General features: G+C 57.0%; 54 protein-coding genes and 3 pseudogenes (1 of these 57 cut by a window edge). 38 read left to right on the forward strand and 19 right to left on the reverse strand.

The features are described from left to right. The 25 genes from I6N93_RS16890 to I6N93_RS17010 form a co-directional block, all read left to right on the forward strand. Nucleotides 1–317 carry the final stretch of a methyltransferase gene (locus I6N93_RS16890; RefSeq protein WP_085687751.1) on the forward strand. Its footprint begins 766 nt before the window's first position, so only the last 317 of its 1,083 coding nucleotides appear in the window; its start codon lies beyond the left edge, outside the window; it ends in the stop codon at nucleotides 315–317. 57 nt (nucleotides 318–374) lie between these two features. After that, on the forward strand, nucleotides 375–1,103 hold the full coding sequence (locus I6N93_RS16895) for a beta-ketoacyl synthase chain length factor (RefSeq protein WP_085687749.1): 729 nt from the start codon (nucleotides 375–377) through the stop codon (nucleotides 1,101–1,103). Further along, entirely contained in the window at nucleotides 1,096–1,884 is a 789-nt protein-coding gene (locus I6N93_RS16900; RefSeq protein WP_085687747.1) for a lysophospholipid acyltransferase family protein, read from the forward strand. The genes I6N93_RS16895 and I6N93_RS16900 overlap by 8 nt, the downstream gene beginning before the upstream one ends. Before the next feature lie 33 nt (nucleotides 1,885–1,917). Beyond that, nucleotides 1,918–2,202: a phosphopantetheine-binding protein gene (locus tag I6N93_RS16905; protein ID WP_085687745.1), complete on the forward strand. Its 285-nt coding sequence runs from the start codon at nucleotides 1,918–1,920 to the stop codon at nucleotides 2,200–2,202. A 2-nt stretch (nucleotides 2,203–2,204) separates the two neighbouring features. Continuing rightward, entirely contained in the window at nucleotides 2,205–2,456 is a 252-nt protein-coding gene (locus I6N93_RS16910; protein ID WP_026738595.1) for an acyl carrier protein, read from the forward strand. Then, complete coding sequence (locus I6N93_RS16915) at nucleotides 2,443–3,036, forward strand: COG4648 family protein (RefSeq protein WP_085687743.1); 594 nt, start codon at nucleotides 2,443–2,445, stop codon at nucleotides 3,034–3,036. The genes I6N93_RS16910 and I6N93_RS16915 overlap by 14 nt, the downstream gene beginning before the upstream one ends. Next, entirely contained in the window at nucleotides 3,036–4,394 is a 1,359-nt protein-coding gene (locus I6N93_RS16920) for an AMP-binding protein (protein WP_085687808.1), read from the forward strand. Before I6N93_RS16915 ends, I6N93_RS16920 begins: the two co-directional genes overlap by 1 nt. Continuing rightward, entirely contained in the window at nucleotides 4,381–4,734 is a 354-nt protein-coding gene (locus I6N93_RS16925) for a 3-hydroxyacyl-ACP dehydratase FabZ family protein (protein ID WP_085687741.1), read from the forward strand. Before I6N93_RS16920 ends, I6N93_RS16925 begins: the two co-directional genes overlap by 14 nt. After that, complete coding sequence (locus I6N93_RS16930; RefSeq protein ID WP_085687739.1) at nucleotides 4,725–6,434, forward strand: glycosyltransferase family 2 protein; 1,710 nt, start codon at nucleotides 4,725–4,727, stop codon at nucleotides 6,432–6,434. Before I6N93_RS16925 ends, I6N93_RS16930 begins: the two co-directional genes overlap by 10 nt. Beyond that, the gene (locus I6N93_RS16935; RefSeq protein WP_085687737.1) at nucleotides 6,431–6,859 is read left to right on the forward strand and encodes an acyl-CoA thioesterase; all 429 of its coding nucleotides are present in this window, start codon (nucleotides 6,431–6,433) and stop codon (nucleotides 6,857–6,859) included. The genes I6N93_RS16930 and I6N93_RS16935 overlap by 4 nt, the downstream gene beginning before the upstream one ends. Nucleotides 6,860–6,879: 20 nt before the next feature. Next, complete coding sequence (locus I6N93_RS16940) at nucleotides 6,880–7,461, forward strand: LolA family protein (RefSeq protein WP_036150133.1); 582 nt, start codon at nucleotides 6,880–6,882, stop codon at nucleotides 7,459–7,461. Beyond that, a complete protein-coding gene (locus I6N93_RS16945; protein ID WP_085687735.1) occupies nucleotides 7,433–9,754 on the forward strand; it encodes an MMPL family transporter in 2,322 nt (773 codons plus the stop codon). Before I6N93_RS16940 ends, I6N93_RS16945 begins: the two co-directional genes overlap by 29 nt. Beyond that, nucleotides 9,754–10,329: a DUF3261 domain-containing protein gene (locus tag I6N93_RS16950; protein ID WP_176222548.1), complete on the forward strand. Its 576-nt coding sequence runs from the start codon at nucleotides 9,754–9,756 to the stop codon at nucleotides 10,327–10,329. Before I6N93_RS16945 ends, I6N93_RS16950 begins: the two co-directional genes overlap by 1 nt. Continuing rightward, a complete protein-coding gene (locus tag I6N93_RS16955; RefSeq protein ID WP_085687733.1) occupies nucleotides 10,326–11,483 on the forward strand; it encodes a beta-ketoacyl-[acyl-carrier-protein] synthase family protein in 1,158 nt (385 codons plus the stop codon). Before I6N93_RS16950 ends, I6N93_RS16955 begins: the two co-directional genes overlap by 4 nt. Continuing rightward, a complete protein-coding gene (locus I6N93_RS16960) occupies nucleotides 11,476–11,952 on the forward strand; it encodes an ApeP family dehydratase (protein WP_085687731.1) in 477 nt (158 codons plus the stop codon). The genes I6N93_RS16955 and I6N93_RS16960 overlap by 8 nt, the downstream gene beginning before the upstream one ends. Continuing rightward, nucleotides 11,949–12,680: a 3-ketoacyl-ACP reductase FabG2 gene (locus I6N93_RS16965; RefSeq protein ID WP_085687729.1), complete on the forward strand. Its 732-nt coding sequence runs from the start codon at nucleotides 11,949–11,951 to the stop codon at nucleotides 12,678–12,680. Before I6N93_RS16960 ends, I6N93_RS16965 begins: the two co-directional genes overlap by 4 nt. Further along, nucleotides 12,680–13,906: a beta-ketoacyl-ACP synthase gene (locus I6N93_RS16970; RefSeq protein WP_085687727.1), complete on the forward strand. Its 1,227-nt coding sequence runs from the start codon at nucleotides 12,680–12,682 to the stop codon at nucleotides 13,904–13,906. The genes I6N93_RS16965 and I6N93_RS16970 overlap by 1 nt, the downstream gene beginning before the upstream one ends. 618 nt (nucleotides 13,907–14,524) lie before the next feature. Continuing rightward, on the forward strand, nucleotides 14,525–15,565 hold the full coding sequence (gene pstS / locus I6N93_RS16975; RefSeq protein ID WP_085687725.1) for a phosphate ABC transporter substrate-binding protein PstS: 1,041 nt from the start codon (nucleotides 14,525–14,527) through the stop codon (nucleotides 15,563–15,565). Between the two features lie 123 nt (nucleotides 15,566–15,688). Next, nucleotides 15,689–16,648, forward strand: coding sequence for a phosphate ABC transporter permease PstC (pstC, locus tag I6N93_RS16980; RefSeq protein ID WP_085687723.1), 960 nt, complete (start codon nucleotides 15,689–15,691; stop codon nucleotides 16,646–16,648). Next, nucleotides 16,648–17,535 (forward strand): phosphate ABC transporter permease PstA, encoded by an 888-nt coding sequence (pstA, locus tag I6N93_RS16985; RefSeq protein ID WP_085687721.1) that lies wholly within the window; start codon nucleotides 16,648–16,650, stop codon nucleotides 17,533–17,535. Before pstC ends, pstA begins: the two co-directional genes overlap by 1 nt. Nucleotides 17,536–17,587: 52 nt before the next feature. Continuing rightward, nucleotides 17,588–18,364, forward strand: a complete 777-nt coding sequence (pstB, locus tag I6N93_RS16990) for a phosphate ABC transporter ATP-binding protein PstB (protein WP_026738579.1) — start codon at nucleotides 17,588–17,590, stop codon at nucleotides 18,362–18,364. Nucleotides 18,365–18,377: 13 nt separating this feature from the next. Further along, nucleotides 18,378–19,109 carry a phosphate signaling complex protein PhoU gene (phoU, locus tag I6N93_RS16995; RefSeq protein WP_085687719.1) on the forward strand — a complete coding sequence of 244 codons (732 nt, stop codon included), beginning with the start codon at nucleotides 18,378–18,380 and terminating at the stop codon, nucleotides 19,107–19,109. 179 nt (nucleotides 19,110–19,288) lie between these two features. After that, nucleotides 19,289–20,125 carry an ABC transporter substrate-binding protein gene (locus I6N93_RS17000; RefSeq protein WP_085687717.1) on the forward strand — a complete coding sequence of 279 codons (837 nt, stop codon included), beginning with the start codon at nucleotides 19,289–19,291 and terminating at the stop codon, nucleotides 20,123–20,125. 64 nt (nucleotides 20,126–20,189) lie between these two features. Next, the gene (locus tag I6N93_RS17005) at nucleotides 20,190–20,939 is read left to right on the forward strand and encodes an amino acid ABC transporter permease (RefSeq protein ID WP_373853581.1); all 750 of its coding nucleotides are present in this window, start codon (nucleotides 20,190–20,192) and stop codon (nucleotides 20,937–20,939) included. A gap of 1 nt (nucleotide 20,940) precedes the next feature. Then, nucleotides 20,941–21,660 carry an amino acid ABC transporter permease gene (locus I6N93_RS17010; protein WP_085687713.1) on the forward strand — a complete coding sequence of 240 codons (720 nt, stop codon included), beginning with the start codon at nucleotides 20,941–20,943 and terminating at the stop codon, nucleotides 21,658–21,660. Between the two features lie 4 nt (nucleotides 21,661–21,664). Here the strand turns inward: I6N93_RS17010 and yieH are convergent, their stop codons facing one another. After that, the gene (gene yieH / locus I6N93_RS17015; protein ID WP_085687712.1) at nucleotides 21,665–22,339 is read right to left on the reverse strand and encodes a 6-phosphogluconate phosphatase; all 675 of its coding nucleotides are present in this window, start codon (nucleotides 22,337–22,339) and stop codon (nucleotides 21,665–21,667) included. A 262-nt stretch (nucleotides 22,340–22,601) separates the two neighbouring features. On the opposite strand from yieH, the gene I6N93_RS17020 reads away from it, so the two are divergent. Further along, nucleotides 22,602–23,939 (forward strand): NCS2 family permease, encoded by a 1,338-nt coding sequence (locus I6N93_RS17020; protein ID WP_085687710.1) that lies wholly within the window; start codon nucleotides 22,602–22,604, stop codon nucleotides 23,937–23,939. Nucleotides 23,940–24,059: 120 nt separating this feature from the next. Here I6N93_RS17020 and I6N93_RS17025 read toward each other — a convergent pair whose 3' ends face one another. The 5 genes from I6N93_RS17025 to I6N93_RS17045 all read right to left on the reverse strand — a co-directional run bounded on the left by I6N93_RS17025 (nucleotide 24,060) and on the right by I6N93_RS17045 (nucleotide 30,541). Further along, nucleotides 24,060–24,779, reverse strand: coding sequence for a 4'-phosphopantetheinyl transferase family protein (locus I6N93_RS17025; protein ID WP_085687708.1), 720 nt, complete (start codon nucleotides 24,777–24,779; stop codon nucleotides 24,060–24,062). A 283-nt stretch (nucleotides 24,780–25,062) separates the two neighbouring features. Further along, nucleotides 25,063–25,575 carry a 4Fe-4S dicluster domain-containing protein gene (locus tag I6N93_RS17030; protein WP_085687706.1) on the reverse strand — a complete coding sequence of 171 codons (513 nt, stop codon included), beginning with the start codon at nucleotides 25,573–25,575 and terminating at the stop codon, nucleotides 25,063–25,065. Next, nucleotides 25,572–27,578 (reverse strand): formate-dependent uric acid utilization protein AegA, encoded by a 2,007-nt coding sequence (gene aegA / locus I6N93_RS17035; RefSeq protein ID WP_085687704.1) that lies wholly within the window; start codon nucleotides 27,576–27,578, stop codon nucleotides 25,572–25,574. Before aegA ends, I6N93_RS17030 begins: the two co-directional genes overlap by 4 nt. A 465-nt stretch (nucleotides 27,579–28,043) precedes the next feature. After that, entirely contained in the window at nucleotides 28,044–29,180 is a 1,137-nt protein-coding gene (locus I6N93_RS17040; RefSeq protein ID WP_085687703.1) for an FUSC family protein, read from the reverse strand. A 437-nt stretch (nucleotides 29,181–29,617) separates the two neighbouring features. Then, entirely contained in the window at nucleotides 29,618–30,541 is a 924-nt protein-coding gene (locus I6N93_RS17045) for a DMT family transporter (RefSeq protein ID WP_085687701.1), read from the reverse strand. Between the two features lie 340 nt (nucleotides 30,542–30,881). On the opposite strand from I6N93_RS17045, the gene I6N93_RS17050 reads away from it, so the two are divergent. Genes I6N93_RS17050 through I6N93_RS17060 form a run of 3 tightly spaced genes read left to right on the forward strand, consistent with a single transcriptional unit; the run spans nucleotide 30,882 to nucleotide 33,424 of the window. Further along, nucleotides 30,882–31,724: a transporter substrate-binding domain-containing protein gene (locus I6N93_RS17050; protein ID WP_085687699.1), complete on the forward strand. Its 843-nt coding sequence runs from the start codon at nucleotides 30,882–30,884 to the stop codon at nucleotides 31,722–31,724. Between the two features lie 9 nt (nucleotides 31,725–31,733). Next, on the forward strand, nucleotides 31,734–32,438 hold the full coding sequence (gene pxpB / locus I6N93_RS17055; protein ID WP_232100174.1) for a 5-oxoprolinase subunit PxpB: 705 nt from the start codon (nucleotides 31,734–31,736) through the stop codon (nucleotides 32,436–32,438). Then, nucleotides 32,435–33,424 (forward strand): 5-oxoprolinase subunit C family protein, encoded by a 990-nt coding sequence (locus tag I6N93_RS17060; RefSeq protein WP_176222547.1) that lies wholly within the window; start codon nucleotides 32,435–32,437, stop codon nucleotides 33,422–33,424. Before pxpB ends, I6N93_RS17060 begins: the two co-directional genes overlap by 4 nt. 279 nt (nucleotides 33,425–33,703) lie before the next feature. On the opposite strand, the gene I6N93_RS17065 is transcribed toward I6N93_RS17060, so the two are convergent. Then, nucleotides 33,704–34,906, reverse strand: a complete 1,203-nt coding sequence (locus tag I6N93_RS17065) for a pyridoxal phosphate-dependent aminotransferase (RefSeq protein ID WP_085687695.1) — start codon at nucleotides 34,904–34,906, stop codon at nucleotides 33,704–33,706. Between the two features lie 381 nt (nucleotides 34,907–35,287). On the opposite strand from I6N93_RS17065, the gene nac reads away from it, so the two are divergent. The 7 genes from nac to I6N93_RS17100 all read left to right on the forward strand — a co-directional run bounded on the left by nac (nucleotide 35,288) and on the right by I6N93_RS17100 (nucleotide 40,808). Further along, a complete protein-coding gene (gene nac / locus I6N93_RS17070; protein WP_085687693.1) occupies nucleotides 35,288–36,211 on the forward strand; it encodes a nitrogen assimilation transcriptional regulator NAC in 924 nt (307 codons plus the stop codon). A 262-nt stretch (nucleotides 36,212–36,473) separates the two neighbouring features. Next, nucleotides 36,474–36,902 carry an acetyl-CoA carboxylase biotin carboxyl carrier protein gene (locus I6N93_RS17075; RefSeq protein WP_112111394.1) on the forward strand — a complete coding sequence of 143 codons (429 nt, stop codon included), beginning with the start codon at nucleotides 36,474–36,476 and terminating at the stop codon, nucleotides 36,900–36,902. Continuing rightward, complete coding sequence (locus I6N93_RS17080; RefSeq protein ID WP_232100090.1) at nucleotides 36,902–37,702, forward strand: LamB/YcsF family protein; 801 nt, start codon at nucleotides 36,902–36,904, stop codon at nucleotides 37,700–37,702. Before I6N93_RS17075 ends, I6N93_RS17080 begins: the two co-directional genes overlap by 1 nt. Nucleotides 37,703–37,821: 119 nt before the next feature. Then, nucleotides 37,822–38,574 carry an SDR family oxidoreductase gene (locus tag I6N93_RS17085; RefSeq protein ID WP_085687689.1) on the forward strand — a complete coding sequence of 251 codons (753 nt, stop codon included), beginning with the start codon at nucleotides 37,822–37,824 and terminating at the stop codon, nucleotides 38,572–38,574. Nucleotides 38,575–38,604: 30 nt separating this feature from the next. Beyond that, nucleotides 38,605–39,300 (forward strand): amino acid ABC transporter permease, encoded by a 696-nt coding sequence (locus I6N93_RS17090; protein ID WP_085687687.1) that lies wholly within the window; start codon nucleotides 38,605–38,607, stop codon nucleotides 39,298–39,300. 4 nt (nucleotides 39,301–39,304) lie between these two features. Continuing rightward, nucleotides 39,305–40,060 (forward strand): amino acid ABC transporter permease, encoded by a 756-nt coding sequence (locus I6N93_RS17095; protein WP_085687800.1) that lies wholly within the window; start codon nucleotides 39,305–39,307, stop codon nucleotides 40,058–40,060. A 10-nt stretch (nucleotides 40,061–40,070) separates the two neighbouring features. Beyond that, entirely contained in the window at nucleotides 40,071–40,808 is a 738-nt protein-coding gene (locus I6N93_RS17100) for an amino acid ABC transporter ATP-binding protein (RefSeq protein ID WP_085687685.1), read from the forward strand. A gap of 80 nt (nucleotides 40,809–40,888) precedes the next feature. On the opposite strand, the gene kdpC is transcribed toward I6N93_RS17100, so the two are convergent. The 6 genes from kdpC to I6N93_RS17130 all read right to left on the reverse strand — a co-directional run bounded on the left by kdpC (nucleotide 40,889) and on the right by I6N93_RS17130 (nucleotide 47,631). Beyond that, nucleotides 40,889–41,470, reverse strand: a complete 582-nt coding sequence (kdpC, locus tag I6N93_RS17105; protein ID WP_085687683.1) for a potassium-transporting ATPase subunit KdpC — start codon at nucleotides 41,468–41,470, stop codon at nucleotides 40,889–40,891. An 11-nt stretch (nucleotides 41,471–41,481) separates the two neighbouring features. Further along, a complete protein-coding gene (gene kdpB / locus I6N93_RS17110) occupies nucleotides 41,482–43,530 on the reverse strand; it encodes a potassium-transporting ATPase subunit KdpB (protein ID WP_085687681.1) in 2,049 nt (682 codons plus the stop codon). 30 nt (nucleotides 43,531–43,560) lie between these two features. Next, entirely contained in the window at nucleotides 43,561–45,234 is a 1,674-nt protein-coding gene (kdpA, locus tag I6N93_RS17115; RefSeq protein WP_085687679.1) for a potassium-transporting ATPase subunit KdpA, read from the reverse strand. Further along, nucleotides 45,234–45,323: a K(+)-transporting ATPase subunit F gene (gene kdpF / locus I6N93_RS17120; protein ID WP_071999802.1), complete on the reverse strand. Its 90-nt coding sequence runs from the start codon at nucleotides 45,321–45,323 to the stop codon at nucleotides 45,234–45,236. Before kdpF ends, kdpA begins: the two co-directional genes overlap by 1 nt. A 500-nt stretch (nucleotides 45,324–45,823) precedes the next feature. Then, nucleotides 45,824–46,516, reverse strand: a complete 693-nt coding sequence (locus tag I6N93_RS17125) for a hypothetical protein (protein WP_085687677.1) — start codon at nucleotides 46,514–46,516, stop codon at nucleotides 45,824–45,826. Then, nucleotides 46,513–47,631, reverse strand: a complete 1,119-nt coding sequence (locus I6N93_RS17130) for a DUF3289 family protein (RefSeq protein ID WP_085687675.1) — start codon at nucleotides 47,629–47,631, stop codon at nucleotides 46,513–46,515. The genes I6N93_RS17125 and I6N93_RS17130 overlap by 4 nt, the downstream gene beginning before the upstream one ends. A gap of 152 nt (nucleotides 47,632–47,783) precedes the next feature. Here I6N93_RS17130 and I6N93_RS17135 point away from each other — a divergent pair. Beyond that, a pseudogene (locus tag I6N93_RS17135) lies at nucleotides 47,784–47,900 on the forward strand (transposase); the annotation flags it as partial. A 222-nt stretch (nucleotides 47,901–48,122) separates the two neighbouring features. Here the strand turns inward: I6N93_RS17135 and I6N93_RS17140 are convergent. Then, a pseudogene (locus I6N93_RS17140) lies at nucleotides 48,123–48,344 on the reverse strand (IS110 family transposase); the annotation flags it as partial. Between the two features lie 15 nt (nucleotides 48,345–48,359). On the opposite strand from I6N93_RS17140, the pseudogene I6N93_RS17145 reads away from it, so the two are divergent. Further along, a pseudogene (locus I6N93_RS17145) lies at nucleotides 48,360–49,067 on the forward strand (IS3 family transposase); the annotation flags it as partial. Between the two features lie 279 nt (nucleotides 49,068–49,346). On the opposite strand, the gene mnmE reads toward I6N93_RS17145, so the two are convergent. From mnmE to rpmH, 5 genes are all read right to left on the reverse strand, one after another. Continuing rightward, on the reverse strand, nucleotides 49,347–50,711 hold the full coding sequence (mnmE, locus tag I6N93_RS17150; RefSeq protein ID WP_085687673.1) for a tRNA uridine-5-carboxymethylaminomethyl(34) synthesis GTPase MnmE: 1,365 nt from the start codon (nucleotides 50,709–50,711) through the stop codon (nucleotides 49,347–49,349). Nucleotides 50,712–50,792: 81 nt separating this feature from the next. Further along, complete coding sequence (gene yidC / locus I6N93_RS17155) at nucleotides 50,793–52,427, reverse strand: membrane protein insertase YidC (protein WP_085687664.1); 1,635 nt, start codon at nucleotides 52,425–52,427, stop codon at nucleotides 50,793–50,795. A gap of 2 nt (nucleotides 52,428–52,429) precedes the next feature. After that, nucleotides 52,430–52,687: a membrane protein insertion efficiency factor YidD gene (yidD, locus tag I6N93_RS17160; protein ID WP_085687662.1), complete on the reverse strand. Its 258-nt coding sequence runs from the start codon at nucleotides 52,685–52,687 to the stop codon at nucleotides 52,430–52,432. Next, the gene (gene rnpA, locus I6N93_RS17165; protein WP_071999804.1) at nucleotides 52,651–53,010 is read right to left on the reverse strand and encodes a ribonuclease P protein component; all 360 of its coding nucleotides are present in this window, start codon (nucleotides 53,008–53,010) and stop codon (nucleotides 52,651–52,653) included. Before rnpA ends, yidD begins: the two co-directional genes overlap by 37 nt. An 18-nt stretch (nucleotides 53,011–53,028) precedes the next feature. Next, nucleotides 53,029–53,169, reverse strand: a complete 141-nt coding sequence (gene rpmH / locus I6N93_RS17170) for a 50S ribosomal protein L34 (RefSeq protein WP_085650663.1) — start codon at nucleotides 53,167–53,169, stop codon at nucleotides 53,029–53,031. Between the last annotated feature and the right edge of the window lie 653 nt (nucleotides 53,170–53,822).

Genomic DNA, 53,822 nt, shown 5'->3' on the forward strand with positions numbered 1-53,822 from the left:
AATTTCTCGATTGCTTCAGCGAAGAGCAGATTGTGTGGATTTTATGCAAGATCACGCGGAGTATGCAGCCGGAAGCCAGGATTTGCATTCTGGAAATATTCTGGGATCGACAGAAATGGGAAGCGGCCGCATTCAGCCTCAATATGTCGTCGCTTTACTTTACCTGTCTTGCCAACGGTAACAGCCGTTTCTATGCCGCGAAGCGCTTTATACCGTTGTTGGCTCAGGCGGGGCTGGACGTGGAACAACAGGTCGACAATATCGGCGTGGGACATACGTTATTGGTCTGTAAAAAAGCCGCTGCATCAATTAATTAACGTCAGGGAAAGCCGGTAGTTTCGACACGATAAATACCGAAAAGAAGAAAACCAAGTATGAATTTTGCTTTTACACTCCTTGACTGGCAGGCGAGAGCGCCGGGCTTAAATGATTTTACCGACTGGCAGCGCTGGGCGAAAACGCCCTGTGCCATCGATCCTGAGCAACCCGTGGGCAAATGCCGTCATCTGCCGATGATGACGGCGAGACGTCTCAATAGCGGTAGCCGGCTTTCGGTCGACTGCGGATTGTCTCTGTTACAACAGCATGGCGGCGACGCCGTCGTATTTACCAGCCGTCACGGCGAACTGGAGCGTAACCTGCGCATCCTGCTGGCGCTGTCGCAGCAGGAAAGCCTGTCTCCTACCGACTTCACGATGTCTGTGCATAACTCCTCGGTGGGAAGTCTGACTATCGCCGCCCGATCATCGTTAGTGTCGACGTCGATTGCGGCAGGGCTGGACTCCTTTCAGCAGGGGCTACTGGAAGTCGCCGCACTGCATAAGGCGGGATATCGCCATGTCGTGCTGGTGGATTTTGATGGCGCGGTGCCTGCCTTTTTCGACGATAAACTGCCGGAACAGGTGCCGCGTTACCCTTATGCCGTTGCGCTGCTCCTGGCTCCCGGCGATGACCTGACGTGTGCATCCTCTCCTTTAAGTGTGGCGGAAGAGCCTGGAACGCCCCAAAGTCTGCAATTTTTGCAGGCGGTATTAGCGCAAAAAAAGACATTTAACATTGAGGGCGCCAACGTCAGCTGGCAGTGGAAGGCGCGCTATGAGTGATGATGCTATTGCGCCAATGGCTCCCTCTTCCTGGCTAAACCGAGGCTGGCGGCTGGCGATGACCGGCTTCTGTTTCGGCATGTTCAGCCTGGGCGGACTGCTGCTTTCGCTGGTGTGGTTCAACTTACTGCTGCTTATGCCCTGCGGCGCACTATGCCGCCGGCAGCTGGCGCGTCGCAGCATCTCCGCGAGCTTTCGGTTTTTCCTCTGGTGCGTTCGTACATTGGGCGTGCTGGACTACAAAATAGAAGGGGGGGAAACGCTCAGGAGAGACCGCGGTTGTCTCGTTATCGCCAATCATCCCACGCTGATCGACTATGTCATGCTGGCGTCGGTCATGCCGGAAGTGGATTGTCTGGTGAAGGCCGAGCTGTTGAAAAATGTGTTCTTTCGCGGGGTCATCCGTTCGGCGGACTACCTGATCAACAGCCAGTCCTATACCTTGCTGCCGGAGTGCGAACGGCGCTTGAAGCGCGGAGAGGCCATCATGATTTTCCCCGAGGGAACCCGAACCGACCCCGGGCGGCCGCTGGTGTTGCAACGCGGTGCGGCAAATATCGCCGTTCGCTGCGGCTGCGATCTCCGCATCGTCCATATTCGTAGTACCCAGCAGACGCTGGGTAAACACGACCGCTGGTACCACGTTCCCCGCATAAAACCGTTGTTGACCGTCACGGTTCAGGATCGCATTAGCAGCCAGGATTTTGTCGGACAGGGCGACGAACCCTCTTTGGCCGCGCGACGCCTGACTCGTTTTTTACAAGATTCGTTAACGCTTTAATTTCATTATTATTCAAAAAAACAGGTATGAGTTATGGATAGTCTTTTCATTGAAATCAAACAAATGATGATTGATGCACTGAACCTCGAAGAGGTAAGCGTTGATGAGATTGAGACCGATGCGCCGTTGTTTGGCGACGGGCTCGGTTTGGATTCTATTGATGCACTTGAACTAGGGCTGGCGGTTAAAAATCGTTATGGCGTCGTGCTCTCTGCAGAAAGTGAAGCGATGCGTCAGCATTTCTTCTCTGTCGCCACTCTGGCTGCGTTCATCACCGCGCAGCGTTCAGTGAATTCTGATGATAAAACAATGGGTTAATTATGGATAAGAACGATATTTATCAGGAAGTCACCGGGTTGCTGGTTAAGCTTTTCGAGCTTGATGCGGACGATATCACTCCTGAGTCCCGCTTGTATGAGGATCTGGAACTCGACAGCATCGATGCTGTGGATATGGTGGTTCACCTGCAAAAACGCATCGGACGGAAAATCTCTCCGGAAACCTTCAAATCTGTACGCACCGTGCAGGACGTCGTTACTGCCGTCGAACATCTGCTCAATGAAGGGCAATAACGGTTTATCGTCAGGGAAAATTTTCTCCAGATTGACGGCCGGTCTGAGCGTGCTGCTGACGCTGAGCTGGCCTTTTCTGGTGTGGTTTAGCGTCACGCACCCCCATCAACGTTGGATCCTGCCTCTGCTGGCACTGGTGTTTCTTTTGCGTTTTTACGCGTTATCCAGAGATAAGCGACTGTTCAGAGAAACCGGGGGCCTGCTGGCGGCCATCGGGGCGCTCCTTTGCCTGACGAGCCTGTGGTTGCAGGATACCCAGTGGCTGATGGGGTATCCGGTGGTGGTGAATCTGGTGATGCTGGGTCTATTTGGCGGATCGCTTTACAGCTGCATGCCGATCGTTGAACGGCTGGCCCGTCTGAAAGAACCGGACCTGCCGCCTGAGGCCATTCGCTATACGCGCAAAGTGACGCAGATGTGGTGCCTGTTTTTCGTGTTTAACGGCAGCGTCGCGGCGTGGACCTGTCTGGCGGGAAATTTACGCTGGTGGACCCTGTGGAACGGCCTGATAAGTTACGTGTTGATAGGGATAGTGATGGGGGGCGAATGGTTGACGCGCCAACGCCTGAGAAAGAGATGATGAAGACGATAAAAGTCTCTCCGGTCTGCGACTGGTTATCGCTGGAGAATGGCGCGCAACGCCGAGTGGCCAGCCAGGGTTCGCAGGTGTTTACGCTTGCCATGCTGCGTCAGCAGGTAACTTTACTATGCGAGCAGCTGTTGGCCCACAACGCCCAGCGGTGGGCGCTTTGTTTTGAAGACAGCTACCTGTTTAGCGTGGGGTTGCTGGCGTCGCTGCATGCGGGTAAGACACCCATTATTCCCGGCCACTGTCGTTCGTCGGTGCTGCAAGAGCAGATAAGCGATTTCGATGGCGTACTGACGGACAGCGCGCTGCCTCTGGATTGCCCTGTCGTGACCCTCAGCGCCGAAACGCATTCGGCATCGCCGAACTGCGAGCTGCCGCCGATGCCGGATAGCGCCTGCGTGGTCCTGTTTACCTCGGGTTCGACCGGCACCCCTCGTCAGGTGGTTAAGCCAGTCCGCTGCCTTGATGAAGAGTCGCGTTGGCTGGGGGCGCTGTGGGGCGAGCGTTTGCAGGGTTGCCACGTTGTCGCCTCGGTCACGCATCAGCACATGTACGGCCTGACGTTCTGCATCTGGTTGCCCATGTCATTGGGCCTGAGTTTTGAGAGTCGACAAATCATGTACACCGAACAGCTGGCGGCATTCCCCCGCGAACAGCGCTACGCTTTTATCAGCAGTCCGGCTTTCTTACGACGTCTGGATTACGCATTGGCGGTGCCGCGCTGTCAGCTGATTGTCTCCGCGGGAGGCGCGCTGCCCTGGACGTCCGCGCAGAAGGCGGCGCAGGGGTTAGGTCATCCGATCGACGAGATTTACGGCAGTACCGAAACCGGCGTCATGGCATGGTGTTCGCGTGACGGAGAAAAGGCCGTCTGGACGCCGTTCGACGGCGTGATGCATCAGGCGGATGACTCGGGCGACTGGTGGGTGCGTTCGGCCCTGATTCCACAGCCGGAAGGGCTTCGACTGGACGACAAGCTGGCGTTCACCGGCGACGGGCGGTTCGTACTGTGCGGTCGTCACGATCGTATTTTGAAAGTCGAAGATAAGCGTATTTCTCTCAGTGAAATCGAACGTCGACTGCTGTCACTGCCTGAAATCGAAGACGCGGTAGCGGTGCAGGTCAAGCGGGGCGATCGTGCCTGTATCGGCGTGGTGCTGGTCCTCAAATCCCCTCATCGGGCCGTGAACCTGCCGAATCTGAAACGAAAATGGCGTCATGAGCTGCATCAGTGGCTGGAGCCGGTCGCGATGCCGCGGCTGTGGCGCATCGTCGAGGCCATTCCCGTCAACACGCAGAGCAAGCGCGCCTGGCCACAAATACAGGAACTTTTCCATGCTGCCCGTTGAGATCTCCCGGACAACCCATGAGAGCCAGGCGGAGCTGATGCTGCGCGCCGACGAGCGTCTGTTTTGGTTCCGCGGCCATTTCCCCCAACAACCGCTGCTCCCCGGCATCGCTCAGCTCGACTGGGCGATGCGTTATGGCGTGGAGATCCTGGCGCCGCAGTGGCGTTTCTGCGCGGTGGAAAGCCTCAAGTTTCAACGCCCCGTACTCCCAGGCAATACGCTGCGTCTTACCCTGAACTGGAAGGAAGACAAACGACAGCTGGCGTTCTGCTACCACATCGTGCGGGCGCGAGGCGACGAACTGCCGGCGAGCAACGGGAAAATCACCCTATGTCAGTGAACCGCGATTTCTTACCCTGCGTAGTGATCCCCTGCTATAACCACGGCGGCATGATGCCCGGGGTTCTGGCGCGACTGGCGCCTTTCGATCTGCCTGTTTTTATCGTGGATGACGGCAGCGAGACGGCCACGCAGCAGCAGTTGGAACAACTGGCCCGCGAAAACGATCGCGTGGCGCTGGTGCGTCTTGCGAAGAATCAGGGTAAAGGCGCGGCGGTGATCGTGGGGTTCGAAACCGCTGCGGCCGCAGGCTATACGCACGCGTTGCAGGTGGATGCGGACGGACAGCATCAGATTGAGGATATTCCTCGGCTGCTGGACGACGCCCGCGCGTACCCTGAGAGCCTGATTTCGGGGCGTCCGCGTTATGACGCCTCCGTGCCTAAATCTCGCCTCTACGGCCGCTACGTCACCCATTTCTGGGTCTGGGTCGAGACGCTTTCCCTCTCGATCAAAGACAGCATGTGTGGATTTCGAGTTTACCCGTTGGCGGCCACGCTGGCGCTGACGTCTCAACGGACGATAGGCCTACGGATGGATTTCGACACGGAAATCATGGTCCGGCTTTACTGGCAAGGCACCGCCAGCCGTTTCATTGAGACACGCGTCACCTATCCAGACAATGGCATCTCGCATTTTGATACGCTGCGAGACAATCTTCGTATCTCCTGGATGCACACCCGCCTGTTTTTCGGCATGTTGCCGCGCATACCCTCTTTATTGTTCCGCCGTCGCCGCACGCACTGGGCGCAGATTGCCGAACGTAAAGGTTTGCTGGGCATGCGCTTCATGTTGGCCGTCTATCAATGGCTGGGACGGCGAGGTTTTTCCCTGCTGCTGTGGCCCGTCATCGCTTTTTACTGGTTGACCGGAAAGGCGCAGCGGCAGGCGTCTTGCCAGTGGCTGGCTCAGGTTCATGACTATGCGGATGGTCGGGGGATTGCGCTGCCGCGTCCCTTAAACAGCTATCGCCATTTTCTGCGTTTTGGCTACGCGATGCTGGATAAAATCGCCAGCTGGCGCGGGGAGTTGCACTGGGGTAAGGAGATCGACTTTGCGCCGGGCGCGCTGGACGTCATCCATCAAGGACGGGAGCGGGGACAATTGATCCTGGCCTCCCATCTCGGCGACATCGAAGCGTGTCGCGGCATGGCCCAACAGGTCAGTGGATTGGTGATTAACGCCCTGGTGTTTACCGATAATGCCCAACGCTTCCGGCAGATTCAGGAGAGCTTGACGCCGCAGGCGGGCGTAAATCTGATCCCCCTTCGTGACATCGGACCGGAAACCGCGATGCTGTTGCAGCAAAAGCTGGATGCGGGCGAGTGGGTCGCGATAGTCGGCGACCGCCTTGCCGTCCATCGTCATCGGGGCGTTCAGCAGCGCGTCGTCTGGAGTGATTTTATGGGACGTCCCGCCCCCTTCCCGCAGGGGCCGTTTGTTCTCGCGGCCGCGCTGCGCTGCCCGGTGTTACTGATGTTTGTCCTTCGTGAACAAAACCAGCTTCGGGTTTACTGCGAGCCATTCGCCGATCCTATCATGCTGCCCAGAAGGTCGCGCCAGGAGGCGTTGCAACAGGTTATCGACCGCTATGCCGGGAGGCTGGCGCACTATGCGCTGAAAGCCCCTCTCGACTGGTTTAATTTTTTTGATTTTTGGAGTTTGCCGGACGAGACGTCGGCAAATAGGAAAAAAAGATGAGTGCACTGAACGATCCCCGCCTGAGTCACGATGTGGAGATAACGGTTTCATTCCACGATTGCGACCCGATGGGCGTGGTGTGGCATGGCCACTACTTCCGCTTTTTCGAGGTGGCGCGTGAAGCGCTGTTGAGCAAGTTCAACTATGGCTACCGGGAAATGAAAGCATCCGGCTATGTCTGGCCGGTCGTGGATACCCGCGTTAAATACCGCTCGCCGCTGACCTACGAACAGCGTATTCGCGTTCGCGCGACGGTGGAGGAAGTGGAGAACCGGCTGCGGATCGCCTACCAAATTTTCGATATAGACAGCGGACAACGCACCACTACCGGCTACACCATTCAGGTGGCGGTGGAGGAAGGAAGCCAGACGCTGAGCTTTGTCTCGCCCGATATCCTGCTGGAACGACTGGGAGTAACACTGTGAAAATAATCGGTTTTGCCGTGATGATGATGTTCAGCCTGACGGCGCAGGCCATGACGCTGGAAGCGCTACAGCAGCGTTTCAGCAGTCAGCCGGTCGTGCGGGCGGCGTTTACCCAGACGCGTGAAATCAAAGGGATGGCGCAACCGCTTAAATCCAGCGGAGAAATGCTGATCGCACAGCAAAAAGGGCTGTGGTGGCATCAGGCCAAGCCTTTCCCGCTGACGCTGGTGCTGGACGAACAACGAATGGTGCAGGTCATGAACGGGCAGGCGCCGCAGATTGTGACCGCGGAGAGCAATCCGCAGATGTTTCAGTTCAACCACCTGTTGCGCGCGCTGTTTCAGGCCGACCGTCAGGTGCTGGAGCAAAACTTCACGCTTGATTTCGCCGACCTGGGCGATCGGCGGTGGCGACTGGTATTAACGCCGAAAACCTCGCCGCTGGATAAATTATTCAACGCCATCACCCTCAACGGCCGTGAATATCTGGACCAGATAGAGCTCAACGACCGTCAGGGCGATCTCACCCGGATAACCCTTAGCAACCAGCGTCTGACGCCCCGGACATTGAGCGATGATGAGCAAAAACGATTCGTTTTCTAAATGGCATCGCCGGGCGGCGTTCGTCTGGGGCGGATGCTGCATGGCGTTATTGGTGGCGCTGACGCTGCTGTGGCCGCAGGCTCGCATCAACAACAGTGTGCTGGCGTTATTGCCCGATAAGTCGATGGGCGACATCCCGCCGGAACTGCAGGCGGGGTTTATGCAGCGGCTCGACCAGCAGATGGTCTGGCTCGTTGCGGCGGGGCAACAGGACGATCCGGCACCCGCCGCGTGGTGGCTGCAGCAATTGCGGACATGGCCGGAGATCAAGCAGGTCAAAGGCCCTATCGACGCCGAGCAGCAGAAGGCGTGGGGCAAGTTTGCCTACGAATATCGTAACGGACTGATCGATAACGCCACGCGTCAGCGCCTTCGGCAGGGCGGCGGCGCGCAGGCGGACTGGGTGCTGGCGCAGCTCTATTCCGCCTTCTCCGGGGTCAGCGGTCAGGAGCTGGCGCACGATCCGCTGATGCTGGTTCGAGGTTCGCAATTAGCGTTGCAGCAGCAGGCCAGCCGGCTCGGGCTATCGCAGGGATGGCTGAGCGCGCAGGATAAGCACGGTCAGCGCTGGTACTTTTTACACGGCGAGCTTAACGGCGACTCGTTCGATATGGCGCAGGGACAGCGGCTGGTCGAGAAGTTGACACGTTTACAGGAAGCGCTGAAAACCCGGTATCCCGACGCGCAGGTGCTGACGCGCGGCACCGTGCTTTTCAGCCACCATGCCAGCCAGCAGGCGAAGCAGGATGTCTCTACGCTAGGGACGGCGACCATGGTGGGCGTGCTGCTGTTGGTATTTTCCGTCTTCCGCTCGCCCCGGCCGCTGTTGCTGTGCGCGCTGTCCGTGGCGATTGGCGCGCTGGCCGGAACGGTCTTTACGCTGCTGCTGTTCGGCGAACTGCACCTGATGACGCTGGTGATGAGCGTCAGTATTGTCGGCATCTCGGCCGACTACACGCTGTACTACCTGACCGAGCGCATGGTGCACGGCGGCGCGGTATCGCCGCTGGAAAGCTTACGTAAGGTGCTGCCTAGTTTGCTGCTGGCGCTGGGGACGGCCGTGGCGGCCTATCTGATCATGGTGCTGGCGCCGTTCCCCGGATTGCAGCAGCTGGCGATTTTCGCCGCGACGGGGCTGGCCGCCTCCTGTCTGACGGTCATTTGCTGGTATCCGCGCTTGGTGCGGGGGCTGCCGGTGCGTCCTATTCCGGCGATGGTTCTGTTAGGGCGTTGGTTGGCGGCATGGCGTCGAAATCGGCGGGTGCGTTGGGGGATCCCCTTCGGCGTGCTGGCGTTCGCCGTTATCGGCATGTGGCAGCTCAAGATCGATGACGACATCTCGAAGCTACAGTCGATGCCCGCCGCGCTGGTGCAGCAGGAGCGCCAGGTCACGGCGTTGACCGGACAGGGCGGGGATCAAACCTGGTTCGTCGTGTACGGCGACAGCGCTGAGCAAACGCTGCAGCGCCTGGAACAGCTGGCCCCCCGGCTCCAGGAGGCTCAAAAACAGCGCTGGTTGATGTCCTACCGGTTGCTGCCGCTGGCTTCTCGGGCGCAGCAACAGCAGGATGAACGGTTGATCGCCGCCGCTGCGGCTACCGTGGTGGCGCGACTGCAAGAGGCGGGCGTGAGCGTTTCTGCGCCGGATGTGAAGCCGATGCCGGTGACGCCGGAGGTCTGGTTGAACAGTCCCCTGAGCGAGGGATGGCGGCTGCTCTGGCTGACATTGCCTGACGGCCGCAGCGGTGCTCTGGTACCGGTCAATGGCGTTCGCGATAGCGCGGCGTTGGCGCGTCTGGCTCAGGAAACGACGGGCGTTATCTGGATCGACCGCAAAAGCAGCTTTGATCACCTGTTTGGCTTCTATCGCGTCATGCTGAGCTGGCTGCTGATCGCGGCGGTCGCGGCGATTGCGTTGAGCTATGCGGTGCGTCTCGGCGTGCGCAAGGGGTTACTGAGCGTGGTGCCGTCGGTCCTGTCTTTGGGCGGCGCGCTCGCCCTGCTGGCGCTGAGCGGCCATGCGCTTAACCTGTTTTCTCTGCTCGCGCTGGTGCTGGTGCTCGGCATCGGCATCAACTACACGCTGTTCTTCAGCAACCCGCGCGGCACGCCGATGACCTCGTTGTTGGCGGTGGTGCTGGCGATGTGTACGACGTTGCTGACGCTCGGCATGCTGGTCTTTAGCGGCACACAGGCCATTAGCAGCTTTGGCATCGTTCTGTGCGGTGGTATTTTTATCGCCTTTTTACTGGCGCCGCTGGCTTTACCGGATTCGAAAGGAAAGAAAAAATAATGTTATTACGCAATGTGGTGCTGGTGTTTTTCAGCCTGTTATTGGCCGCCTGCGCCGGTAAATCGCAGGACAACCGTCCTCAGGCCTGGCTTAAGCCGGGCGTGAGGGTCACGCTGCCCGCGCCGGCGATAACGCCCGCGGTCAATCAGCAGCAGCTGCTGACCAGTACTTATAAGGGAAAACGGCAGTCTTTGATGGTGATGCTGAGCGCGGATGAACGGCGCCTTTCGCTGGCCGGATTGTCCTCTTTGGGGATTCGTCTTTTCCTCATCACGTATGATGCGGCGGGCATCCACACCGAGCAGTCCATCGTTCTGCCCGAAATGCCGCCCGCCAATCAGGTGCTGGCGGACATCATGCTCAGCCACTGGCCTATCGCCGCCTGGCTGCCCCAGCTTCCGGCAGGATGGTCGTTGCAAGATCGCGGCGACGCCAGGCAGTTGCGCGATAATCGCGGCAACCTGATTACGGAAATTCGTTATATGACCAGAAACAACCTGCGCGAGCCGGTCAGCGTTCAGCAGTTCGTCTTCGGCTATAAGATTGCCGTTCAACCGTTGGATGGCGAGTCATGATATATATCCATGCCGCAGGCATGTTGAATGCCTTGGGCAACGATAATGACGAAATTGCCCTGAATTTGTCGCGCTCCGTCGCGCCCGGCATGAGCCCCGATCACCGCTGGTTATTGCACGACAGGACCTGCTGGACGGGAAAGGTGATGGCTGAACTACCGGCGATCCCCGATGCGCTGGCGAAGCATAAAAGCCGCAATAACCAACTGCTGCTGGCTGCGTTGCAGCAGATACTTCCGCAGGTTAACGCGGCGATAGCCCGGTTTGGGGCGGAACGCGTGGCCGTCGTGATGGGAACCAGCACCTCAGGCTTGGATGAAGCGGATTGCTACGTCAGCGACCAGACGATGGATTATCACTATGAACAGCAGGAGCTGGGCGATCCGTCGCGTTTTCTGGCCTCTTACCTCGGTCTGCACGGACCGGCCTACACCATATCCACCGCCTGCTCCTCCAGTTCGCGTGCGCTCATCAGCGGAAAACGGCTGATCGATGCGGGGCTGGCGGACGTCGCCATCGTCGGCGGGGCAGACACGCTGAGCCGGATGCCGTTAAATGGGTTCGACAGTTTGGAGTCGCTGTCCGAAAAACGCTGTACGCCGTTCGGCAAACAGCGCGACGGCATTACCATCGGAGAGGGTGGCGCGCTGATGTTGATTGGCCGGGAGCCGGCCGAGATAGCCGTGCTCGGCGTCGGCGAGTCGTCGGATGCTTATCATATGTCCGCTCCGCACCCGGAGGGCGAGGGTGCCGAACGAGCGATCCGCATGGCGTTGGACGCCGCCGGCCTGGATCCGCAAGATTTGGGCTACATCAATCTGCACGGTACGGCGACGAAGCTCAACGATCAGATTGAGTCTCAGGTGGTTCACCGCGTGTTCGGCAGCACGGTCCCCAGCAGTTCCACCAAACATCTGACCGGCCACATGTTGGGGGCGGCGGGGATTGGCGAGGCCGCCTTGTGCTGGCTGCTGCTGACGCGCGGCCTGCCGCTGCCGCCGCAGGATTTTTCCCAGAGCGAACAGGATGATGAACTGCCGCCGTGCGGTGTGCTGACTGAACCCGAGGAATTGGCGCGTCCCGTCATTCTGTCCAACTCTTTCGCATTTGGCGGCAATAATGCCTGCCTGATTTTGGGGAGGCATGATGGCTGAATATGCTTGCGCAGAGCGTTACCTGCCTCATCAAACGCCGATGGTGCTGGTGGAAGAGGTGGTCGCCATTGATGACGACGGCGCCCATTGCCGGGTGAGCGTCTCGGATACCGGCGTACTGGCGCCTTTTCTGGATGCTGAGGGGAATCTGCCCGTCTGGTTCGGCATCGAGATCATCGCCCAGACCGTCGGCGTGTGGTCCGGCTGGCATCAGCGTCAGGTTAGGGACGTGAAGCCGCAGCCCGGCATGCTGTTGGGCGGACGCGGTTATCGTTGTCAGCAGGAATCCTTTCCCGCCGGATCGCAGCTGGATATTCGCGTCAGGCTACTGATGCGCGATGAGAAGATAGGCAGCTTCGAAGGGGATATCGCGATCGCGGGAGCGTCGTTCGCTTCCGGCAGACTGAATACCTACCAGCCGGACAAAGCCGAGCTGCAACAATTATTAGAGCAGGAAGAAAACGAATGAGTCGTTCAGTCTTGGTAACAGGCGCCAGCAAAGGGATCGGTCAGGCCATCGCTTTGAGTCTGGCGGCGGACGGGTTTACGGTGGCGGTGCATTATCATCGCGATCGGGAAGGCGCCGAGCAGACGCTGCGCCAGATGGTTGAATCAGGCGGTCAGGGCCGCATTATCGGATTCGATATCGCCGATCGTGAGCAATGCCGCACGGAGATTGAGCAGGATATCGAGCGTCACGGGGCCTATTATGGCGTCGTCAATAATGCGGGCATCACCTGTGACGGCGCCTTTCCCGCGCTGGATGAAGACGCGTGGGATCGGGTCATTCACACAAACCTCGACAGCTTCTATAACGTGATCCACCCCTGCGTCATGCCGATGATCGGCCTGCGTCAGGGGGGCCGCATCATCACGCTATCGTCCGTCTCCGGTCTGATGGGAAACCGCGGTCAGGTTAACTACAGCGCGGCCAAGGCCGGAATTATCGGCGCGACGAAAGCGCTGGCCATCGAACTGGCTAAACGCAAGATCACGGTGAACTGCATCGCGCCGGGGTTGATTGATACCGGCATGATTCAGATGGAGCCCGTCGCCGTGGACGAGGCGATGAAAATGATCCCCATGAAGCGCATGGGGCAAGCAGAAGAGGTCGCCGGATTGGCGAGTTATCTGATGTCGGATATCGCAGCTTATGTGACCCGACAGGTGATTTCGATTAATGGAGGCATGCTGTAATGCGTCGTGTGGTGGTGACGGGAATGGGCGGGGTAACCGCGTTTGGCGAATCCTGGGCAAGCGTCTCCCGCGGTTTGTTGTCCGGCCGCAACGCGGTAAGCAAAATGCCGGAATGGCAGGTCTATGACGGCCTGAACACGCTGCTGGGCGCGCCCATAAAGTCGTTCCAGCTGCCTGAGCACTATACGCGCAAGCGCATCCGCTCAATGGGCCGGGTGTCGCTATTGGCGACGCGTGCGACGGAGCTGGCGTTGGAACAGGCGGGTCTGCTGGGGCATCCTGTCCTGACCAACGGCGAGACCGGCATTGCCTACGGCTCTTCCACCGGCAGCACCGGGCCGGTCAGCGAATTTGCCACCATGCTGACGGAGAAACACACCAACAACATCACTGGAACGACGTATGTCCAGATGATGCCTCACACCACGGCCGTAAACGCCGGCCTGTTCTTCGGCCTGCGGGGACGCGTGATCCCCACATCCAGCGCCTGTACGTCCGGCAGTCAGGCCATCGGTTATGCGTGGGAAGCCATCCGGCACGGCTATCAGACGGTGATGGTGGCGGGCGGCGCTGAAGAACTGTGTCCGTCGGAAGCCGCCGTTTTCGATACGCTGTTTGCTACCAGCCAGCGCAATGACGCCCCGGAAACGACCCCGGCGCCGTTCGATGCCGGACGCGATGGTCTGGTGATTGGAGAAGGGGCCGGGACGTTAATTCTGGAAGCGCTGGACCACGCCGTGGCGCGCGGTGCGACCATCTATGCGGAGCTGGTGGGGTTCTACACCAACTGCGATGCGGCGCATATCACCCAACCTCAGCGCGAAACCATGCAGCTATGCATTGAAGGCGCTCTGCGCGTCGCCGGCTTGTCGCCGAAAAATATCGGCTATATCAATGCGCATGGCACGGCGACGGATCGCGGCGATATCGCGGAAAGCCTGGCGACGGCGGCGGTGTTCGGTCGCTCTACGCCCATCTCCTCGTTGAAAAGCTATTTCGGCCATACGCTGGGAGCCTGCGGTTCGCTGGAGGCCTGGATGTCGATTGAAATGATGCGTGCGGGGTGGTTTGCTCCGACGCTGAATTTACGGCAGCCAGCCGAAGAGTGTGGCGAGTTGGACTACATCATGAGCGAACCTCGGCGTATTGAGGTGGATTATGTGCAGTCGAATAATTTTGCGTTCGGCGGCATCAACACCTCGCTGATTTTCCACCGCTGGAAGTAATACGCTCTCTTATTTACCGGATAACCTGTTTCACCCGCGGGTTATCCAATATCGCGACTTGGTCTCATTTTAATCCCCTCCGTTTCTTGTAAGAATTTATTCAGCGCCTTTCCATTTCAAAGAAAAATAATCGATAAAAAAATCCTTGATGTCATTTTTAGATATTTTAGTCACACTCTTACCGTAATTTATTTTGATGCTAATTATTGATTTTGTGGGTGATTGTTTTTCTATCCGGATTATTGATATGGCGGTGTTCTTCGGCTTTGTGAGTGGGGTTATTTCGTCCTTTCTTACGTATAAAGGGGGATTCACTGAATGGTGATTAAGGTAGGAAAATAAACCCGCGCGTCGTTTAATTCGGCGTTAATTGCCGTTCCGTCCGGGTGAAAATAGCGAAGACGGATGAAACGACGCAGGCGTAGAAAGGTGCGAATTAACTACGAAATAAGGGGGTCATCAAAGAGTCATGGTAAACACTGTGATCGTCATAAAAATGTCATATTTCATACATTTTACTGTCATCCAATTGACCTATTTTTTGCTTCAGCAAACTACACTCTGATAATACACGCTCGCTCTGGGTCTACACGTTGATAATATCCCACAGGAGGGATTATGAAACTGATTCGTTCCACTGTTGCCAGTCTTGTTGCAGCAGGTGTTTCTCTGACTGCCGTTTCTGCCTTCGCTGCCGTTAACATCACCGGCGCAGGCGCGACCTTCCCCGCTCCGGTCTATGCCAAATGGGCTGACTCCTACCAGAAAGAAACCAGCAATAAAGTTAACTATCAAGGCATTGGTTCTTCCGGCGGGGTGAAGCAGGTGACGGCTAAAACCGTAGACTTCGGCGCATCCGACGCTCCGCTGAAGGATGAAAAGCTGACTCAGGATCATCTGTTTCAGTTTCCGACCGTCATCGGCGGTATCGTGCTGGCGGTCAACGTTCAGGGCGTGAAGCAGGGCGAACTGACGCTGGACGGCAAGACGCTGGGTGATATCTACCTGGGCACCATCAAGAAATGGAACGACCCGGCCATCGCCAAGCTGAACCCGAATGCGACGCTGCCGAACCAGGATATCGCCGTCGTCCGCCGCGCCGATGGGTCAGGCACCTCCTACGTGTTCACCAGCTACCTGGCGAAAGTGAATGCGCAGTGGAAAGAGAAAGTCGGTTCCGGCAACACGGTGAACTGGCCGACCGGTCTGGGCGGAAAAGGCAACGACGGGATCGCCGCTTTCGTACAGCGCTTGCCGGGGTCGATCGGTTACGTCGAATACGCTTACGCCAAACAGAACAACCTGGTTTACACCAAGCTGATCTCTGCGGACGGTAAAGCGGTCAGCCCGTCTGGCGCTTCGTTCAGCAACGCAGCGAAAGGCGTGGACTGGAGCCAGTCCTTCGCGCAGGATCTGACCGATCAGAAAGGCGACGATGTGTGGCCAATTACCTCCACCACCTTCATCTTGCTGCAAAAAACGCAGAGCAAACCGGAAATCGGCAAGGAAGTGCTGAAGTTCTTCGACTGGGCTTACGATAAAGGCGCCGCTCAGGCGGAAGCGCTGGATTACGCGACGTTGCCGAAAGAGGTCGTCGAACAGGTTCGCGCCGCGTGGAAAACCCAGATTAAAGACAGTGAGGGTAAAGCCCTGTACTAATGGTGTGTTGTACGATAGAACGTTTCCCATCATGTAGTAACAGAGAGGTGGATAAACCGGAAACGGCCTATCCACCTTTGAACATTTCATTGGGTTATCCCAGTTTATTAGGAAGAGAGTTGTATGGCTGAATATAAGCCAACCATTACTCCACCAGGAAAACATGGCGACGTGATCTTCGGCGCGATAGTCCGGTTGGCGGCGCTGTTAACGTTGCTGCTGCTGGGCGGTATTATCGTTTCGCTGATGATTGCGTCCTGGCCCAGTATTCAAGCCTTCGGTTTTTCATTCCTGTGGACGAAAGAGTGGGATGCGCCTGCGGGGAAGTTCGGTGCGCTGGTCCCGATTTACGGCACTATCGTCACGTCGTTGATTGCGTTGATCATCGCCATTCCCATCAGTTTCGGCATCGCGCTGTTTCTGACGGAGCTGGCTCCCGGCTGGTTGAGGCGTCCGCTGGGCGTCGCCATTGAGCTGCTGGCGGCGATCCCCAGCATCGTGTACGGCATGTGGGGGCTGTTTATTTTTGCTCCGCTGTTCGCTGAATATTTTCAACAGCCGGTGGGAAACGTCCTGTCAGCGGTTCCGTTCGTGGGCGCGCTGTTCTCCGGTCCTGCCTTCGGCATTGGTATTCTGGCCGCCGGCGTGATTCTGGCCATCATGATCATCCCTTACATCGCCGCCGTCATGCGCGACGTCTTTGAGCAGACGCCGGTGATGATGAAAGAGTCGGCTTACGGCATTGGCTGCACCACCTGGGAAGTGATCTGGCATATTGTGCTGCCGTTCACCAAAAATGGGGTGATCGGCGGCGTCATGCTGGGTCTGGGACGCGCGTTAGGCGAGACCATGGCGGTGACCTTCATTATCGGCAATACCTATCAACTGGACAGCGCCTCGCTGTTCATGCCCGGCAACAGCATCACCTCCGCGCTGGCCAACGAATTCGCCGAGGCGGAAAGCGGCCTGCATACCGCGGCGCTGATGGAGCTGGGGCTGATTCTGTTTGTGATTACGTTCATTGTGCTGGCCTGCTCAAAATTCATGATCACGCGTCTGGCGAAAAATGAGGGGGCAAGCTGATGGCGACGATGGAAATCGAACGCCGCGACGAGAAAGCGCGCAACCGGCGAAAAATGCAGTCCTGGCGTCGTCAGAAGAACCGCATCGCGCTGTGTCTGTCCATGCTGACTATGGCGTTCGGGCTGTTCTGGCTGATTTGGATTCTGTTCTCCACCTTTACCCGGGGATTCGACGGCATGTCGATGGCGCTGTTCACCGAAATGACGCCGCCGCCCAATACTCCCGGCGGCGGTCTGGCGAATGCGATCGTCGGCAGCGGGCTGCTCATCCTGTGGGCCACGCTGTTCGGCACGCCGCTCGGCATCCTGGCTGGCATCTATCTGGCGGAGTACGGCCGTAAGTCGCTCATCGCCGAAGTGATTCGCTTCATTAACGATATTTTGCTGTCGGCGCCTTCCATCGTGGTCGGTCTCTTCGTTTACACGCTGGTCGTGGCGAAGATGGAGCACTTTTCCGGCTGGGCCGGCGTGATAGCGCTGGCGCTGCTGCAGGTGCCTATCGTGATCCGCACGACCGAGAACATGCTGAAGCTGGTGCCGGACAGCCTGCGCGAAGCGGCGTATGCGCTGGGGACGCCGAAGTGGAAAATGATTTCCGCCATTACCCTGAAAGCCTCCGTGTCCGGCATCATCACCGGGATTTTGCTGGCGGTGGCGCGCATCGCCGGGGAAACGGCGCCGCTGCTGTTCACCTCGCTGTCGAATCAGTTCTGGAGCACCGATCTGATGAACCCGATAGCCAACCTGCCGGTCACCATCTTCAAGTTCGCTATGAGTCCGTTCAAAGAGTGGCAGGATTTGGCCTGGGCCGGCGTGCTGCTGATTACGCTCTGCGTTCTGTTGCTGAATATTGTGGCGCGCGTGCTGTTCGCTAAGAAAAGCGCCTGAAACCCTGTCGAGTGTTGCGTAGCAGCAACACCGCTAGAAGAGAGAAGTCTTGATGAGTATCGTTACTGAGACATCCACCAGCAAAATCCAGGTGCGTGATCTGAATTTCTATTATGGAAAATTTCACGCGCTGAAAAACATCACGCTGGATATCGCGCAGAATCAGGTTACCGCGTTTATCGGCCCGTCGGGCTGCGGTAAGTCCACGTTGCTGCGCACCCTGAACAAAATGTACCAGCTGTATCCGGAGCAGCGCGCCGAAGGGGAAATCCTGCTGGACGGAAACAACATCCTCACCGATAGTCAGGATATCGCCCTGCTGCGTGCCAAAGTGGGCATGGTTTTCCAGAAACCGACGCCGTTTCCGATGTCGATTTATGACAACATCGCCTTCGGCGTTCGCCTGTTCGAAAAGCTGTCTCGCGTCGAAATGGATGAACGGGTGCAATGGGCATTGACCAAGGCGGCGCTGTGGCAGGAAACGAAAGACAAACTTCACCAGAGCGGTTATAGCCTGTCCGGCGGTCAGCAGCAGCGTCTGTGCATCGCGCGCGGGATCGCCATCCGGCCGGACGTGCTTTTGCTGGACGAACCCTGCTCGGCGCTGGACCCGATCTCGACGGGCCGCATCGAAGAGCTGATCTCCGAGTTGAAGAAAGAGTACACCGTGGTGATTGTCACCCATAATATGCAGCAGGCAGCGCGCTGTTCCGATCATACGGCGTTCATGTACCTGGGAGAGCTGATTGAATTCAGCGACACCGACACGCTGTTTACTGCGCCACAGCAGAAACAGACCGAAGACTACATCACCGGTCGCTACGGTTGATCAGGGGAGTTTGATGGAAAACCTCAATCTGAATAAACATATCTCCGGTCAGTTCAATGCCGAGCTTGAGCACATTCGCACTCAGGTGATGACGATGGGCGGGCTGGTTGAACAGCAACTGACGGATGCCATCACGGCGATGCATAACCAGGACGAAGACCTGGCCAAACGCGTCATCGCAGGCGACGCCAAGGTCAATATGATGGAAGTGAGCATTGATGAGGCCTGCGTGCGCATCATTGCCAAACGTCAGCCCACGGCGAGCGATCTGCGTCTGGTCATGGCGATCATCAAGACGATTTCTGAACTGGAACGCATCGGCGACGTGGCGGACAAAATCTGCAGCACGGCGCTGGAGAAATTCTCCCACCAGCATCAGCCGCTGCTGGTCAGCCTGGAGTCGATGGGGCTGCACACGGTGCAGATGCTGCACGACGTGCTGGACGCGTTCGCCCGTATGGATTTGGAAGAGGCGATCCGCATCTACCGGGAAGACCGCAAGGTGGATAAGGAGTACGAGGGCATCGTGCGTCAGCTGATGACCTACATGATGGAAGACTCGCGCACCATCCCGAGCGTGTTGACCGCGCTGTTCTGCGCCCGTTCCATCGAGCGCATCGGCGACCGTTGTCAGAACATCTGCGAAATTATTTTCTATTTCGTGAAAGGTCAGGATTTCCGCCATGTCGGCGGCGACGCGCTGGAAAAATTGCTCATCGAAAACGATGCGAAAAAAGACAGCTAACGTCTTGTGATCATATTACCGAGAAGGCCCCGCACCGCGGGGCTTTTCTTTTCCCGTCAGGAAAATCGTGTAACCGGCCGGATATGTAACATAAGATTATATTATAGTCGGATATGTTATTTCCCTACGTTTAGTCTGGTGTTAGCCTATGCCCTAGAAAAAGGAGGCAGGGATAACCTATGAGAAATCGTTTTTTAACGTTGACGTTGGTGGCCGGATTGACCGCGCTTTCAGGGATCGCGCAGGCGGATAAGTTGGCGGATATTCAGAAGTCCGGCGTGGTGAAAGTCGCCGTTTTCGATAGTAATCCGCCGTTTGGCTATGTGGATCCCCAGAGTAAAAAGCTGGTGGGCTACGATATTGATATTGCCGAAGCCGTCGGCAAAGCGCTGGGCGTTAACGTCGAGCTGCGCGCCACCAACCCCGCAAACCGCATCCCTCTGCTGGTATCGAAAAAAGTCGATCTCATCGCCGCTAACTTCACGATCACCGACGAACGCGCCAAACAGGTCAACTTCAGTATTCCTTACTTCACCACCGGACAAAAATTCATCGCCCGCAAAGGCGTGCTGAAAACGCCGGAAGACATCAAAAGTCAGCGCATTGGGGCGGATAAAGGCACCGTGCAGGAAATTACGCTGCGCGAGCACTACCCTACGGCCAAGGTTATCTCTTATGACGATACCCCGCTGGCTTTCGCGGCGCTGCGTAACGGCAACGTGCAGGCGATCACCCAGGATGACGCCAAACTGGTTGGTCTGCTGGCGAACATCCCGGCGGCGCAGAAGGCGGAGTTTGAAATCTCGTCGTTCAGCATTACCCGAGAATACCAAGGCATGGGTATTCCTAAAGGAGAAGAGGCGCTGACTAAAAAGGTCAACGACGCGCTGTCGGATCTGGAAAAACAGGGTGAGGCAGAGAGGATCTACAACCGCTGGTTCGGGCCGGATACGCTTTCCGCTCAGCCGCGCGGCGACTTTAAGTTTGCGCCGTTAGACCAACAACTTAAAAGCTGATATCCCTTCCGATGACTGATGCTCTCATTCGTCCTCCGCATCGCGGAGGACATCATTGTTTATGATGTTTGCTGAAACGATACAACACTGGCTGACGCAGTGGCTGCTGGCGCCGCAATACCTGACATGGCTGTGGCAAGGTTTCCTGATGACCCTCGGCCTGTCCGCCGCCACAGTGGTTCTGGCCTCGCTATTCGGCATGCTGCTGGCCGCCGCGCGGGACAGTCGTGTCCTTGTTCTGCGCTGGCTGGCTGTCGCCTATAGCGCCCTGTTCCGCAACACGCCGCTGCTGGTCCAGCTATTTTTCTGGTACTTCGGGACCGGTCAGCTGTTTCCGTCGTGGGTGATGCAGTGGCTGAATGCCTCGCATGAACTTTCTGCGTTGGGATTCGCACTGCCGTGGCCTTCCTTTGAATTTCTCGCCGGACTGCTGGGCTTGACGCTCTATTCCAGCGCCTTCATCGCCGAAGAGCTGCGCGCGGGGATGGCCGGCGTCGCGACAGGGCAGAAGTATGCCGCGCAGGCGCTCGGCCTGTCCGGCTGGCAGGCTATGCGTTACGTATTGTTGCCTCAGGCGCTGCGCATCGCCTTTCCGCCGCTGCTGGGGCAGTACATGAACGTCATCAAGAACTCGTCGTTGGCGATGGCGATCGGCGTGGCGGAGCTGTCTTACGCATCACGTCAGGTGGAGACCGAAACGCTGCGTACCTTTCAGGCCTTTGGCGTCGCCACGGTGTTTTATATCGGCGCCATTGCTGTGCTTGAAGGATGGGGCATGTGGCGTCAACAGAGAAAGTCGACGGAGGCGCGCTGAAATGGATTTTACGATCATCCGCGATAACTTCACCTATCTGATGTGGGGGACGTTTCCCGATGGGTCGTTGGGTGGCGCGGCGCTGACGTTGGCGATTAGCCTGATAGCGGGCGTCGCCTCGGCCGTGCTGGGCACGCTGTTTGGCATCGCACTCGCCATGTCCCGAGGCTGGCTGGCCGCCCTGTTGGCGATGGTGCTGGGATTTTTCCGCGCCATTCCCGTCATCATGCTGATTTTCTGGTCCTATTTCTTGTTGCCGGTGGTATTCGGCGTGGATATCCCTGAGATCACCACCGTCGTTTGCGCGCTGGCGCTGATCGCCTCAGCTTACCTCGCCCACGGGGTTAAAGCCGGGATTGTGGCGATAGGCCGCGGTCAGTGGCAGGCGGGGTTGTCGCTCGGCTTCAACCGCTGGCAGACGCTGGGCTATATCGTCTTGCCGCAGGCGCTGCGCATGATGGTGCCTTCATTCATCAACCAGTGGATTTCCCTGATCAAAGATACGTCGCTGGCATATATCGTGGGCGTCGGCGAGCTGACGTTTCTGGCGACGCAGGTCAACAACCGCAGTATGGTGTATCCGCTGGAGGTCTTCCTGTTCGTGGCGTTGGTTTATTTCGTCATGTGTCTGGCGCTGGATGTGCTGGCGACCGGCATCAGCCGCCGCTATGGCCGCCGCCGGAGCCACCAGAAAGTCGCCCGAGGCAAGGCGGCGGCTTGACGGCTCAGCGCTCTGACGTCAACGCAGACCAGCCGCGCTCGCGCCAGAGCGCGGGCAGTTGGCGCATATCGTCGAACCGGGTGACCAGCGGGTGATGAATGGGCCTGTTAAGCGTATCGGCGCAGTAGTAAAACACCGGGATCCCGGCGGAGATGCCCGCCTGTACGCCAGCCTCTGAGTCCTCCACCAAAATACAGCGTTCAATCGCCACCTTCATCTGGTCAGCGGCGTAGTAGAGGATCGCCGGATCCGGTTTCCAGGTCTGAATGTCGTAGCCGCTGTAAATATGGTCGTTGAAAAAGGGCAAAAGCGCCGTCTTCCCCAGCGTGCGCTGCATTTTACTCACCGGCCCGTTAGAGACGACCGCCGTCGGCACCTGCAGTTTTTCCAGCAGTTCGCGTACACCCGGGATGGGTTGCAGGGCCGCCTCAAACAAACGGGCGATCTCGTCGCGATACGCCTGCTCCAGCACGGCCGTCTCTTGCGTCAAATGATAACGTTCGCAGGTGCGGATAATGATGTCGTGAAGCCTGACGCCTTTAAACTCGGCGATAAATTGTTCTAATGCCAGAGACACGTTGTAGGTGGCGAACACATTGACGTAGGCCTGACAGCACAGAACTTCGGTATCGACCAGCGTTCCGTCGCAGTCAAACAAAACGCACTCAATCTGGGACATGGCCTGCCTTAACCGGAGAGACAAAAGATACCTCTACTTTACTGCACAATGGCGCGGCTGCAATGGCATGGAGCCGAAGGCAAAGGCCGGATTAGCCGGCCAATGCGCCGTGTTCTTACCTTCATCCTTCGGCCGCTTTCCGCACATTCATAGGATGTACTTATGGTAGATAAAAAAGCAGGGCGGCAGCGTCAACCGCTGAGAATTTTGGTATAGGATACCTGACGGATAATCTTTCCCTTTCTTCAGGCTATTATGACTCATGGATAAATCTCAAACTGGCTCCGCGTCTGAGCGTGGGCTGCTGCAACGCGTGTTCAAATTACGTCAGCACGGCACCACGGCGCGTACTGAAACGATCGCGGGCTTCACGACTTTCCTGACGATGGTCTACATCGTTTTTGTTAACCCGCAAATCCTCGGCGTGGCCGGTATGGATACGCAGGCCGTCTTTGTCACCACCTGTCTGATCGCCGCCTTCGGCAGTATTCTGATGGGCTTGCTGGCGAACTTGCCGGTGGCGTTGGCGCCTGCGATGGGTCTTAACGCGTTTTTCGCTTTTGCCGTGGTCGGCGCGATGGGCCTGTCCTGGCAGGTGGCGATGGGGGCTATTTTCTGGGGCTCAATCGGTTTCCTGCTCCTGTCCGTGTTCCAGATCCGCTACTGGATGATCGCCCATATCCCGCAGTGTCTGCGTCTGGGGATCGCCAGCGGTATTGGTCTGTTTATCGCGATGATGGGGCTGAAAAACGCCGGGATTATCGTGCCGAATGCGGACACGCTGGTTGCGGTGGGTAAACTGACGTCGCACAGCGTGTTGCTGGGCGTGCTCGGCTTTTTCATCATCGTGGTGCTCGCCTCACGCAACATTCATGCTGCGGTGCTGATCTCTATCGTTATTACGACGACCATCGGGCTGCTGCTGGGGGATGTGAAATACACCGGCGTCTTCTCGCTGCCGCCGAGCGTCACCAATATCGTTGGCCAGGTTGATCTGGCGGGGGCGTTAAACCTCGGACTCTCCGGCGTTATTTTCTCTTTCATGCTGGTTAACCTGTTCGACTCCTCCGGTACGCTGATCGGCGTGACCGAAAAAGCCGGACTGACGGATGAAAAGGGCAAGTTTCCAGGGATGAAGCGCGCCCTCTATGTGGACAGCATCAGCTCCGTCGCGGGCGCCTTTATCGGCACATCCTCCGTCACGGCTTATATTGAAAGCTCTTCCGGCGTATCGGTCGGCGGCCGTACCGGCCTGACGGCCGTGGTGGTGGGCGTGTTGTTCCTGCTGGTGATGTTTTTGTCGCCGCTGGCGGGAATGGTGCCGGCTTACGCGGCGGCGGGCGCGCTGATCTATGTGGGCGTTCTGATGACATCCAGCCTTTCTCGCGTGAAATGGGAAGATCTGACGGAAGCCGTGCCGGCGTTTATCACTGCCGTCATGATGCCGTTCAGCTTCTCCATCACGGAAGGGATCGCCCTCGGGTTTATCTCCTACTGCGTGATGAAGGCCGCGACGGGACGCTGGCGTGAAATCAGCCCGTGTGTGGTGGTGGTCGCCTTGCTGTTCCTGCTGAAAATCGTCTTCGTCGACGCACATTGAGGTTTCGCCCGGCTAAGACGGCGTGGGGCTAAGCTATTGATACGGCGTGTCAGGGACGATGACGGTAAGCTGTCTATTTCCTGATGACGATAAAAAATAACGACGCGGCGATAGCCGCGTTTATTTTTTCTCCGCCGGGTGGCTGGTCAATTTCATAAATCGCGCCGACTGGCGCTGTTGCTGAATAATCTCCGACGTTTTGCTAAGCCCTTCCTCCACCGCGTAGTTCCACAGGACCAGACGGTTCAACAAAGGCGTCCGTGCGCAGGCCCAGGCCAGATAATCATCGATGTCGCTCATCGCCTCCACCTCCGGCAAATGCGCCGCGCGCAGTCTCCCGGACGCCGGATGAAGCTTCAGCGACTCGCTGCCTCCCGGATTGAATTCCGGTATTTTGAGCACGGACTGGCGGATGGCGGCGAGCTGAGAGGCGGCTTCAAGCGGATCGATCTGAGCGTCTACCCATGCTTTCTCCGCCTGCGTCTGCCATACCGACTGCGGCTGACGAGGCGTCCGCACGTGGACGATCTCCATACTCATCCCCACACTGCCCGACTCGCTCAATAGCAGCCCGATGGTATTCCCCGCGTAGCCCAGACTGAAACTGGGCAGGTTGATATCGCTAAAGCAGGGGCGGCCGTTGGGCGCGGTCATCAAAGGGGGCAGCATCGGATAGCCAAACAGATAAAACATGAGCTCTGCCAATAGCGCCCGGCTTTTCAGATAGCGTTCGCGCCGCTTCATTGAAAAACTCTGCGTTGAAGCGATCAGGTCGTCAGACAGGCGTTGCAGACTGGGCAAAACTTCCTTGCTGGTCCACCTGACGAAATGGCAGGTCATAATTCACTCCATGATAATGACGCAAATCGTGGCGTCCGAGGTTAGCAGAGACGATATAAACGCTGTGATGCGATATATTACAGACAAAAATATTAACTAAATGCAAATTAACGGATTATTATTTGATAATTGGTACTTAATCTGCTTTCGTCAAAAACCTCTCCTTACTTCAATGAAGCAAGGAGAGCCATCGTCAACGGAAGCGCCTGAGAGACAAGAGCGCGGCCTGATGGAATGACGGACATTTTATCTGCTTTCGTAGCGCCGAAACCCGCCAGAAATGCTACTCGCTGTGCGAATGGATATTCTCTCCGGCCGACTGCCATTGCCGCTTTTCCCTTTGTCGGCGCAGGTCGTCGGGCGTGACCAGCCGCAGGGCCGAGGTTGGGCAGACCCTAACGCAGGAAGGCCCATCGGCCACGCCGTGGCACAGGTCGCACTTGCGGACTTCGCTGCGCGCCTCACCCTGCGCTGCGGCCGCGATCTGAATGGCGCCGAAAGGACAGGCGATGACGCAGCTTTTACAGCCGATACAGCGTGAGGATATCACCTGAATGCTGTCGTTTTGCGCGACCAAGGCTTCCTGCGGGCAAGCGCTGGCGCAGGGCGCGTTCTCGCACTGATGGCAAAGCACCGGCACGCTGACCTCGGCGCTTTTAATGACCTTTAGCCTGGGGGCAAACGACGCGGTATTCAGGCCGCTGAGCCCGCCGCCCGTATGGGCGACGGCGCAGGCGATTTCACAGGTGCGGCAGCCAATGCACTGGCTGGCGTCGGCAATCACGAACGCATTCATCGCACCAGCTCCTGCGAGTCGACGCGGGCTGTCGCCGTGACCATCTGCGGTTCGCTCATCGCGTTGATCATGCTGTGCGCCGCCTTACGGCCGTCAGCGATCGCCGTGACCACCAGATCGGCGCCGCGCACGGCGTCACCGCCGGCGAAAATGCGTGGATGACTGGTCTGGCAGGCATGGCGGCCGAGCGGTTGAGCCTCGATCTGCCCCCACTTATTGCGCTGTACTTCTGCGTCATCCAGCCACGGCATCGCGTGAGACTGAAAGCCGAACGCCGTAATCACCGCATCCACCGGGTGGATGAACTCGGAGCCTGCAACCGGCTGCGGACGGCGGCGGCCGCTGGCATCCGGCTCTCCCAGCTCGGTACGGATGAGGCTGACGCCGCAAACTTCACCCTGCTCGTTGAGGCAGATTTTCTGCGGCTGCACGTTGAACATGAACTCCACCCCCTCCTCGCGGGCGTTTTTCACCTCTTTTTTCGACCCCGGCATATTCGCCTCATCGCGACGGTAGGCGCAGGTGACCGACTCCGCCCCCTGACGTATTGAAGTGCGTACGCAATCCATGGCGGTATCGCCGCCGCCAAGCACCAGCACGCGTTTGCCTCGCATCGAGACATAAGGTTCATCTTCCAGGTCCGGCAGGCCCATAATTCGTTTGGTATTGGCAATCAGGAACGGCAGCGCATCATAAACGCCCGGCGCGTCTTCATTATCCAGGCCGGCTTTCATGGAGCGGTAGGTGCCGACGCCGACGAAAACGGTGTCGAATTCATCCAACAGTTGCGTCAGCGAGATATCGCGCCCGACCTCGGTATTGAGATGAAATTCGATGCCCATGCCCTCAAACAGGACACGGCGCTGGATGAGTACGTCTTTATCCAGCTTGAAGGAGGGAATGCCGAATGTCAGCAGGCCACCTATCTCCGGATGACGATCGAAGACCACCGCTTTGACGCCGTTACGCGTGAGGACATCCGCACAGGCCAGCCCGGCGGGGCCCGCGCCGATAATCGCCGCCCGTTTACCGGTCGGCTTGACCTGAGTCAGATCGGGTTTCCAGCCCATTTTCAGCGCGCTGTCGGTGATGTAACGCTCGATGTTGCCGATGGTCACCGCGCCATATGCTTCTTTTCCGAGCGTACAGGCGCCTTCGCACAGACGATCCTGTGGGCAGACCCGTCCGCAGATCTCGGGCAGACTGCTGGTGCGATGCGACAGCTCCACGGCTTCCATAATGCGGCCTTCTTTCGCCAGACGCAGAAGTTCAGGGATGTTGTTATGCAGCGGGCAAGTCCATTCGCAGACGGAGTGCTGACCGCAGGTCATGCAGCGTCCGCCCTGATCCTGGACCTGCTCCGGCGTAAAGCCCAGGTAGATTTCATTGAACGTGGAAACGCGCTCGTTTAGCGGTTTCTTAATGGCGTCCATTCGCGGCCAGCCTTTGCGTTTATTCAGCAGAGGGGGACGCGATGGGTTATAGGGCGGCGCGGCGCGCCAGTTGCCGGGCGCGGAACGCTGTGCCGTCTGGCGCTGTTTTTCCTGACGCTGCTGCTTTAGTGTGTGCTCACTAACTAAACGCAGCGCGTGGGTGGGGCAGGCCTCAACGCAAGCCTGACCCTCGGCTCTGTCGATACAGAGGTCGCATTTGTGAGCGGATGCGGTATCCGGCGTTTTTTCCGTTGCCTCCACGGATATCGCGCCGAAGGGACAGGCAATGACGCAGGTTTTACAGCCGATGCATTTGGTGGCGATGACCTGAATACTGTGCGCTTTTTTCACCAGGGCCTGTGTCGGGCACAGGGCGGCGCAGGGCGCGTCTTCGCAGTGATGGCAGGTGACCGCCGTATGCAGCTCTGCTTTATGAAAGACGTGGATACGTGGGGTAAAATTTTCCGCGCTTTCAGGATAAGCGCCATTGTTATGGGCAATCACACAGGCAATCTCGCAGGCTTTACAGCCGATACAGTCCTTAGCGTTTGCGACGATAAACCGATTCATATCTTCTCCCGATAAGATCGTGTTGAAACAGGATGCGGCAGTGAATTAAAGGCCGATACCGCGTCTTACTTTATCTATAAAATCCCAAAAGAGTAAGCGCTCGCTCACTTTATGAGTGACGACCGTCACACTTCTTAATTGTCCGGCCAGAGCAAAAAGTATGGGGCGGGCGTTAAAGCCTTATCAAGGATAGCGGCTTCATTGTCTGGCGTTGGATTTTTATCCTAGCGGCTACCCACCCCGGCCATTTTGATATAGAACAGTGAATTAAAAAGAAGAATAATCAAATTTATTCAGTATGTTAGCGTATTGAGAGTCATTATCTTGTACATAAACGCGGCGCGTAAGAAAGAGAACGATTGCGTGCGGTTTTTCAAAGGTATTCTCGGCCATCATGGCCGCTTAACGGTTGGATGCGCCGCTTAGCCAGAGGAGGGTGCCATCAGCGTCAGCACACGGAGAGCGTTATTCGGTGCGGTTTCTGACGCGCAGATGGATATGCCTGCGCTGTTGCGTTTTCATTGTGCTCAGCAGCATGGCCAGTGCATCCAGCTTGTCGATAATCTGGGTGCCCAAATAGAAATAGCCATAAATTTTATTCTCTATCGCGATGTCATTTCCGGCGTGCTGGCCGAGCAGCGTCGACCGCAGTTCCTCCATCACGTCCTGTTCGAATTCTTTATGATGAAATTTTTTTATGGCATCCGGATCGGTAATATCGTCGCGAATAAACGCTTGTAAAAGTTTGAAGCGGTAGTCGATCGCGTAATTAATTTTCTTCGACAGTGAAGAAGCGCAAATAATATGGTGACTGACAGGACAGTCCCAGAAGGCTTTTTCTATCAAATTTAAATAAGAGATGATATCGAGAATAGTTTCCTGCAGTAACTCATAGGTTTTTTTATCTATTCTGGTTTCTTTCTGGGCAGGCGCGGAGAGTTTTAATATATTGGCAATGGTTTTTTTGTTAATACTGTTAAGATTTTTTAATTCGGGCCGGTTGAATAGATTACGAGATAAATTGGCGCAGTAAAGCTGATGCAGATTGGATATGAGTTTATACAGTTCTATATTCCAGTGAATACAGGCTTTGTGCGGAAAAATACTGGAAAAAATGACGGCGATGACGCAGCCGATAAAGACGTCGGAAATACGCCATAGCGCGATATCCAGATTCCCGCCCGACACGCTGACGGTCACGGAAAGGGTAATACCAATCAGTATCCCGGCATAAGGCATTTTACTTAATGTCAGATAGCCGCAGGTAAATATACCGAGGGCGATGATCACTATCATGCCTGAAAAGGAGTACTTACCGGCATAAAACGAGAGAATACCGAAGATGATGCCAATCAGGGTTCCGGTCGAGCGCTGGATGGCTCGGGGATAGACGCTACCTTTATAGGACATCGGGCCCACTATGACGACCATAGTGATCAGGATCCAAGAGACGTCTTTGACCAAATCCAGTTTTGCCAATAAAAGTAGAGCGAAAATAAAAGAAATCGTTAAGCGCAGCGCATGTGAGATACGATAATATTTATATTGTAAATTCTCTACTTTCATGGTCTTTTCTTTTAAAAGCATCCGCCAAATCACCATTAACCTCTGTATGAGAGTTAATTACCGATCGCGAACACTCCTATTTTCCACTGGTAAGAAATAATGTCATCCAACAACTGACGCAGAGGATAGCATCTTTTTTAACTAAAGTTAACAATAGCCCTGTTCGCAAATATCAAGCATGTTCTTATAAGAAGATAATTTCCTCCAGTAGAAGTAATAAATTGTAAATTGATGTTTACAGCGCATGGCAATACGAAATTTATCATATTTATGGTGAATGAAATTCTTTTTCATGGAAGGAAGTGTAAGTGACTTTAATAGGTGGCGCTGTAAATAAAAAAAACAGTGATTACTTTTAAGAAAAATGATCCTGGGGTGAAAATATTATTAATACATCAGGTTGAGATGATTTCTCTCCGCGGATCATTCAGCGTAGCGGGTAAAAAGAGAAAGGTTATTTAATAATTTCACGACTAAACAACTGAGCGCCGAATAACCATTTTCCTCTGACGCCGTTCGCACCAGACGGTAAAGATGCCGGCGCAGGCGATGATCGCCGCGCCGGCGATGGTCGAGCCTCCCGGCACGCTATCCAGGAAGAGATAACCGATCAGCATTGACCACACCAGCGTGGTGTAGTCGAAGGGAGCCAGCAGCGAGGCGTCGGCGTAGCGCAGGCTAAGGGTAATCAGTATCTGCGCCATACCGCCGAAAAAACCGCAGCCAATCAGCAGGAGGAGCTGCGGAAGCGTCGGCATTAGCCAGCCGAAATACAGCGTTCCCAGACCGATGAACATGGTCATCAGCGAGAAGTAGAAGACAATGGCGCCGGGCTTTTCCACTCCGTTGAGGAAGCGAATTTGTATCGACGACGCGGCGGTGCAGAGCGCGGCCAGCAGCGCGAAAACGACGCCGATGATCGATCCGTTTGCGACGCCGGAGGTTGAGGAAAAGACAGACCCGCTGGCGCCCGGATACGCCGACAGCATCACAAGAATGCCTGAGAAACCGACAACGACGGCCAGCCAACGATAAAAGCGGACGATTTCTTTCAACAATATCGCCGCCATGATGACGGTAAGTAACGGCGCGGCGTAGCTGATGGCGGTCACGTCCGCCAACGAAATATAGACCAGCGCAAGATAGTTAAAATACATGCCGCCCGTGCCGGAAAAACCACGGATGAGATGGCCGAACAGATTGCGGGTTTTGATTAAATCCAGAATATCGCCTTGAAACTTGAGCCAGATAAGCAGGGGAAATAGCGCCACGAACGAACGGAAAAAAATGACTTCGCCGGTAGGGATCGCGCCATTTAATCCTTTGACGCATGCCAGCATTAATGTCGCGCACAGCGCCGACATTATTTTCAGGAGTACGCCCATTCTGGAATTCATTGTCTATTTTCACTCTCTGGCTGCAATATCGGCATTCGCTTTCCTGATGCGGGAAATCTTCCTTACCATAGAGTGACTGTCTTCGCGTCCGTTAAGATAATTTCGTTCTGTCTGGATAGTTTTTCCTTATATTTTCTTCCCGTCATACAAATTGCATATCACCACACACGCTTTCCGTCTTATACATCGGCTTTCATCGCTTCTATAGTCAGACTGCTGGAAGAGTCACGCAAAGTTTTAGCGGTTATCTCTTTATTTTTAGTAAGTTATTTCATACCGCTTCTGCCGTGCCTGCGTCAGAAGAACACTGAATCTTAATTAAAATAGCGGGGAATTCGTGATGAAATTGAAATTGCTTTCGGGTGCCGTCTTGGCCATGCCACTGCTGGCGGCGTTGTCACCCGCCGCCCATGCGGATTTAATTGCGGACATCCACGCTCGCGGCCAGTTAAACTGTGCGGTCTATTCCGACGTGCCGCCGTTTTCTTCTCCCGATCCCAAAACGCGTCAGCTGGCGGGGATGGATGTCGATCTTTGTCATGCGCTGGCGAAGGAGGTGGGGGTCAAGGCCAATCTGATGCCGACTTCGATTGAGGCGCGTATCGCCGTCATCGCCACCGGTCGGGCTGATGTGCTGGTCGCCAACCTGGCGTATACCAAAACGCGCGGCAACCAAATCCAGTTCAGCGACCCGTACTATGTGGCGAAAGAGATGTTGGTGGTGAAGAAGCCGAACGAAAACAAAACGCGGGCGGACTTTAAAGATAAACGTATCAGCGCGACCAAAGGCACCACCTCCGAGCAGTCCATCCATCTGGCGGGCGCGAAAGCCGTCACGTTCCAGGATACGGCCTCCGCCTTCCTGGCGCTGGAGCAGAACAAGGTAGTGGGCTTCGTCACCAACACCATGACCGCCATCAAAATGATCTCTCAGGCGAGAAAAGACGGTATCGAGCTGGGTATGATTAAAGAGCCGATGGCGCTGGAGCCGATTGGCGTCGGGATGAAAAAAGACGAGCCCGCGCTGCTGGCGGAAGTCAATCGCAGCCTGAGGGCGATGGACGACGCCGGCGCTATCGATGCTATCTGGAATACCTGGATTGGGCCGAACACCGAGTACAAGATGGTGCGCGAAGAAAAAGTGCAGCCGCTTTCAAGTCTGAAATTCGAACCGCTGGAATAACTCATGACCATGCTGTCGCGCGACGTGCCGGAGCGCGTCTCCTTGACGCTCGTCAGTCAGGGTGAGCAGGTAAAAGTGTCTACGATTGGCGGTCGGGCCTATTTGGTCGATGCGCCGGGCGAGTTCGATCTTCCGGCGCAAAGGCGCATCTGGGCGCTGGCTGCGTTACTGCGGCAACGTGACGATATCGAATCGCTGATCCCCGGCGTGACCAACCTACTGGTGCTGTTCAAGCACATCCCGCCGGAGCCGTCCGCCGTCGTCCATCTGCTGCAGGACGGTTGGGAGCGTGCGCGGGCCGCTACCTCGCAGGGTAAACGGATCGATATTCCCGTCTGTTATGGCGGCGAGCACGCGACGGATCTGGGTGCCGTGTGCGAGTTCACCGGGCTGACGGCAAAAGAGGTCATCCGCCGTCACTATCAGGGCGAGTATACGGTTTTCGCGCTCGGCAGCGCACCGGGATTCGGCTATTTGCACGGTCTGGACCCGGCGCTGGCGACGCCACGCAAAAAAGTGCCGTCGCTGAATATGTTGAAAGGCACCGTGAGCATCGGCGGCGCGCAGACGGGGGTATCGGCGTTAACCGGACCGAACGGCTGGAACGCGATCGGCTTCGCCGATATGCCGCTGTTCGACCCTTGGGCGGAAACGCCTGCGGTCATGGCGCCCGGAGACATCATCCGTTTTCTGCCTGAGAGGATTGAACTGTGATTGAGGTGATGAAAACCGGTTCGTTAAATACCATTCAGGATCTTGGCCGCACCGGCTTTCGCCATATCGGCGTCTCGGTCAGCGGAGCGATGGATGCGCTGGCGCTGCGCGTCGGCAATCTTATGCTGGGCAATGGCGAAAACGCGGCCGGGATCGAAGTGCAGCTTTTCCCTTTCCGCGTGCGTTTCACCGATGATGGCGCCATCGCCCTGACCGGCGCCGATTGCCGCGCCGCTCTGGACGGCAAAGCGCTCCCGCCCTGGTGGGCCTGCGAGGTGCAGGCCGGACAGGTGCTGGAGATGTCGTATCCCCGCCAGGGCGTCCGCGGTTATCTGTGCGTGGCGGGGGGGATTGATGTTCCCGTGGTCATGGGGTCGCGGAGCACCGCGCTGCGCGGCAACTTCGGCGGGTTGGAGGGCCGACCGTTGACGCAGGGCGACCGCCTGCAGACGGGAGACGCAAGCCCATGTTCGCTGCCGCCGGGCGGCATTGGCGCCGTGCCGCCGTCGGTGGCTTTGGCCGACCTCTTTCCGGTCAGCCCGGAAGGCGTCATTCAACTACGGGCGATCCCCTCCGGCGAATTCGACCTGTTTGCCCACGACGCCGCGCGGTTCTGGTCGCAGTCATGGACCATATCCCGGCACAGCAATCGCACCGGCTATCGCCTGAGCGGCGAGCCGCTCGTCCCGTCCCGAACGGTGGAAATGCGCTCCTACGGGTTAATCCCCGGCATTGTGCAGGTGCCTCCGGCGGGAGAACCCATTATTCAGCTGAGTGACGCCAATACGGCGGGCGGCTATCCTAAAATTGCGGGCGTCATCGAAGACGACCTCTGGCGATTGGGTCAGGCGCAGGCGGGCGATCGCCTGCAATTGGTTGAAAGCGATGCCGCCGAGGCGATTGCCGTCAACCGCGCGGTGAACGCGTATTTGCTTGGCGTCTCCCGCAGCTGTCATCAGGTCTCTGCCGCGGCGCTGAACGGCTAGATCGCCGCCGGTCGGTTTTTCATGCCGCGAAGCCGTCCATCAGGCCGCGGCATCACCGCTGGCGGGCTGCCGCCACTTCTTTTCGATGATCGGTTCTCCCTGCTTCCGCGCCGCGCTCCCCCCAATGATTCCTCTTTGACAACGCCGAGTCCGGCGGCATGACGTGCTGCTGAAAGGGATTCCGTGGGCGTCGGATTTGGCTATCGTATGGCCTGCGGGCATAAAAAAACGGGGCGCAACATCGGCCCCGTCCATCCGTCGGCTTCGGTGAGGCGGCGTTTAGCGCATCCCTTCGCAAAAGGCCGCCAAGCGGTCGCAACCTTTTTGCAGTATCTCCATGCTGGTCGCGTAGGAGAGGCGGAAGAACGGGCTCATGCCGTAGGCCGAGCCCTGTACCGTCACCACGTGGTGTTCTTCCATCAGCGCCATCACGAAGTCGGCGTCGTTGGCGATGTAGCGGCCGCCCTGGGTGGTTTTGCCGATAAACGCGGCGATGTTCACGAACAGGTAAAAAGCGCCCTGAGGTTTGTGGCACAGCAGACCATGAATGGAGGTCAGGCGTTCCAACACATAGTCGCGCCGCTGGCGGTAAATCTCCGCGCGCTCTTTCAGCAGATCCTGCGGGCCGTCGAGTACCGCGACGGCTGCGGCCTGAGTGAGCGTGGTCACGCCGCCGGCATTCTGCGTATTGACGTTGCTCATCGCTTTGATCAGATCGCTCGGTCCGCCGCAGAAGCCCAGCCGCCAGCCGGTCATCGACCAGGCTTTGGAGACGCCGTTGACCGTCAGGACACGCTCTTGCAGGCGGGGTTCGACTTCCGCCATCGTGCAAAAGGTCACGTCGTCGTAAATCAAGTGCTCATAAATATCGTCGCTCAGGATCCAGATGTCGGGATGTCGCAGCATGACGTCCGCGATGCCCTGCAAATCGGCCCGGCTGGCGACCGAACCGGTGGGGTTACTAGGGTAGTTGAGCAGCAGCCATTTGGTTTTCGGGGAGATGGCCGCTTCGATGTCTTCCGGGTAAGGCTTAAAGTCATTTTCCTGCGGACAAGCGACGGGGACCGGAACGCCGCCGGCGAATTTCACGATATCGGCGTAGCTGATCCACGACGGAGACGGCAGCAGCACTTCGTCGCCTGGATTGATCGTCGCCATAAAGGCGTTAAAGATAATCTGCTTGGCGCCGCCAGCGGTGACGATCTGACTGATGTCGTAGTCCAGATGGTTGTCGCGCTTGAACTTACGCTGAATGGCCGCGCGCAACGCCGGTGTCCCGTCGGTGGGCGGATAGCGGGTATCGCCCGCCAGCGCGGCGGCGTAGGCGGCCTCCGTGGCATGTCGCGGCGTGAGGAAATCCGGTTCGCCGGTAGATAAGCCAATAACGTGGATACCTTGTGCGGCGAGATCTCGCGCTTTCTGCGTCATAGCCACAGAAGCGGATACGGTGACATTTTTTAGGCGATCGGCAATTTCAGGCATGTGCGGAGATTCCAGTCAGTCAGGGGCGTCATGCCGGCGCGGCCTGCAAAGGCAGGAGCAGGCGAGCGGCACGGTGCGAAAAGCAGGTCGATGGATGACCCTGGTTGGGAAGAGCATAAAAGTGAATCCAGCGCAGAGGCCAATAGCGCTTTGTTGTGGTGACATAACCTAATGCAATGGTTGTGCGTGTCGGCGCAGCGTAAGGGGTTGCCGTCTTGCATCACCATGGTGCAAACGGAGGGACGAAGCGCGTAAGACAAGGCAAGCGAATAGGAGCTAACCGGCTGAAATCCTTATCTGTATCTCGTCTTTTCATGGTCGTGCGCGCTGGCCCCAATCTTGCTTTGATTAAGGTCAAGACCCCGCAGTGAGGAAGCCACTATGAATCTCCGTCGGCTCAAATACTTCATCAAAATCGTTGACGTGGGCAGCCTGACGCAGGCCGCTGATGTTCTTCATATCGCGCAACCCGCTCTCAGCCAGCAGTTGGCGACGCTGGAAGGCGAGGTCAATCAGCAGCTGTTAATCCGCACCAAGCGCGGCGTCACGCCGACCGAAGCGGGCAAAATTCTTTATACGCACGCACAGGCGATCCTGCGTCAGTGCGATCAGGCGCAAATCGCCATCGACGGCGCCGGGCTGACCATTTCGGGCAGCGTGTCCGTCGGTCTGGCCCCGGGGACGGCCGCCCAGCAGCTGGCGCTGCCGCTGATGAAGGAAGTGCATCGGCAGCATCCCGGCATCGTGCTGTATTTCAATGAAAACTTCGGTACTACGCTGAGTGAACTCATCATGAACGGGCGTATGGATATGGCGGTGATTTACGGCAGCCGTGAGATCCACGGCCTGCGCTTTATGCCGCTGATGAAGGAAGACCTCTATTTTGTCTGTCCACACGGGCTGGACGCGCCGAAAAGCAGCATTTCGCTGGCTGACGCCGCGCGCTACGACCTGTTCCTGCCGCGAATTTACAATACGATGCGCAAGGGGGTGGACGATGCCTTTGTTCAGGCGGGCATATCCTACAAGGTCCGCTGCGAAATCGAGTCGCAAACCACGCTGAATGCCGCCGTGGGCGAAGGGTTGGGCTGTACGATCATGCCGGAGTCCGCCGCGCGCGCCATGCTACAGGCCAGTAACGCTTGGATGGCGAAGATTGTCGATCCGAACATTCAGGTCTCCCTGACGTTTTGCATGTCGGACCACCTGCCGCTCTCGCAGCCCGCGAAAGTCGTCAAAGACATCCTGTTATCGCTGATGGTGAAACGTACCACGGACAACCGTCCGCTGGCGCTGGTGGGGTAATAAGTCTCCCTTATCGTCGCAAAGCGAAACCCTCTTACCGAATCAACCTGTCGCCACGTTAGAGTGCGGATATCCCCAGTACGCCGGGGCGATGGGCGATGGGCGGTTGTCGGACGTCGGCGACAGGCGACGATTCCGGTCGTATTTGCGTTTTTGCCTGCCAACGTCCTCCTTTCCTGTGTTGACCGCCGGTCTGTCCAGCTACCCACGGGAAGCGCCCGTCGCGTGGCGAAATGATGTCGGATGAGTTGACAGGATATTTATGCAAAACAGCCCATTAGCACTCCGGGAGCTACGCGCGGTGGCCCACACGATGCGCCGCTCGGGGTTAACCCAGATAGAGATCGGCGGCAGCGATTACCATGTTCGCCTGAGGTTTGAACCGGCTTGCGATGTCTCGGCTGCGATGTCCGCGGGCGCGCGGACAGGCGAAGAGGGGCCGCAGACGGAGATTCTGCGGGCCTGCCTGCCCGGCACGGTCTGTTTGCAGTATCCGGGACGCGATGAGACGTTTGTTTCGCTCGGCGCCACAGTCCGGCAAGGGGCGCTGCTGGCGCTGCTGAAGGTTGGGCTGGCCTACCTGCCGGTGCTGAGTCCGGCCGATGGCACGGTAACGTCGATGCCGGTCAGGCAAGGCTATGTGGTCGAGTATGACAGCGTCATTCTCACCCTGAGAAAAACAGAGGCTTAATGATGAAATCGATAGATTTGAATGCCGATATCGGCGAAGGCTTCGGCGACTATCAGATCGCGGACGACGCGGCGCTGATGCCGCTGATCACCTCGGCCAACGTCGCCTGTGGGTTTCATGCCGGCGACGCGGCGATCATGGCGAAAACCGTCGCGCTGGCCAAACAACATGATGTCGATCTCGGCGCCCACGTCGGTTTTCCCGATCTGATGGGATTCGGCCGCCGTCGTATGCAGATCGACCCGGACACGCTGGCGCACTACGTCACCTACCAGCTTGGCGCGCTGTCGGCATTCGCCCACGCGGCGCGTTACCCGCTGACGCATATGAGCTTTCACGGCGCCCTCGGCAACATGGTCTCGGAAGATGAGGCGCTGGCCGACGTCCTGCTGCGTGCGGTCAGAACCTTCGATCCGAACATGATTATCAGCACGATGGCGGGAAATGCGGTGGATCGCGTGGCGCGACGTCTTGGCTTACGCGTGGTGTGCGTTTTCCTGGCCGATCGCGCTTATGAAAGCGACGGGCTTTTGGTCAGCCGCGCCAAGCCGGGCGCGGTCATTCACGATACGGAACAGGTCAAGGCGCGTGTTCGCCGTTTGCTGACGGAAGACACGATCGAGAGCATCGAGGGCGACACGCTGACGCTCGACGTCTCCTCGATTCTGGTCCACGGAGATACGCCTGAGGCGATCGAGATGGTCAAAACGCTGCGCGCGACGATTGAAGAAACCGGCCTGCGTATTGCGCCGATCTCCGAGCAAATTCGGCAGCAGAGCTGGGAGAAAACCGCGTTATAAGTCGCCCTTATCGCCTCAAACCGTTTATGTCTTATACCTGCCTGTATTTACTGGATAGAGTCGAAAAAAGGGCCGGTCTCCCGCACAGGGAGGCGCTGCCGTTGATCAGGAGAGTTGAAATGCCGTTTTCAGATTACAAAACCGCGCTGGTAACCGGCGCATCCGCCGGGATGGGCGAAGCGATTGTCGAACGTCTATGTCAGGAGGGGCTGACGGTCCATGCCGTGGCCCGTCGTGAGGAACAACTGGCGGCGCTGGCCGTGCGTACCGGCTGTATTCCTCATGCTATCGACGTCAGCGACACGGATGCGCTGACGCGCCTGTGCAGTGGACTTCAGGTCGACGTGCTGGTGAATAATGCGGGCGTTTCCCGCCCAGGCTCGATTCTTGATGCCGACGAGGAGGCGATCGACACTCAGGTGGACGTCAACCTGCGGGCGGTGCTGCACCTCTGTCGACTGCTGGTGCCGGGTATGGAAGCGCGGGACTGCGGGCACGTCATTAACGTCACCTCTATCGCCGCGATCTACAACTTCAACGGCAACTCCATTTACCACGCGACCAAAGCAGGCGTACATGCCCTGTCGCGCCAGCTGCGGGTGGACTGCTGCGGCAAGCGGGTTCGTGTGACCGAACTCTGCCCCGGCCGCGTCGCGACCGATATTTTCGGCAACGTGACGGGCGATCGGGAGGGCGCGCGCCGCCGTTTTATCGACGGCTTCGAGCTACCGCAGCCGAAGGATATTGCCGATACGGTGGCGTTTGTGATTGCCGCGCCGGTCGCCGTCAACTTCGGCCATATCGAGATCATGCCTACGCTACAGGTACCGGGTGGTCTTTCGACCCTGCGGCCGGGCGAGTCCGTAGAGTAATCGCCGCGAGGCGCTGAGGGGGACTAAACGATGACGCTCGATTTTTCCGCTGTATTCACCGGTCAATTCGGATCGATGATCGTCGAGGGGGCCGTCGTTACCCTGAAGCTGGCATTAGGGTCCTGGCTGCTGGCCATGACGCTGGCGCTGCTGTTGGTCGTGATCCGTCTGACGCATAAACGCACGGCGGTTTTCCTGGTGTCGTCCTACGTGTCTTACCACCGTAACGTGCCGACGCTGATCCAGCTGATGATGTGGTACTTCGCGATCCCCACGCTGCTGCCGGAGTCGGTGCAGATGTGGATCAACGACTTCAACGCGGAGTTCCTGTTCTCGATGTTTGCGCTTGGCCTGTGTCAGGCCGCCTATTTCTCCGAGGATATCCGCAGCGGACTGCGGGCGATCCCGGACGGGCAGAACGAGGCGGCGCGCGCGCTGGGCATGAGCTACGGTCGCGCGATGCGACTGGTGATCCTGCCGCAGGGGCTGCGCAACTCATTGCCGTCGTTAATCAACCACACCGTGCTGCTGTTCAAGAACACCAGCCTGGCGATGGTCATCGGCGTCGCGGAGCTGACCTACGTCACCCGCGATATCGAAAACCAGACGTTTCGCACCTTCGAGTCCTATCTGGTGGCCTCCGTCGGCTATTTGGTCTTCTCTTTGCTGCTGATGGGGGCTGGTGCTCTGCTGGCTCGCCATTTCCAGCGCGTCTATGCGAGGTAATCCCGTGGCCGATATCTTCACGATTTTGCACGACAACGGGATGCTGTTTCTGATGGGGCAGTATCCGAATGGTCCCCTCGGCGGCGTGCTGTGTACGTTATTGATCTCCCTGCTGGCGATGCTGTTCGCTTTCCCGGTCGGCATGCTGCTCGGCATGGCGCGTATTTCCCCTTTCCGCTGGTTACGCTGGCCGGCGGCCTGCTGGGTCTACGCGCTGCGCGGCATTCCGCTGCTCATGGTGGTGTTCTGGACCTACTTCTGCATCCCTTTGCTGATCGGCCATAACATCAGCGGCTTCGCGACGATGCTGTGCACGCTGGTGATTTATGAAAGCGCCTACATCGCCGAGATCATTCGCGGCGGCATTCAGGCGCTGCCGTCCGGGCAGTACGAAGCGTCGCGTGCGTTGGGCATGAGTTACATTAAAACCTTCCGCATGGTGATCCTGCCTCAAGCGCTTTACAACACGTTGCCCAGTCTGGTGAGCCAACTGGTGTCCATCATCAAGGACAGCACGCTGGGCTACGTGATCAACGTGCCGGAGCTCACCTTCGCCGCCAATCAGGTCAACAATCAACTGCTGACCAAGCCGTTTCAGGTGTTCGCCATTGTGGCGCTGAGCTACTACGTCATCTGCTTCAGCCTGACGTGGTTGGCCAACCGGCTGGAAGCGCACGTCGAGCGCAAGCGACGTAATGAAAACCCCGCAGGCACGCCGACTGAGAAAACTGAATTATTGACCGAAACACCGTCGCTATAAGGAATGCATGATGAGACCAATGATTATGTTTAACCGGGTCAGCAAATGGTATGGCGATTATCAGGCGTTGACTGATTTGAATGCCGAGATCAAAAGCGGCGAGGTCGTGGTGGTCTGCGGACCGTCGGGGTCCGGCAAATCGACGCTGATTCGGACGGTCAACCGACTGGAGCCGATTGAAAAAGGGCAAATCCTGTTCGACGGCATTGATATACACGGCACCAGCACCCGTCTCAACCAGCTGCGCACCCGAATTGGCTTTGTGTTCCAGAATTTCAACCTGTTCCCGCATGTCTCGGTCATGGACAACATTATGATGTCGCCGGTGAAGGTACTGGGCGTCAAACGTTCGGACGCGCGCAGGCATGCAGGCGAACTGCTGGAGCGCGTGGGGTTGTCACACAAGGCGAATGCCTATCCGGCCCAGCTTTCCGGCGGTCAGCAGCAGCGCGTGGCGATAACGCGCGCGCTGGCGATGAAGCCGCCGGTGATGCTGTTCGACGAACCGACCTCGGCGCTGGACCCGGAGATGGTGGGGGAGGTGCTGAGCGTGATGCGCGGGCTGGCGCAGGAAGGTATGACGATGATGTGCGTGACCCATGAGATGAATTTCGCCCGCGAAGTGGCGGACACCGTCTGGTTCATGGATCAGGGGCAGATTCTGGAGAAGGCCGCGCCTGAAAACTTCTTCCGATCGCCGCAGCATCCGCGCGCGCAGCGCTTTTTGAGCGATCTTCGCCAACACTAAGGCTCATCCATCGTGGAACGACATCGCGCCGTCGCTGGTGAATACGACGGCGCGATGTCATTTGACGCTTCCCGGTTTTTTTACGGACGGTTTTTTTGTAATTCGTCCAGCGCCATATTCAACGCCAGCACATTGACCACCGGTTCGCCCAGAAAGTCGGGGCGCGGCTGCTGCGTGTGCTTATCCACCAGCCGCCGCACGTCGCCTTCCGATAGATGGCGGGCCGACGCCACCCGGGGGGCCTGCCATAGCGCGGCCTGGGGTGAAATGTGCGGATCCAGACCGCTGCCGGAGGCGGTGACCAGCTCGACGGGAACCAGGCCGCTCGCCTGCGGATTGGCGGCGCGCAGGTCCGCCACGCGCTGTTTAACGGCCTCGTCCTGCGCCGGATTGCTCGCCGCCAAATTGCTGCCGGAAGAGGCCTGCGGGTTGTACGGCGTGTCGGCGGTTGCCGACGGACGGCCGTGGAAATAGTCCGGCCGAGTAAAGTGCTGGCCGATCAAGGCTGAGCCGCGAAGTTGACCGTCGCGAACGATCAGCGACCCGCCGGCGGTGTCCGGAAAGGCCCACTGGGATAACGAAGTCGTCAACAGCGGATAGGCTGCGCCGGTGATGATGGCCAGCAGGCAAAACAGGGAAAGCGTGGGACGTATCAGGTTCATACTTTGGCTCCTCAGCCCAGACCCAGAACGGTCAACAGCATGTCGATCAGTTTGATGCCGATAAACGGCGCCGCGAGGCCGCCCGCGCCGTAAATCCACAGATTACGGCTCAACAGTGACGCCGCGGACATCGGCCGGTAACGAACGCCTTTGAGCGCAAGCGGGATCAGCAGCACGATAATCAGGGCGTTGAAAATCACCGCGGAAAGGATGGCCGAGTTCGGCGAGTGCAGATGCATCACATTCAGCTTGTCGAGCGCCGGATAGGTTGCCGCGAACGCCGCAGGGATAATGGCGAAATACTTGGCCACATCGTTGGCGATGCTGAAGGTGGTCAGCGATCCCCGCGTCATCAGCATCTGTTTACCGATGCGCACCACCTCCAGCAGCTTGGTGGGATTGGAGTCCAAATCCACCATATTGCCCGCTTCTTTGGCCGCCTGCGTCCCCGAGTTCATCGCCACCGCCACGTCTGCCTGCGCCAGCGCGGGCGCATCGTTGGTGCCGTCGCCGGTCATCGCGACCATGAGGCCTTCGGCCTGGTATTGGCGGATCAGCGCCAGTTTGGCTTCCGGCGTCGCCTCCGACAGAAAGTCATCGACCCCGGCCTCGGCGGCGATGGCGGCCGCGGTCAGCGGGTTGTCGCCAGTGACCATGACGGTTTTGATGCCCATCCGACGCAGTTCGGCGAAGCGTTCCCTGATGCCGCCTTTGACGATGTCTTTCAGCGCCACCACCCCCATCACGGCGTTATCCACCGCCACGATCAGCGGCGTTCCGCCAGAGCGTGCGACCGACTCCACCAGCACGTTGACCGCTGAGGGGAACTGTCCGCCCTGGCTTTCGACGTGACGGCGTATGGCGTCGGCCGCGCCTTTACGCAACCTCTTCGAACCGATATTCACGCCGCTCATGCGGGTCTGCGCGGAAAAGGGGATGAACGTGGCGTTCAGGCTTTGCAGGTCGCGTTCGCGCAGGTTGAACTTCTGCTTGGCCAGCACCACGATGCTGCGGCCTTCCGGGGTTTCATCCGCCAGCGACGCGAGCTGAGCGGCGTTCGCCAGCGCCTCCTCCGTGATGCCGGGCGCGGGCAGAAACTGGCTGGCCTGCCGGTTGCCCAGCGTGATGGTGCCGGTTTTGTCCAGCAGCAAGACGTCCACGTCGCCCGCCGCTTCCACCGCCCGTCCGCTGGTGGCGATCACATTGGCGGCCAGCATCCGACTCATCCCGGCGATGCCAATCGCCGACAGCAGCGCGCCGATGGTCGTCGGGATCAGGCAGACCAGCAGCGCCACCAGTACGATGACGCTGACCGGCGAGCCGCCCCAGGCCGAGAACGGGTAGAGCGTCGCGGTCGCCAGTAGGAAGACGATGGTCAGCGCGATCAGCAGGATGGAGAGCGCGATCTCATTAGGCGTTTTGCGGCGCTTGGCCCCTTCGACCATCGCGATCATACGGTCCAGAAAGGTCTCGCCGGGGTTGACGCTGCACTGGATCACCAGCCAGTCGGAGAGGATCCGCGTCCCGCCCGTCACCGAGGCGAAATCGCCCCCGGCCTCGCGAATAACGGGCGCGGATTCGCCGGTGATCGCGCTTTCATCCACGGAAGCGCCGCCCGCCAGCACTTCGCCGTCGCAGGGGATAATGTCGCCGGCTTGCGCCAGCACCCAATCGCCTTTTCGCAGGTTTTCGGCCGCCACCTGCTGGTTCGGAGCGTCGTGTTTCGGCTCCGCCAGTTTTTTCGCCCAGCTGGTGCGTTTGATGCCTTTCAGACTTTCGGCCTGCGCCTTGCTGCGCCCCTCGGCCAGCGCCTCGGCGTAGTTGGCGAACAGCACGGTGAACCATAGCCACAGGCTGATCGCCGCGGTGAACGTCAGTTCACCCGCCAGCCAACCCATGCTTATGCCGACGGCCAGCAGCGTCGCCAGAATACTGCCCAGGAAAACGACGAACATCACCGGATTGCGATATTGCATCCGGGGGGCCAGCTTCCTGAATGACTCGACCAGCGCGGCGCGCCACAGCGTGTTGCGCGGCTGAGAAAGCGTGTTATGTCCCATAAAATGTGTCTCCGGCAATGAACAGTGTCATCACTGCAGATGCTCGATAATCGGCCCCAGGGCCAGCGATGGAATGAAGGTCAGCGCCCCGACCAGCAGCACGGTGCCGATAATCAGCCCGACAAACAGCGCGCCGTGGGTCGGCAGCGTCCCGACGCCGGCGGGCTGCGTAGGTCGACTTGCCAGCGATCCGGCGATGGCTAAGACGGGGATAACGGGGGCGAAGCGGCCAATCAGCATGGCGGCTCCCAGCAGCAGGTTGTAGAACGGCGTGTTCGCGGACAGCCCTGCGAACGCGCTGCCGTTATTGTTGGCGGCGGACGTGAGCGCATACAGCACCTCGGTAAAGCCGTGGGGGCCGGGGTTCAACATGCCGGCTTGCCCGGCGTCGGTCATCATCGCCAACGCGGTGCCAAGCAGAACCAGCGTTGGGGCGATCAGGATGGCGAGCGCCGTCATTTTCATTTCCGGTACGCCGATTTTTTTCCCCAGATACTCCGGCGTACGGCCGATCATCAGTCCGGCGACAAACACCGCCAGCAGCACGTTCATCAGCATGCCGTACAGGCCGGAACCCACGCCGCCGAACACCACTTCGCCAATCTGCATCAGCCACAGCGGCACCAATCCGCCCAGCGCGGTGAAGGAGTCGTGCATCGCGTTGACCGCGCCGCACGACGCCGCCGTCGTAATGACCGCGAACAACGCGGATTGCAGGATGCCGAAGCGGCTCTCTTTGCCTTCCCAGTTCAGCACGCTGTCCGCACCGTAGGCGGCCAGATGCGGATTGCCGTCGACTTCGGCCCACATGACCACGGCCGCGGCGGCGACGAACATCATCAGCATCGCCCACAGCACGGTGTGCCCTTGTCTGGTATCGCGGATCGCCCGGCCAAACGCCAGGCACAGCGCGGCGGGGATCAGCAACATCGCCAGCATTTGCACAAAGTTCGTCAGCGCCGTCGGGTTCTCGAACGGATGCGCCGAGTTGGCGTTAAACAGCCCCCCACCGTTGACGCCGAGCATTTTGATCGCTTCCTGCGACGCGACGGGTCCCATCGGCAGCGTTTGCTGCACCCCCTCAAGCGTAGTGAAGGTCAGATAAGGGCTGAGGTTTTGCGGTACGCCCTGACTGATCATCAATAGCGCCGTCAGCAGAGACAGCGGCAGCAGTACGAACAGCGTCGTTCGCGTCAGGTCGCGCCAGGCGTTGCCCAGCTTGTCGGTGGCGTGACGGGCGAACCCGCGAATAAGTGCGAACAGCACCGCGAAACCAGTCGCCGCGGAGAGGAAGTTCTGCACGGTCAGCCCCATCATCGCGCTGAAGTTGCTGATGGTGCTTTCCCCGGCGTAGGCCTGCCAGTTGGTGTTGCTGACGAAACTGATGGCGGTATTCAGCGCCAGGTGCCACGACAGGCCCGGCAGTCCCTGCGGATTGAGCGGCAGCCATCCCTGTAGTATCAGGATGGCGAACAGCACGATGATGCCCAGCAGGTTGAACGCCAGCACCGCCGCCAGATATTGACGCCAGTTCATGTCGCCGTCCGAGATGCCGCACAGTCGCCAGACAGCACGCTCAATTCCCGCCGTTCCCGGCAGCGTTCTGTCATGAATGAGTCCCGTCAGCAGGCGTCCCAGCGGCTGCGCCAATAACAGCAGCGCCGTCAGATAGACGGCGAGGAGTAAAACAGCGTCGGCGGCCATCACAGTGCCTCCGCATGAAACAGGGCATAAAACAGGTAGCCCAGCAATAAAAAGACCAGCACGATGCCGGCGATGATTCCTGCGCTCACGGTGATTCTCCAGGTGTGAAGGGAATACGGAGGAGGGTAGAGAAAGGGAAATAAAAATGTCGTCAAATTGTGGAAGGGCGGTATAAAAATTTTGTATAAATGGCGGAAAACCGGCGTTTAGCTGGAACCCTCTTCACACGCGATAACCGGTGAATTCGATGTTAACGCCTATAGCGCGTAATGAGTATTTGCGGCTTGTATCCGTATTCTGGACGGCCTGTAGACCAGGGAGAGACGATTAATGACCGGATGACAGGTACCCTTATCAGGGGTCTTACCCAGAGGTAGAGCGAGACAGAAAGGAAACGTTGTGGTACCCAATAATTCGAATCAATAATTCGAATAGGGCTGGGCAATCCTCCCGTGCCAGCCCGCCATTATCAACCGCCTGACGTCCCATCTATCGCGAGATTGGAATTTTTTTATCATCGTCCGCTGCCGAGTCTCAACGCGGCGCTGAACGAGGTGCTCAGCGTCGCGCTGTTTTTTGCCTAGTGGGGTTAATCACAGGTGGGGGTTTGGGTGCCATTTGATTTGATATCAATAATATTAACTTCAGATTGATGGTCATTGCAGGCATATGCATAGTCGTTGTAGAGCCAAAACCGTGTAAGGCCATTGAAATAGGCATCATTTTTTTTATTGAAAAATACCATAGAGGCTAATTCATAGTTTACGGTGTCTTGATATTTCTGATATTCGGTTAACATGGACTGATCCCACCAGTGAGCTAACGGCCTATTACCACTGAGTGGAGAATCAACACTTTCCTTATAAAAAACGGCAGAGTATTCATCACTATTCTTATCAAAAGGGTGTTGTTTGAAGTAATTCATAATCAAGTCAATGAGTGCTTGTTGCCCTTTAGGCGGGTTGTTTATCACATAATGAAGCTTGTTTTCAGTTAATTTAATAGTCGGTGTAGAAAAAGACAAATAGGCTGAAACCGGGCCAATATAATTAATCCATAGCAATGTAAAAGCATATAGAAATGTATTCCATCCCACGAAACGCCATTTATGAGCAAATCGACGGCGTAGAAAGATAAGCGTACATACAGGACTTAGGACTAATATCAACGGCAGCATCGTGGAATAGTGCATGTACAAAAAGGAATCTTCATCGAATTGATAAAGTCGTCCCACGACCAGGATGAGGTAATTCACAACCAGAAAAGCAAAGGTAAAATTCATAACGTTCCCTTTATGGGGTAGTCCATTTCCATAACGGTGATGAATGGCTTATACCCGAACTGCTTCATATGTTGCAGGATAAACCAGCCTCGGAACCCTGCAAGCATGCCATATTTTTTTATGGAGCCGTTGGTCGGATCGGGGCCGATGTCGGGAATATCTAACCCAAAATGGTCGTAGAACGTGACGCGCACTTTACCGGTATAATAGCGTCCGACTCGGTCATACTGAACCAACTCTGCTTTAGCTGCCCAGACATCGTTAATTGACATGGTTAATCCCCCGATGATATCTGAAGTTCTATGGAAGGCTGGAGGCCGGAGTTTCGCTTGATTTTTTTTGTCATATTGCGGCATCCATATTTCCACAGATGTGGCATTAATTTCGCCTTGCTTCATTTTAATTGTTGTATCAACACCTTCCATTAATCGACTAACAAATTTTTGAGTCTCTGGATGTGCGCGCACCGCGCGTGTCAGAGCGGGGTGCCTGAACTCTCCGCCTTCCTTCTTTTGGAATTTGGCGATCATCGCGAGAATAACGAACTTCAGTTCGCCGGAAGAAAACAGTGTTGTTGCCATTTCTCTAAATTTTTTAAAGAAAATATCGGGGGACGCGAAGTTGAGCATCCAGTCATCCACGTCAAACATGTGCGTATGCATATAGGTGGGAATGGCGGTGATTTCTTCTTTGGTCATATCACCGTAAAGCATATCCGCCGCCGGCGTTCCATCAGCGTTTAATCCTGGTTTTCGCTTGGTCTCGTACACCAAAATGGGGAGATCAATCCGCGTCGCACTGGTGGTATCGGTCACTTCGGTGACCTTGAGCGTCGGCTTGGGTTCTGTTCGCGGCGTGGCAGGTCGGGGCGCAAATCCCCAGCCGGCTTTCTGTGCCGGCGCATTCACCCTGGCGCGGTCATAGGCATTCCGGACGGCATTGGCGAAATCGCGGTTGGCATTGATGTCTAACGAGCCGGCCGTTAATGAACAACAGGCGTGCTCTTGCGAGCCTAATACGACGGTTCTGGCATCCAGCGCGCTGCCTTTTTTGGGCGGCAGGATGCGGGTAAATTCCTCCGGCGTCAGTTCATCAATACGCTTGGTGATCAGCATGTTTCATTCCCTGTAAATGGATTCATCCCTGTGAAGCGCGAATATTTTATGTGCAACTAATTGTTGTGTAAATCAACTGTAGTCCCCCTCTGAATTTGGTCTTACCGTTTAATAGAGTTCTCTGGTTAAAATACAACCATCGGAGGCTCATCATGAAGAACGCGCGTTTCACTGAAACTCAGATCCTGCGGGTTTTGAAAGAGGTTGAAGGGGGTCGGCATGTGAAGGGTATCTGCCGCGAAAACGGTGTGTCGGAAGCCGGCTATTACATCTATGGACTACCTCCGTTTTGCAAGTACTGAATCTGGTTTTGGGTTGTTGCTTACATCTATCCGGCCTCAGCAATACTGACCTGTGCCCAAATGGGTAATCCGCACACCATCGCCTCAACAACTGGACGGCCTCTAAGGCCAATATAATAGTCAGGTTCCGATGGTGCAGGTGCAACCTGTCACCATATTTCAATACTCTGCAACTTTTCTCGGTAAGCTTTAAATCACAACAGATTGATATTCTGTACTATTTTTCAACATCGACCAGACAATCCGGGCATTCTTGTTTGCGACAGCGACAGTCGTTTTGTTAACGCCTCTTCGCTCTTTTAACTGATTAACCCACTGATTCATTGAGCTGTCATGATTATTCTCAGCAACTCTGACGACGGCCCTGGCCCCATGTATAAACATGGTTCGTAGATGCTTAGCATCTTTTTTTGGTCATGTTCATCAGTAGTCAAGGCGCTACAAAAACTGGCACATCAGTATCCGGCCTAGGGTTTTGGATTGATGTTCAATAAGTTACGACAGGCAGGGTTACTGTGGAATGCAAAGCGGGTTTACCGGATCTATCGATTGTTAAAACTCAACCTTCGGCGCAAAGGGAAAAAACGCTTACCTAACAGACATCCACAGCCGTTGGTTATTCCGCATAAAACGAACCACTGTTGGTCAGTTGATTTTATGAGTGATGCCTTGAGCGACGGGCGGCGCTTCAGGTTATTTAACGTCGTTGATGACTTTAATCGGGAAGCGCTGACCATCGAAGTTGATTTGAATATACCGGCTCATCGTGTTGTGCGCATTCTTGAACGATTAAGCACAGAACGAGCCTACCCGTCTTTTATACGCAGTGATAATGGGCCAGAGCTCACCGCCGCAGCCTTAGCCGAATGGGCAGAACGCCACGGTGTGATACTCGATTTTATTCAGCCCGGAAAGCCGATGCAGAACGGATTTATCGAGCGATTTAACAAAACGCTGCGAACAGAAATACTCGATATGTATCTGTTCAGAACACGGTCAGAAGTCCGCGTGCTAACAGAAGACTGGCGCACAGAATATAACGAGGAACGCCCACATAGCTTACTGGGTGATATGCCACCTGTTATCTATGCGCGGCAAAAACTGGCCGGAGATCCTCATTGGCGGTGGTACTAAAAACCGGAGGGACTACAGCAGTACACCAGTCTAAGTTGCTGATGCCTTTTCGGGTTAGGATTACGCTTGTTTACTGATACCTTCATCATTGCTCCACTTTGCTCCAAAATTCCAACTCGGGAGTGAATATGGATCAATTTTTAGCAAAGCAGAGCAAAGGTATGTGAAAAGTAGTAAAACCGCCTCATAACCAAAAACAAATAATTTCCATAAAAAACAAAAAGTTAATTTGATGTGCTTTGAAGGATTTTACCACGTTTCTCTGATTGATGAGCTACTTCACTTGCCGATACAGAAGCTGGAAAAAATGCGGCCCAATAAGTCGTCGGAGGTGAATTCCCCCGTAATCTCGCTGAGCGCCTGTTGCGATAGCCGCAGTTCTTCCGCCAGCAGTTCGCCCGCGTAAGCGCTGACCAGTTGGTCGCGGCCTTGTTCCAGATGTTCGGCCGCGCTTTCCAGCGCCTGTAGGTGACGGCGACGAGCCAGAAAGCCGCTTTCAGTGCTGATGGTAAAGCCCATGCTCTCTTTCAGATGATTGCGCAGCAGATCTACGCCTTCCCCGGTACGCGCCGACAGCCTGATGAGCGAGTGGGTGCTCACATCCTCGATACCGAGCGTTTCTCCGGTGATGTCCGCTTTGTTGCGCACCACGGTGATCGGCAACGTTTTCGGTAGTCGCGCCATAAACTCCGGCCAGAGGGCGGCAGGTTCGCTGGCCTCGGTGGTGGTGCCGTCCACCATAAACAGCACCCGATCGGCCTGCTCTATCTCCTGCCAGGCGCGCTCGATACCAATGCGCTCCACCTCGTCGTTGGCGTCGCGCAGACCGGCGGTATCGATGATATGCAGCGGCATGCCGTCGATATGAATATGCTCGCGCAGGACGTCGCGGGTGGTGCCGGCGATATCGGTGACGATAGCCGCTTCCCGGCCCGCCAGCGCGTTCAGCAGGCTGGACTTACCGGCGTTGGGACGACCGGCGATGACCACCTTCATGCCTTCGCGCAGCAGACTCCCCTGACGGGCTTCGGCGCGCACGCCGTTCAAATCGGCGATCACCGTGTTGAGCTGCGCCTCGATTTTGCCGTCGGAAAGGAAATCGATTTCCTCATCCGGAAAATCAATGGCGGCTTCCACGTAAATACGAAGCTGCGTCAGCGTTTCCACCAGCTGATGGATCCTGCTGGAAAAAGCGCCCTGCAGGGAGTTCACGGCGGAGCGCGCGGCCTGCTCGGAACTGGCATCAATCAGGTCGGCGATGGCTTCGGCCTGCGCTAAATCCAGCTTATCGTTCAGGAAGGCGCGCTCTGAGAACTCACCGGGACGGGCGATGCGTAGGCCCGGCAACGTCAGGATGCGTTTCAACAGCAGGTCCAGAATCACCGGGCCGCCGTGGCCCTGTAATTCCAGCACGTCCTCGCCGGTGAACGAATTGGGATTGGGAAACCACAGGGCTATGCCCTGATCCAGCACGCTGCCGTCGGCATCGAGAAAGGGCAGGTAGTCGGCATAGCGCGGACGCGGCAGTTTTCCCAGCACGGCTTGCGCCACGGCCGACGCGGCGGAACCGGAAATACGCAGGATACCTACGCCGCCGCGTCCCGGCGGAGTGGCTTGGGCGACGATGGTGTCGGTATGGCTCATGGTCATCTCTCTCAATTACATAAAAAATAAGGCGGTCAGTGACCGCCTTACGTTAGAAATGAGGTTGGCAATCAGCCGGCGTTATTTCTTCTCACGGCTGTGCAAGCCTCGCTTCTCCAGCCCGCGGTAGATCAGCTGCTGCTGAGCGATGGTCACCAGGTTGCTGACGATATAGTACAGCACCAAACCTGACGGGAACCACAGGAAGAACACGGTGAAGATGACCGGCATGTAGGTCATGATCTTCTGCTGCATCGGGTCGGTGACCGTCGTCGGCGACATCTTCTGGATGAAGAACATGGTCAGACCCATCAGGATAGGCAGAACGTAGTACGGGTCCTGAGCAGACAGGTCATGGATCCACAGCGCGAACGGCGCATGACGCAGCTCTACAGAGCCCATCAACATGTAGTACAACGCTAGGAAGATCGGCATCTGAATCAGCAGCGGGAAGCAGCCGCCCAGCGGGTTGACCTTTTCAGCCTTGTACAGCGCCATCATTTCCTGACTCATGCGCTGTTTGTCGTCACCGACGCGTTCGCGCATCGCCTGCAGTTTCGGTTGCAGCATGCGCATTTTAGCCATTGAGGTGTACTGCGCTTTGGTCAGCGGATACATGATGGCGCGCACGATAAAGGTGATGGCGATAATGGAGAAGCCCCAGTTACCGATGAAACCGTGCAGGAATTTCAGCAGTTTGAACAGCGGCTGAGAGATGAACCACAGCCAGCCGTAGTCGACGGTCAAGTCCAGGTGAGGCGCGACCGCGGCCATTTTGTCCTGAATTTCCGGTCCAACCCACAGCGTGGCCCGCAGCTGTTGCTGGCTGCCAGGCTGAACGACAACCGGCGCGGCTTTAAAGCCGATAGCCGCTTGACCGTTGCCCAAATTGGCGCTGTAGAACGTGTTGCTGCTGTTGGCCTGTGGAATCCACGCGGTGGCGAAATACTGCTGCAGCATGGCGACCCAGCCGCCTTGCGTCGCAAGGTTCAGCGGTTCTTTCATATCGCTGAAGCTGTATTTTTTGTATTTCTCGTCGCTGGAGGAGAAGGCCGCGCCGCGGTAGGTATGGAGCGCGAAATTGCTGCTGCCGGTATCGCGGTGTGAAGGCAGCTCGATGGACTGCTTCAACTGGCCGAACAGCGTCAGCTCCAGCGGTTGAGCGCTGGCGTTATTGACGCCGTATTCAACGCCCAGGGCATAGTCGCCGCGTTTCAGCACGAACGTCTTGGTAAAGGTCGCGCCGTTGGCGTCGGTATAGGTCAATGGAATGCGGATTTCGCTCTGACCGTCCGTCAGTTCGTAGCGATCCTGCGCGGTTTGATACAGAGGACGCGCACCGTTCGCCGGGTTGTCCGGACCATTTTTCCCGGTCAGACCGCTCTGCGCCTGATAGACGAAGGCCGGCGTCGTTTCCAGCAGCAGGAAAGGCTCGGTGGAGCCCAGCGTCGCCGGATAAGACAGCAGGTTGGCCTGCTCGATGTCGCCGCCGCGAGTGTTGATCGTCAGGGACAGTACGTCGGTCTTCACCGTAATCAGTTTACCCTGACCACTGGCGGGGACGCCCTGGTTGGCGGCATCGCCGACTGCATTATTCGTAGACTGTTGCGTGGTCTGTGTTGTGGCTGGCGGATTTTTATCCGTTTCCCAGGCCTGCCAGATCATGAACGTCACGAACAGCAGAGCGATGAGAAGAAGATTGCGTTGCGAATCCATCGTTAATGTTCTCTGTTATTGTCGGTTTTTGGCGGTACGGGATCATCACCACCAGGGTTCAAAGGGTGGCATTTTAATACGCGTTTCAGCGCCAACCAACAGCCTTTTAACATGCCGAATCTGCGTATTGCCTCAATGCCATATTGGGAACACGTCGGGTGGAAACGACAGTGCGGTCCCAGCAGTGGACTGATAAAGCGCTGATATCCGCGTATCAACCCGATCAGCAGGCGGGAGCCAATCGACAGTGCCGACGCCATAATTTTTCCAACGCTTCCGTCAGCGCACGGTTATCCAGATCGGCCACGCCTTTTTTCGCGATGATGATAAAGTCCATGGCAGGCAACTGGTGCTGATGCAGGCGGAAACTTTCGCGCGTCAGACGTTTGATGCGGTTGCGTTCATGAGCCCGTTTAACATGCTTTTTGGCGACGGTAAGACCGATGCGGGGATGCCCCAGCGTATTCAGGCGGCCGAGAATGGTGATTTGCGGCGTGCCGGCCCGTTGAGGTTGCTGGAAGACGAAAGAGAAATGGCTGGGAGTTAACAAACGTAACTCCCTGGGAAAAGCGAGCTTAACCACTCGGTGGGTTAGCTTTTATTACTTAGAAACGGACAGACGAGCACGGCCTTTCGCACGACGGCGGGCCAGAACCAGACGACCATTTTTGGTGGCCATACGAGCACGGAAACCGTGGCTACGGTTACGCTTCAGTACGGACGGTTGGAAAGTGCGTTTCATGGCGATTTCTACCTAAACTTGATTAAAACTTCATAGTTAACGCGTTTGGCTACTCGGCGTGAAGAAAATGACCGACGCCTCAATCGCATATACATAGATATAAAATGAGGCGGGATTGTAATAATTGTACAGTCCCGAGTCAATTAACATCCGCGTTCACCCACCCGATGTTTCCCGCTTGAGGAAACATCACCTGCCTAACCGAGCACAGCGTGCAGGCGCCACGCGCAGGGCGGGAATTATACGTACTCCATACTAAAGCGCAAGGATCGAGCACAGATCCTGGTAAGAAGATCATGATCCCCCCTCACCGGCAATGGAGAAAAATCCGTCTATCCTTATAGAGGCCCTACAGCAGCCCGCCGGGTGTGGGTAACCTTATCATGACCTCCGATCCTCTGCGTCGGGGCCGGTAGGGGAATAAGAATAGCCTGTGGATAAAAAGGATCAAAACTGTGCAGAAGGGGGAAGATCTCTGCAGGCGTTTAGGTTATGATCCGCCGTCCCGCTAGCGATCCTCCGTCGGGATCGTCACGGTAAGCCGCATCAATGCGCGGCGCACGCTGGCTCTCCATATCCGGGTAGCGGGTGCCAAAAATCATGAGTTACATAACTAACGATTCTGTTTCTTTTCTTTGTTCTATCTTGTTCGA

This window comes from Lonsdalea populi, assembly GCF_015999465.1.
In the GTDB taxonomy this organism is placed as follows: Bacteria; Pseudomonadota; Gammaproteobacteria; order Enterobacterales; family Enterobacteriaceae; genus Lonsdalea; species Lonsdalea populi.

Excerpts from the sequence above, each read along its gene's own strand:
- I6N93_RS16895 (WP_085687749.1), top strand. The coding sequence starts at position 375 with ATGAATTTTGCTTTTACACTCCTTGACTGGCAGGCGAGAGCGCCGGGC.
- I6N93_RS16900 (WP_085687747.1), top strand. The coding sequence starts at position 1,096 with ATGAGTGATGATGCTATTGCGCCAATGGCTCCCTCTTCCTGGCTAAAC.
- I6N93_RS16905 (WP_085687745.1), top strand. The coding sequence starts at position 1,918 with ATGGATAGTCTTTTCATTGAAATCAAACAAATGATGATTGATGCACTG.
- I6N93_RS16910 (WP_026738595.1), top strand. The coding sequence starts at position 2,205 with ATGGATAAGAACGATATTTATCAGGAAGTCACCGGGTTGCTGGTTAAG.
- I6N93_RS16915 (WP_085687743.1), top strand. The coding sequence starts at position 2,443 with ATGAAGGGCAATAACGGTTTATCGTCAGGGAAAATTTTCTCCAGATTG.
- I6N93_RS16920 (WP_085687808.1), top strand. The coding sequence starts at position 3,036 with ATGAAGACGATAAAAGTCTCTCCGGTCTGCGACTGGTTATCGCTGGAG.
- I6N93_RS16925 (WP_085687741.1), top strand. The coding sequence starts at position 4,381 with ATGCTGCCCGTTGAGATCTCCCGGACAACCCATGAGAGCCAGGCGGAG.
- I6N93_RS16930 (WP_085687739.1), top strand. The coding sequence starts at position 4,725 with ATGTCAGTGAACCGCGATTTCTTACCCTGCGTAGTGATCCCCTGCTAT.
- I6N93_RS16935 (WP_085687737.1), top strand. The coding sequence starts at position 6,431 with ATGAGTGCACTGAACGATCCCCGCCTGAGTCACGATGTGGAGATAACG.
- I6N93_RS16940 (WP_036150133.1), top strand. The coding sequence starts at position 6,880 with ATGATGATGTTCAGCCTGACGGCGCAGGCCATGACGCTGGAAGCGCTA.
- I6N93_RS16945 (WP_085687735.1), top strand. The coding sequence starts at position 7,433 with ATGATGAGCAAAAACGATTCGTTTTCTAAATGGCATCGCCGGGCGGCG.
- I6N93_RS16950 (WP_176222548.1), top strand. The coding sequence starts at position 9,754 with ATGTTATTACGCAATGTGGTGCTGGTGTTTTTCAGCCTGTTATTGGCC.
- I6N93_RS16955 (WP_085687733.1), top strand. The coding sequence starts at position 10,326 with ATGATATATATCCATGCCGCAGGCATGTTGAATGCCTTGGGCAACGAT.
- I6N93_RS16960 (WP_085687731.1), top strand. The coding sequence starts at position 11,476 with ATGGCTGAATATGCTTGCGCAGAGCGTTACCTGCCTCATCAAACGCCG.
- I6N93_RS16965 (WP_085687729.1), top strand. The coding sequence starts at position 11,949 with ATGAGTCGTTCAGTCTTGGTAACAGGCGCCAGCAAAGGGATCGGTCAG.
- I6N93_RS16970 (WP_085687727.1), top strand. The coding sequence starts at position 12,680 with ATGCGTCGTGTGGTGGTGACGGGAATGGGCGGGGTAACCGCGTTTGGC.
- pstS (WP_085687725.1), top strand. The coding sequence starts at position 14,525 with ATGAAACTGATTCGTTCCACTGTTGCCAGTCTTGTTGCAGCAGGTGTT.
- pstC (WP_085687723.1), top strand. The coding sequence starts at position 15,689 with ATGGCTGAATATAAGCCAACCATTACTCCACCAGGAAAACATGGCGAC.
- pstA (WP_085687721.1), top strand. The coding sequence starts at position 16,648 with ATGGCGACGATGGAAATCGAACGCCGCGACGAGAAAGCGCGCAACCGG.
- pstB (WP_026738579.1), top strand. The coding sequence starts at position 17,588 with ATGAGTATCGTTACTGAGACATCCACCAGCAAAATCCAGGTGCGTGAT.
- phoU (WP_085687719.1), top strand. The coding sequence starts at position 18,378 with ATGGAAAACCTCAATCTGAATAAACATATCTCCGGTCAGTTCAATGCC.
- I6N93_RS17000 (WP_085687717.1), top strand. The coding sequence starts at position 19,289 with ATGAGAAATCGTTTTTTAACGTTGACGTTGGTGGCCGGATTGACCGCG.
- I6N93_RS17005 (WP_373853581.1), top strand. The coding sequence starts at position 20,190 with ATGTTTGCTGAAACGATACAACACTGGCTGACGCAGTGGCTGCTGGCG.
- I6N93_RS17010 (WP_085687713.1), top strand. The coding sequence starts at position 20,941 with ATGGATTTTACGATCATCCGCGATAACTTCACCTATCTGATGTGGGGG.
- yieH (WP_085687712.1), bottom strand. The coding sequence starts at position 22,339 with ATGTCCCAGATTGAGTGCGTTTTGTTTGACTGCGACGGAACGCTGGTC.
- I6N93_RS17020 (WP_085687710.1), top strand. The coding sequence starts at position 22,602 with ATGGATAAATCTCAAACTGGCTCCGCGTCTGAGCGTGGGCTGCTGCAA.
- I6N93_RS17025 (WP_085687708.1), bottom strand. The coding sequence starts at position 24,779 with ATGACCTGCCATTTCGTCAGGTGGACCAGCAAGGAAGTTTTGCCCAGT.
- I6N93_RS17030 (WP_085687706.1), bottom strand. The coding sequence starts at position 25,575 with ATGAATGCGTTCGTGATTGCCGACGCCAGCCAGTGCATTGGCTGCCGC.
- aegA (WP_085687704.1), bottom strand. The coding sequence starts at position 27,578 with ATGAATCGGTTTATCGTCGCAAACGCTAAGGACTGTATCGGCTGTAAA.
- I6N93_RS17040 (WP_085687703.1), bottom strand. The coding sequence starts at position 29,180 with ATGGTGATTTGGCGGATGCTTTTAAAAGAAAAGACCATGAAAGTAGAG.
- I6N93_RS17045 (WP_085687701.1), bottom strand. The coding sequence starts at position 30,541 with ATGAATTCCAGAATGGGCGTACTCCTGAAAATAATGTCGGCGCTGTGC.
- I6N93_RS17050 (WP_085687699.1), top strand. The coding sequence starts at position 30,882 with ATGAAATTGAAATTGCTTTCGGGTGCCGTCTTGGCCATGCCACTGCTG.
- pxpB (WP_232100174.1), top strand. The coding sequence starts at position 31,734 with ATGCTGTCGCGCGACGTGCCGGAGCGCGTCTCCTTGACGCTCGTCAGT.
- I6N93_RS17065 (WP_085687695.1), bottom strand. The coding sequence starts at position 34,906 with ATGCCTGAAATTGCCGATCGCCTAAAAAATGTCACCGTATCCGCTTCT.
- nac (WP_085687693.1), top strand. The coding sequence starts at position 35,288 with ATGAATCTCCGTCGGCTCAAATACTTCATCAAAATCGTTGACGTGGGC.
- I6N93_RS17075 (WP_112111394.1), top strand. The coding sequence starts at position 36,474 with ATGCAAAACAGCCCATTAGCACTCCGGGAGCTACGCGCGGTGGCCCAC.
- I6N93_RS17080 (WP_232100090.1), top strand. The coding sequence starts at position 36,902 with ATGATGAAATCGATAGATTTGAATGCCGATATCGGCGAAGGCTTCGGC.
- I6N93_RS17085 (WP_085687689.1), top strand. The coding sequence starts at position 37,822 with ATGCCGTTTTCAGATTACAAAACCGCGCTGGTAACCGGCGCATCCGCC.
- I6N93_RS17090 (WP_085687687.1), top strand. The coding sequence starts at position 38,605 with ATGACGCTCGATTTTTCCGCTGTATTCACCGGTCAATTCGGATCGATG.
- I6N93_RS17100 (WP_085687685.1), top strand. The coding sequence starts at position 40,071 with ATGAGACCAATGATTATGTTTAACCGGGTCAGCAAATGGTATGGCGAT.
- kdpC (WP_085687683.1), bottom strand. The coding sequence starts at position 41,470 with ATGAACCTGATACGTCCCACGCTTTCCCTGTTTTGCCTGCTGGCCATC.
- kdpB (WP_085687681.1), bottom strand. The coding sequence starts at position 43,530 with ATGGGACATAACACGCTTTCTCAGCCGCGCAACACGCTGTGGCGCGCC.
- kdpA (WP_085687679.1), bottom strand. The coding sequence starts at position 45,234 with ATGGCCGCCGACGCTGTTTTACTCCTCGCCGTCTATCTGACGGCGCTG.
- I6N93_RS17125 (WP_085687677.1), bottom strand. The coding sequence starts at position 46,516 with ATGAATTTTACCTTTGCTTTTCTGGTTGTGAATTACCTCATCCTGGTC.
- I6N93_RS17130 (WP_085687675.1), bottom strand. The coding sequence starts at position 47,631 with ATGCTGATCACCAAGCGTATTGATGAACTGACGCCGGAGGAATTTACC.
- mnmE (WP_085687673.1), bottom strand. The coding sequence starts at position 50,711 with ATGAGCCATACCGACACCATCGTCGCCCAAGCCACTCCGCCGGGACGC.
- yidC (WP_085687664.1), bottom strand. The coding sequence starts at position 52,427 with ATGGATTCGCAACGCAATCTTCTTCTCATCGCTCTGCTGTTCGTGACG.
- yidD (WP_085687662.1), bottom strand. The coding sequence starts at position 52,687 with ATGGCGTCGGCACTGTCGATTGGCTCCCGCCTGCTGATCGGGTTGATA.
- rpmH (WP_085650663.1), bottom strand. The coding sequence starts at position 53,169 with ATGAAACGCACTTTCCAACCGTCCGTACTGAAGCGTAACCGTAGCCAC.